General features: G+C 71.1%; 45 protein-coding genes, 2 tRNA genes and 1 pseudogene (1 of these 48 running past the window's edge). 8 read left to right on the top strand and 40 right to left on the bottom strand.

All coding sequences use genetic code 11. The features are described from left to right. From AC1D29_RS03550 to AC1D29_RS03425, 26 genes and pseudogenes are all read right to left on the bottom strand, one after another. Nucleotides 1-2428: the 5' portion of a phage tail protein gene (locus AC1D29_RS03550; protein WP_477894515.1), read on the bottom strand. Its footprint begins 299 nt before the window's first position; the window shows 2428 of its 2727 coding nt (coding positions 1-2428); the start codon lies at nt 2426-2428; its stop codon lies beyond the left edge, outside the window. Beyond that, nucleotides 2428-4614 (bottom strand): baseplate J/gp47 family protein, encoded by a 2187-nt coding sequence (locus AC1D29_RS03545; RefSeq protein ID WP_477894514.1) that lies wholly within the window; start codon nt 4612-4614, stop codon nt 2428-2430. The genes AC1D29_RS03550 and AC1D29_RS03545 overlap by 1 nt, the downstream gene beginning before the upstream one ends. Nucleotides 4615-4620: 6 nt before the next feature. Continuing rightward, nucleotides 4621-5022 carry a GPW/gp25 family protein gene (locus AC1D29_RS03540; protein WP_477894513.1) on the bottom strand — a complete coding sequence of 134 codons (402 nt, stop codon included), beginning with the start codon at nt 5020-5022 and terminating at the stop codon, nt 4621-4623. Beyond that, nucleotides 5019-6968 (bottom strand): hypothetical protein, encoded by a 1950-nt coding sequence (locus AC1D29_RS03535; RefSeq protein ID WP_477894512.1) that lies wholly within the window; start codon nt 6966-6968, stop codon nt 5019-5021. The genes AC1D29_RS03540 and AC1D29_RS03535 overlap by 4 nt, the downstream gene beginning before the upstream one ends. Beyond that, complete coding sequence (locus AC1D29_RS03530; RefSeq protein WP_477894511.1) at nt 6965-7681, bottom strand: phage baseplate assembly protein V; 717 nt, start codon at nt 7679-7681, stop codon at nt 6965-6967. The genes AC1D29_RS03535 and AC1D29_RS03530 overlap by 4 nt, the downstream gene beginning before the upstream one ends. Continuing rightward, nucleotides 7678-8736: a phage late control D family protein gene (locus tag AC1D29_RS03525; RefSeq protein ID WP_477894510.1), complete on the bottom strand. Its 1059-nt coding sequence runs from the start codon at nt 8734-8736 to the stop codon at nt 7678-7680. Before AC1D29_RS03525 ends, AC1D29_RS03530 begins: the two co-directional genes overlap by 4 nt. Nucleotides 8737-8759: 23 nt before the next feature. Then, nucleotides 8760-8942, bottom strand: a complete 183-nt coding sequence (locus AC1D29_RS03520; protein ID WP_477894509.1) for a hypothetical protein — start codon at nt 8940-8942, stop codon at nt 8760-8762. 10 nt (nt 8943-8952) lie between these two features. Continuing rightward, a complete protein-coding gene (locus AC1D29_RS03515; RefSeq protein ID WP_477894508.1) occupies nt 8953-9858 on the bottom strand; it encodes a CIS tube protein in 906 nt (301 codons plus the stop codon). Then, nucleotides 9851-10324: a phage tail protein gene (locus tag AC1D29_RS03510; protein ID WP_477894507.1), complete on the bottom strand. Its 474-nt coding sequence runs from the start codon at nt 10322-10324 to the stop codon at nt 9851-9853. The genes AC1D29_RS03515 and AC1D29_RS03510 overlap by 8 nt, the downstream gene beginning before the upstream one ends. Further along, nucleotides 10324-12693, bottom strand: coding sequence for a hypothetical protein (locus AC1D29_RS03505; protein ID WP_477894506.1), 2370 nt, complete (start codon nt 12691-12693; stop codon nt 10324-10326). The genes AC1D29_RS03510 and AC1D29_RS03505 overlap by 1 nt, the downstream gene beginning before the upstream one ends. Nucleotides 12694-12701: 8 nt before the next feature. Beyond that, nucleotides 12702-13154: a phage tail protein gene (locus AC1D29_RS03500; RefSeq protein ID WP_477894505.1), complete on the bottom strand. Its 453-nt coding sequence runs from the start codon at nt 13152-13154 to the stop codon at nt 12702-12704. Between the two features lie 12 nt (nt 13155-13166). Further along, nucleotides 13167-15209, bottom strand: a complete 2043-nt coding sequence (locus AC1D29_RS03495) for a phage tail sheath family protein (protein WP_477894504.1) — start codon at nt 15207-15209, stop codon at nt 13167-13169. Between the two features lie 32 nt (nt 15210-15241). Beyond that, nucleotides 15242-16054 (bottom strand): hypothetical protein, encoded by an 813-nt coding sequence (locus AC1D29_RS03490; RefSeq protein ID WP_477894503.1) that lies wholly within the window; start codon nt 16052-16054, stop codon nt 15242-15244. Then, nucleotides 16054-16668 (bottom strand): Pvc16 family protein, encoded by a 615-nt coding sequence (locus AC1D29_RS03485; RefSeq protein WP_477894502.1) that lies wholly within the window; start codon nt 16666-16668, stop codon nt 16054-16056. The genes AC1D29_RS03490 and AC1D29_RS03485 overlap by 1 nt, the downstream gene beginning before the upstream one ends. 189 nt (nt 16669-16857) lie before the next feature. Beyond that, nucleotides 16858-18453, bottom strand: a complete 1596-nt coding sequence (locus AC1D29_RS03480; RefSeq protein WP_477894501.1) for a mechanosensitive ion channel family protein — start codon at nt 18451-18453, stop codon at nt 16858-16860. Between the two features lie 26 nt (nt 18454-18479). Continuing rightward, entirely contained in the window at nt 18480-19211 is a 732-nt protein-coding gene (gene soxA / locus AC1D29_RS03475) for a sulfur oxidation c-type cytochrome SoxA (protein WP_477894500.1), read from the bottom strand. Then, complete coding sequence (locus tag AC1D29_RS03470; protein WP_477894499.1) at nt 19208-19531, bottom strand: thiosulfate oxidation carrier complex protein SoxZ; 324 nt, start codon at nt 19529-19531, stop codon at nt 19208-19210. Before AC1D29_RS03470 ends, soxA begins: the two co-directional genes overlap by 4 nt. Next, entirely contained in the window at nt 19531-19941 is a 411-nt protein-coding gene (locus tag AC1D29_RS03465) for a thiosulfate oxidation carrier protein SoxY (RefSeq protein ID WP_477894498.1), read from the bottom strand. Before AC1D29_RS03465 ends, AC1D29_RS03470 begins: the two co-directional genes overlap by 1 nt. Beyond that, nucleotides 19938-20324: a sulfur oxidation c-type cytochrome SoxX gene (soxX, locus tag AC1D29_RS03460; protein WP_477894497.1), complete on the bottom strand. Its 387-nt coding sequence runs from the start codon at nt 20322-20324 to the stop codon at nt 19938-19940. The genes AC1D29_RS03465 and soxX overlap by 4 nt, the downstream gene beginning before the upstream one ends. Then, on the bottom strand, nt 20324-22477 hold the full coding sequence (locus AC1D29_RS03455; RefSeq protein ID WP_477894496.1) for a xanthine dehydrogenase family protein molybdopterin-binding subunit: 2154 nt from the start codon (nt 22475-22477) through the stop codon (nt 20324-20326). The genes soxX and AC1D29_RS03455 overlap by 1 nt, the downstream gene beginning before the upstream one ends. After that, nucleotides 22474-22968, bottom strand: a complete 495-nt coding sequence (locus AC1D29_RS03450) for a (2Fe-2S)-binding protein (RefSeq protein ID WP_477894495.1) — start codon at nt 22966-22968, stop codon at nt 22474-22476. The genes AC1D29_RS03455 and AC1D29_RS03450 overlap by 4 nt, the downstream gene beginning before the upstream one ends. Before the next feature lie 163 nt (nt 22969-23131). Further along, nucleotides 23132-23818 (bottom strand): response regulator, encoded by a 687-nt coding sequence (locus tag AC1D29_RS03445; RefSeq protein WP_477894494.1) that lies wholly within the window; start codon nt 23816-23818, stop codon nt 23132-23134. Next, nucleotides 23815-25110, bottom strand: coding sequence for a sensor histidine kinase (locus AC1D29_RS03440; RefSeq protein WP_477894493.1), 1296 nt, complete (start codon nt 25108-25110; stop codon nt 23815-23817). Before AC1D29_RS03440 ends, AC1D29_RS03445 begins: the two co-directional genes overlap by 4 nt. 13 nt (nt 25111-25123) lie before the next feature. After that, complete coding sequence (locus AC1D29_RS03435) at nt 25124-27175, bottom strand: SPFH domain-containing protein (RefSeq protein ID WP_477894492.1); 2052 nt, start codon at nt 27173-27175, stop codon at nt 25124-25126. 45 nt (nt 27176-27220) lie between these two features. Further along, the gene (locus AC1D29_RS03430; RefSeq protein ID WP_477895155.1) at nt 27221-28645 is read right to left on the bottom strand and encodes a phytase; all 1425 of its coding nucleotides are present in this window, start codon (nt 28643-28645) and stop codon (nt 27221-27223) included. 143 nt (nt 28646-28788) lie between these two features. Next, nucleotides 28789-31261, bottom strand: a pseudogene (locus AC1D29_RS03425) (TonB-dependent receptor). A gap of 170 nt (nt 31262-31431) precedes the next feature. Between AC1D29_RS03425 and AC1D29_RS03420 the strand changes: the two are divergent. Together AC1D29_RS03420 and AC1D29_RS03415 are read left to right on the top strand one after the other, a co-directional pair. Next, entirely contained in the window at nt 31432-32334 is a 903-nt protein-coding gene (locus AC1D29_RS03420) for a GGDEF domain-containing protein (RefSeq protein ID WP_477894491.1), read from the top strand. Beyond that, a complete protein-coding gene (locus AC1D29_RS03415; protein WP_477894490.1) occupies nt 32331-33371 on the top strand; it encodes a helix-turn-helix domain-containing protein in 1041 nt (346 codons plus the stop codon). Before AC1D29_RS03420 ends, AC1D29_RS03415 begins: the two co-directional genes overlap by 4 nt. A 170-nt stretch (nt 33372-33541) precedes the next feature. On the opposite strand, the gene AC1D29_RS03410 is transcribed toward AC1D29_RS03415, so the two are convergent. Further along, on the bottom strand, nt 33542-34573 hold the full coding sequence (locus AC1D29_RS03410; protein WP_477894489.1) for an NADP-dependent oxidoreductase: 1032 nt from the start codon (nt 34571-34573) through the stop codon (nt 33542-33544). Between the two features lie 18 nt (nt 34574-34591). Continuing rightward, a complete protein-coding gene (locus AC1D29_RS03405; RefSeq protein WP_477894488.1) occupies nt 34592-35815 on the bottom strand; it encodes an MFS transporter in 1224 nt (407 codons plus the stop codon). Nucleotides 35816-35889: 74 nt separating this feature from the next. On the opposite strand from AC1D29_RS03405, the gene AC1D29_RS03400 reads away from it, so the two are divergent. Both AC1D29_RS03400 and AC1D29_RS03395 read left to right on the top strand, forming a co-directional pair. Beyond that, nucleotides 35890-36888, top strand: a complete 999-nt coding sequence (locus tag AC1D29_RS03400) for an AraC family transcriptional regulator (RefSeq protein WP_477894487.1) — start codon at nt 35890-35892, stop codon at nt 36886-36888. Between the two features lie 162 nt (nt 36889-37050). Then, the gene (locus AC1D29_RS03395) at nt 37051-37743 is read left to right on the top strand and encodes an N-acyl amino acid synthase FeeM domain-containing protein (protein WP_477894486.1); all 693 of its coding nucleotides are present in this window, start codon (nt 37051-37053) and stop codon (nt 37741-37743) included. A 91-nt stretch (nt 37744-37834) separates the two neighbouring features. Here AC1D29_RS03395 and AC1D29_RS03390 read toward each other — a convergent pair. From AC1D29_RS03390 to AC1D29_RS03370, 5 genes are all read right to left on the bottom strand, one after another. Further along, nucleotides 37835-37911: transfer RNA gene (locus AC1D29_RS03390), tRNA-Arg, on the bottom strand. A gap of 10 nt (nt 37912-37921) precedes the next feature. Next, nucleotides 37922-39910 carry an OPT family oligopeptide transporter gene (locus AC1D29_RS03385; RefSeq protein WP_477894485.1) on the bottom strand — a complete coding sequence of 663 codons (1989 nt, stop codon included), beginning with the start codon at nt 39908-39910 and terminating at the stop codon, nt 37922-37924. A gap of 178 nt (nt 39911-40088) precedes the next feature. Further along, nucleotides 40089-40165: transfer RNA gene (locus AC1D29_RS03380), tRNA-Pro, on the bottom strand. Nucleotides 40166-40180: 15 nt separating this feature from the next. Next, on the bottom strand, nt 40181-43402 hold the full coding sequence (locus AC1D29_RS03375) for a UvrD-helicase domain-containing protein (RefSeq protein ID WP_477894484.1): 3222 nt from the start codon (nt 43400-43402) through the stop codon (nt 40181-40183). Beyond that, a complete protein-coding gene (locus tag AC1D29_RS03370) occupies nt 43399-46026 on the bottom strand; it encodes a PD-(D/E)XK nuclease family protein (RefSeq protein ID WP_477894483.1) in 2628 nt (875 codons plus the stop codon). Before AC1D29_RS03370 ends, AC1D29_RS03375 begins: the two co-directional genes overlap by 4 nt. Nucleotides 46027-46186: 160 nt before the next feature. Between AC1D29_RS03370 and trxA the strand changes: the two genes are divergently transcribed. The 4 genes from trxA to AC1D29_RS03350 all read left to right on the top strand — a co-directional run bounded on the left by trxA (nt 46187) and on the right by AC1D29_RS03350 (nt 50213). Next, the gene (gene trxA, locus AC1D29_RS03365) at nt 46187-46516 is read left to right on the top strand and encodes a thioredoxin TrxA (RefSeq protein ID WP_056195487.1); all 330 of its coding nucleotides are present in this window, start codon (nt 46187-46189) and stop codon (nt 46514-46516) included. Nucleotides 46517-46763: 247 nt separating this feature from the next. After that, nucleotides 46764-48029 carry a transcription termination factor Rho gene (gene rho / locus AC1D29_RS03360; RefSeq protein WP_477894482.1) on the top strand — a complete coding sequence of 422 codons (1266 nt, stop codon included), beginning with the start codon at nt 46764-46766 and terminating at the stop codon, nt 48027-48029. Between the two features lie 149 nt (nt 48030-48178). Further along, nucleotides 48179-48430 carry a type B 50S ribosomal protein L31 gene (locus AC1D29_RS03355; protein ID WP_477894481.1) on the top strand — a complete coding sequence of 84 codons (252 nt, stop codon included), beginning with the start codon at nt 48179-48181 and terminating at the stop codon, nt 48428-48430. A gap of 142 nt (nt 48431-48572) precedes the next feature. Further along, nucleotides 48573-50213, top strand: a complete 1641-nt coding sequence (locus AC1D29_RS03350) for a hypothetical protein (RefSeq protein ID WP_477894480.1) — start codon at nt 48573-48575, stop codon at nt 50211-50213. On the opposite strand, the gene phoR is transcribed toward AC1D29_RS03350, so the two are convergent. From phoR to pstS, 7 genes are all read right to left on the bottom strand, one after another. Further along, nucleotides 50207-51574, bottom strand: coding sequence for a phosphate regulon sensor histidine kinase PhoR (gene phoR, locus AC1D29_RS03345; protein WP_477894479.1), 1368 nt, complete (start codon nt 51572-51574; stop codon nt 50207-50209). The genes AC1D29_RS03350 and phoR overlap by 7 nt on opposite strands. Before the next feature lie 16 nt (nt 51575-51590). Beyond that, nucleotides 51591-52292, bottom strand: a complete 702-nt coding sequence (gene phoB / locus AC1D29_RS03340; protein WP_477894478.1) for a phosphate regulon transcriptional regulator PhoB — start codon at nt 52290-52292, stop codon at nt 51591-51593. A 2-nt stretch (nt 52293-52294) separates the two neighbouring features. After that, nucleotides 52295-53002, bottom strand: coding sequence for a phosphate signaling complex protein PhoU (phoU, locus tag AC1D29_RS03335; RefSeq protein WP_477894477.1), 708 nt, complete (start codon nt 53000-53002; stop codon nt 52295-52297). Nucleotides 53003-53016: 14 nt separating this feature from the next. Continuing rightward, entirely contained in the window at nt 53017-53802 is a 786-nt protein-coding gene (gene pstB, locus AC1D29_RS03330; RefSeq protein ID WP_477894476.1) for a phosphate ABC transporter ATP-binding protein PstB, read from the bottom strand. A 9-nt stretch (nt 53803-53811) separates the two neighbouring features. Continuing rightward, nucleotides 53812-54675, bottom strand: a complete 864-nt coding sequence (gene pstA, locus AC1D29_RS03325) for a phosphate ABC transporter permease PstA (RefSeq protein WP_477894475.1) — start codon at nt 54673-54675, stop codon at nt 53812-53814. After that, complete coding sequence (pstC, locus tag AC1D29_RS03320) at nt 54672-55631, bottom strand: phosphate ABC transporter permease subunit PstC (RefSeq protein WP_477894474.1); 960 nt, start codon at nt 55629-55631, stop codon at nt 54672-54674. Before pstC ends, pstA begins: the two co-directional genes overlap by 4 nt. Before the next feature lie 152 nt (nt 55632-55783). Beyond that, nucleotides 55784-56824 carry a phosphate ABC transporter substrate-binding protein PstS gene (pstS, locus tag AC1D29_RS03315; protein WP_477894473.1) on the bottom strand — a complete coding sequence of 347 codons (1041 nt, stop codon included), beginning with the start codon at nt 56822-56824 and terminating at the stop codon, nt 55784-55786. Nucleotides 56825-57031: the final 207 nt, after the last annotated feature.

Genomic DNA, 57031 nt, shown 5'->3' with positions numbered 1-57031 from the left:
TGGGAGCCGTGCCGGCGGGCAGCGGCAGCACGACGCGAAAGCGGTGCGCGGGTCCCAGCGCGCGGACGATCTGTGCCTCGAAGCGCCACCAGTCGGCCAGCGCCACCGAGCCGGCCGGCAGCGTCAGCGGGTTGGGGATGCGGTCAAAGCCGCGCCAGGCCGTGCCCCAGGCGGCGTTCAGCAGCGAGATGCGGCGCCAGCGGCGGGCCAGGTAGTCCTGCCAGCGCTGGCGCAGCGGCGCGCAGGGCTTCGTGGCGCGCAGGTAGTCGTCGAAGGCGGCGGCACGCGGGCGCGGCTCGTCTTCGGGCAGGTCGGCCAGGCCGGTGGACTGCCAGGACGCCATCAGCGCGATCTCCTCCTGCGCGGCGCGCGGCAGGAAGCCCAGCGCCTGCTGCAGCAGGATGGCGTCGCCCAGCAGCGACTCATCACCGGCCAGCCGTGCCAGCAGTGCCGCCCTGCCCTGTGCCGGCCGCCAGGCATTGCCGGCCAGCGGCGGCGCGAGGCCGAACAACTCCTGCAGCCGCACGCCGCGCACGCGCTCGGGCAGGCATTCGGGTTCGGCCAGCCAGGGCTCGGCGTCGACATCGTCCGGCTCCCAGGCCAGCGTGGCCGCCAGCAGCATGCCGGGCACGGTGCCGCGGCGCGCATGCACTTGTGCCGCGTGGCGCAGCAGCGCGCGGCGGCGCGTGGGGCCGTTGGAGCCGTCGAACGTGACGGCCAGCCAGTTCGCCAGCCAGTCCAGCGTGGCGCGCGGCGCGGTGCGGGCGTCCAGCAACAGCTGGGCGGCGGCGATGCGGTCCTCCCATCGCGTCAGCTCGCCTTCGAACAGCGCCAGGAAGCGGCCGGTGAACTCGGCACTGGCCGGGTCGGCGCGGTAGACCGCCGGCAGGTAGTGCTGCAGGTAGCTGAAGCGCGGATACCAGGCGCGAAGGCTGGCGAGGCCCGGGCTTTGCTGGCCGTCGCCGCTGGCCCTGATGCGCAGCTGCAGGTAGCGGCCGGTGGCGGCCTGCAGCAGGCAGGTCAGCGTCTGCACTTCCTTGCACGCGGTCAGCGGCGGCTCGCGCCAGGGCAGCTCGGAGCCGGCCGGGTGCGGCAGCAGCGCAGGCTCGTCACGCCAGGGCTGCAGCACCAGGCCCTCGGGTGTGTCGGCCGCACGGCTTTGCAGGCGGATGGCGCTGCCCGGCGGGCGGCGGGCATCCAGCGCGACGCGGTGCCAGACGCATTCGGGCGTGGCGCTGTCCCACACCGGGCCGGTCAGCTCACCCTCGCGTTCGCAGCGCGGCCGCGGCAGCGTCAGCAGCGGCAGCCAGCGGTCGGCCCCGGCGTAGAAGGCCCGGGCCGACGGGAAGCGGTGCAGCACCTGGCCCGCGCCCAGGCTGGCCAGGCCACCGGCCTGGTAACGGCGCAGCGGGATGAAGTCACGCTGCAGCTCGAAGGACCAGACGCCGGTGTCCGACTCGGTGGCCCTGAAACGGAAGGCCTGGTCACCGCTGGCCGCCAGCAGCAACACGTCGAGACCGCCGCCGGCCGGCCATTCGATGGCCAGCGTGCGCATGGACAGCACCGTGGGCTGCAGGTCGGCCGTGGCCTGCTCGATCTGCTCTTCCAGCGGGCCGACCGAGGCGCTGTCCACGCCGTCCCAGCGCATGACGGACAGGTAGAGGCCGTCCATCTTGACGCGCAGCACGAGGAAGCGGCCACCGGGCAAGGCCGCGCAGGCAGTCGCATCGGCGCCCAGGTCCAGCTGGCAGGGCGGTGCCGGCGGCGGCGGCGCTGGGGCGGGTTCGGGCGAGAAGGCGGACGGGCTGGCGACACGCGGCACGCAGGGGCGCAGGTCGGGGCCCAGGCGGTGCAGCACACCGGCACTGAACAGCGCCACGCCGCCGTCGTCCAGCGCCAGCAGCGCTTGCGGCGCGGGCATGGCGCCCCAGGGCTGCGGCAGCGGTGGGCCGCCGCCGTGCAGATCGAAGATCAGCAGGCCGCCGGCCGCCGCACTGGCGGCGACGAGGTAGTGGCCGCTCGTCACCGTCAGCGCATCCATCACCAGCGGCGCCGCCGGCGCGGCCGGTGCGCAGGGGCCGAAACTGCCGGGCTCGGGCTGCGCGGCCGGCGCGTCGGGCAAGGGCCAGAAGCCGGTGATGTTGCCGCTGCCGCTGGACCAGATGCGGATGGCCGTGCCCTCGGCGTTCAGCGAGTACAGGTTGCCGTAGGCGTCGAAGACACCGCCGGCGCGCGACGTTGGCTCAGGCAGGGCTGCCGCGCTGCTGGCCTTGAACTCGAACAGCAGCGGCTTCAGCACCAGTTGGCCCAGCGCGGCCTCGTGCGCCTTGTCGTCGGGCAGCCAGGCCCAGTGCGTGTCCGGGTGGGCGCGCTCGGTCCAGTCGCGCTGGGTGACCAGCGCGTGATAGCGGCTGCCGTTGCTGTCCATCAGCAGCTCTCCGGAACCCGCGGGACGGGCAGCCGGATGGCCGGGGTGCCGGTGTCGTCGTCGGTCGGGCCCGCGCCCTGGCCGATCAGGTCGGACAGCGGCACCGGGTCGCCCAGGCTGACGGACAGGCCGGCGATCAGCGGCAGCTGCAACCCGGCCAGCGGCACGCTGTCGCGCTGCGCGCCGCTGGAGTCGCCGAGCAGCAGGCCGGTCACGCCCAGCACGCCGTCGACGCGCGCGGCCACGGTGGCCAGCTCCAGCGCCGCGACGGACTTGAAGAGCGGCCAGCCGCTGGCGCTCGTGGCATTCGGCAACGGGGCCAGGAAGGCCTTCAGCGCTGCCTTCACGCGCTCGCGCACCTCGGCCACGCCCTGCCCTGCATGCAGCTCGATGCCGACGCTGATCCACAGCCCCGCGTAAGCCGGCCCGCGCAGCAGCACCTCGCAGGTGACCAGGCGGCGCGGCGCCAGGTGGTCGCAGACGGCGTTGATGAAGTCGGCGCTGGGCAGCGGGTAGTCGGGCCGGCGCGGGTCCTGGCGCGGGATCAGCAGGCAGGTGACGACGCCCGGCTGGTCGCCCGGCAGGCCCGGCGACAGCTCCGGGTGCCAGGCCGGCAGCACCTCGACGCGGCCCACGTCGGCCTGCGGTGTCTCGCGGATGATGGCGTCGAAGTCGTCGGCGCTGACGGCACGGTCGCGGTGACGCAGCACCAGCGGGATGCGCTTCTCGCCATCGGCCGCGCTCTCGGCGTCCAGGCCGCCGGTGGCCGCGCGCGGGTTGCCCAGCTTGACGCCCGGCGGCAGCGTGGGCCCCAGCTTGATCGCGCCGGCGGCGACGTTGCCGGCCGAGCCCGAGGCCCAGTCGAAGCGCACGGCGATCTCCGCGCCGGTTGCCGGCCGCGCGCCCCGGGCGCCGTCGCCAAAGCGGATCTCGCCGCTCTCGGCGTCCAGCGCGAACACGCTGGCGCCGGGCTGGCCTTCGGCGGGCGCCGCCTCCAGTTCATCGGTCAGCAACCACGGCGCGCCGGCCACACTCAGCAGCAGCGACTCGGCCAGCACCTGGCCATGGCTGAGCCGGCGGCGCTGCTCGGGCGAGCCGTCGCCCGGTGCCAGCAGCTCGCGGCTGACACGGCTGCGCTGGCGCACGACGGCGCAGTGCGTGCCGGCCCAGGCCAGCTGCACGCCGGCCGTGGCCAGGCCGTCGATGCGCAGCCAGCTGATGAGGCGCGCGGCCAGGGCCTCGTCGGTCAGCTGCGGTGGCAGCTCGCCCACCCCGGCCTCCAGCGGCTCGGTCTCGGCCCAGGTGGCGATGTCGTCGGCCTGGCTGGGCAGCGTGACCTGCAGGATGCCGGCCTGCTCGGGGAAGCCGCTGGGCGCGACGGCGTCCAGGCGCCGGTACTCGCCCGGCGTGCCGCTGCCGTCGGGCCTGGCCTTGGGCGCCCAGGCGCTGAGCGCGGGCGGCGGCAGCGCCGGGCGGCCGGGCTGGATGCGGGCACTGGTCTCGGGTGGCTGCGGCACCAGGCCGATGGACAGCGTGCGGCCGGCCAGCTCAGCACGCGCATTGGCCAGGTCCGCCGCGCTGGGCTTGGGTGGCGCCAGCAGGGCAATCCACAACACGCCGTCCACGGTCTCGGCGCCGATGTCGAGCGCACCGGGCAGGTCGGCCAGCTGCACGCTGTCGTAGAGCACGGGCTCGACGCCGGCGTCGCTGCCGGAAAAGTCGCGGCCGGTGGCCTCGTAGAGCTGGCGGTAATAGTCCAGCGTGGCGGGGTCGGGCGTGCCGACGACGCGCTTGAACACCACGAGGCCGCTGACGGGCGGCAGGTCCAGGCCGGTGTCGCTGAGGAAGGGGATGGCACCGGCCAGCAGCGGCAGGCCCGACGGCAAGGTGATGGTCTTGCGCTCACCGGCTTCATTGCTGAACTGCACGAGCGCGCGCGCCGGCTGCGCGGGCCGCAGGCCGATGCCCAGCAACTGCAGGAACTTCAGGCGGTTGCGCTCGGGGATCAAGTTGGCGCGGTAGAGCAGGCTCTCGGCCATGAAGGCGAAGAGTTCGACGAGCGTGACGCCCGGGTCGCTGGGGCCGGTGTGCGTCCACTCCGGCGCGTGCACGGCCGCCAGGGCCAGCGTGTCGCGCACCAGCGCGGCGTGGTCGCGGTCGTCGATGGCGGGGAGTTGGATGGGCATGGGTGTTCACCTCCCCTGGACTGGGATGCTCAGCGACATGCGGCCGGCCTGTGCCGTGGCGACGAGCGTGAAGCTGAGTTCGGCGATGGCCGCCTCGGGATCGTTCGGGTCGGCCGCGACCTGGATGGCCTCGACCTGCACGCGCGGCTCCCAGCGGGCGAGCTGGCGGCGGATGGCCTCCTCGATGGCGCGCCAGGTCGTCGTCGTGTTGGGTTCGAACAGGAAGCGCTCCAGCCCCGCGCCGTAGTCGGGGCGGCGCAGGCGCTCGCCCTGGGCAGTCAGCAGCAGGATGCGGATGGACTCGCGCACGTTGGCTTCGCCTTCGCTCCAGGCGAGACGGCCTTCGGGCGTCAGGCGCAGCGGGAAGGCCACGCCGCGGCCGTAGAGGGCGGCTTCGTCGCGGTTCATTTCTTGCCCTTCAGCCCCGGCACCGGGAAGCACACCATCAGGAACGGCAGCCACCGGAAGATCAGGTCCAGCAGCGTCGCAATGACGATCAACAGGATGAACGCGACGATCGTGATGATGGGGATCGACAGCGAGCAGATCGTGCCGAAGCTCGGGCCGCCAGCGCCCTTGGCGCAAGGCGCCATGTCGCCCACGTCCAGGTCCTTGTGGAAGGGCCAGGGCAGCACCGACAGCACCATGTCGCCAAACCCCAGCCGCCGCACCCGCTTCATCTGCCCGCACAGCAGGTCGCTCATGATGAAGGCGCTGTTCTTGCCGAACTTGCGCAGGCCGCCCGGCGACGTGTCGAAGGGCAGCGCGATGCGGATGGGACGCAGCGGCGCGTCGGGGTCGAAGAAGCCGGCCAGCTCGAACAGCTCGCTGCGCTCCGACATGACGGCCGGGTGCAGCGGGCCGCAGTCGCAGCGCTGGTGCACGAAACGCAGCACATAGCGCGGCGGGCCCGTGTCGGCCGCCAGCGTGGCCTGCAGCTCGGCGGCCATGCGGGCCGCGTCGGGCGCCTGCGGCGACGCGGTGCCCAGTTGACCCGCGGCCAGCGCCTCGTCGATGGCCGCGGCCACGTCGTCGTACAGCGATTCGAGGCGGCGGTTGGCCACGTCCTGCACGTCGGCGTTGTCTCCCGCGCCGACGGTCGGCCACGGGTTGAAGGGGCCGGCGATGGCGCCTGCCGTCGTCGCGACCGCGAGCGGGAAGCTGAAAGGTGCCCAACCCGGGCCTTTGGGGAATGGCTGCGTTGTCGCATCCAGCGCGGTGCCGACGCCGGGCTTGCCGATCTCCACCAAGGCCTGCCGCAGGTTGGGTGCGGGCGTTGTCGCGATGGCCTTCACGTCAAGCGACAGCACGCCCGCCACGGCCGCACGTTCAGCCGCCCCCCAGACGGCAGCGCCCAGGCGGTTCAGCAAGGCCTGGGCCTTGGGTGCTGCCGCCGTGCCGCTGGCCAGGCCGGCATGCACCTGCGGCAGCGTGGCGGCCAGCCACTCCTGCATCTCCTGCAGCTGGCGCCAGCTGGACTCCTGCAACTGATCGTTCAACTGCGGCAGCGACTTGCCGCTGGCCGCGTCGCGCGCCGCGGGCTTGTCGTCCCACGGCTTGTCGGTCTGCACGCCGCCCACCGAGTCGCGCGAGGCGCGGGCGCGTTCGATCAGCCCCTGCCAGGGCGCGATGAGCTTCATGCGCGCGCCGGCCTTCAGCTCGTTGGCGCGGTTCGTGGCGGGCGCGGGTGCGGTACCGACCGACGTGAAGCGGTAGTCGTCATGCCGCGCCGCCGGGATCAGGCCGGCCAGCAGCCTGCGCGCCGGGCCGGCGGGCGGGGTGTAGGCGAGCGGAAAGACCGACAACCATTCCTCGCCCGGCAGCGGCCGCGAGGCGTCGGCCAGCGGCACCCAGCGCGAGGGCTGGCCGGGCGTCTTCAGGAAGGCGCATTCACGATCGTCGGCCAGCACGCGGCGCAGCAGCATGCCGCTCTTGTCACCGGAGGCCGTCGTGCGCGTGGGCAGGCCGGGCAGCTCGCAGACGAGATGCGCCGCGGCCAGGTAGAAGCGCTGGTGCACGGGCTGGAAGAGCTTGAGCGCGAGCTTGGGTTCTGGCGCCGGCGCCGGCAGCACTTCGCGCTTGAAGCCCAGCAGCGAGCGTTGGCGCGCCAGCGCCCGCGCCGGGGCGGACTTCGGCGCTGCCAGCGGCGGCGCAGGCGTGGGTGCGGCGAGTTGCTGCCAGGACTCGGGGCGTGCGACAAACTCGGGCAGCGTCTGCGGCGCGTCGGCCAGCATGGCCAGCAGCCGGTCCATGAAGTCGTCGCTGTCGAAGCGCAGCAGCGTGGGCGAGCCATCGACCGGTGCGGCGACAAAGCTCTTGCCACCCACCCAACGCAGCACGTGGGAGGCATTCATAGGATGTTCCCCGCGCCGGGCGTGTAGGTCGCCGCGATGATGGTGTTGGTGATGACCGTATCGGCCTGCACGACACCCGAGAAGCGCGACATGCCGGCGTCCACGGTGACCATGCCGGCCGACACCGCCACCTGGCTGGCGTTGACGGTGACCTTGGCGGACGCGGTGACCGTGATGCCCGCCGTTTCGAGCTTGATGCTGTTGCCGTTGCTGTCTTCCAGCGTGACGCTGCCGGGGCCGTCCTTCAGCGTCAGCGAGCAGCCGCCGGGGGTTTCGAGCTTGATACTCTCCTGGCCTTGGTTGTCGTCGAGGGTGATGACGACGCCGTTGCGGCTCTTGATGACCTTGTGGTTGTTCTGCGCGCTGGCGCTTTCCGGCGGCGAGTCCTGGCCGTTCCACAGCCCGCCGACGATGAAGGGCCAGCGCGGGTCACCACCCTGGAAGACGATCAACACCTCGTCATCCACCTCCGGCATGAACCAGCTGCCGCGGTCCTTGCCGGCGAACAGCGTGGCCATGCGCGCCCAGGCCTCGTAGCGCCCGCCGCCCCCGTCGGGCGACCAGGGCAGCGCGATCTTCACGCGGCCCTGGTTGTCGGGGTCGACGATGTCGACGACCTGAGCCACGTGGCAGCCATACCAGCGCCCGCCCCAGCCTTGCGGGTGACGGTCGGCGTACAGCGCCTCGGCGGGCGTCATGTCGAAGAGGCTCAAGGCGCCCTCCCGATCCAGGGACGTTCGGCGACGAACTCGGTGCGCAAGCCCTCGGCCATGTCGAAGCGGTGCGTGACCTCGGACAGGCTGTACTTGCCGCTGAACAACGGCCCCAGCCCGGTCAGCTCCACGCTCGCGCCGCAGCGCAGGCGCGCATCAGGCTGGGCCGTGCCATGGCCCACGACGAAGCGGCGGTTGATCTGGCGCAGCCAGGCCTCGGCCAACTGGCGGGCCTCGTCGGCCGAGCCCGGGTGCAGGTGGGCGACCGTGTCAGGCCGCGCGCCGATCTTGCTTTGCAGCAGTGCCGCGCCGGCCTCGCCGTCGCCGGTCTCGCTGCCCAGCACGCTGTCGGCGCTGGCCGTTTCCTTGACGGCCTGCTTGTCGGCCACGCTCCAGCCGGCGACGCTCAGTTCGGTGCGCTGCAGCGCAAGGTCGGCGCGCACGTCGAAGCCCATCAGCTTGCCACCGTAGTCCAGAGACAGCGTCGCGCCGCCGCGGCGCTTGCGGGCCGACAGGTGCAGCGTCGTGCCGTCCAGCCAGACCTCGGCCTCGCAGCGGCGTGCCTGCTCGCGCAGGAAGGCGAGGTCGCTCTGGTTGACCTGGGCCAGCAGCGGCAGCGTGGGCGAGTCGGCATCGACGCTGGCCGTGAGGCCATGGTCGCTGGCGATGCGCTGGGCCGCGTCGCTCAGCGACGCCTGGTCGAAGTTGCGCGTGCGCCGCTTCATGCGCAAGTCCTGCAACTGGTCCTCGACCTGCACGACCAGTTCGGCCTCCCCGGCGCCGGCCTTGGGGAAGCGCGCCTGCAGCGCCATCACGCGGCCGCTGAAGAGCAGGTCGTCGCCGAGCTTGACCTCCAGCTTCTTGCCGAACTCCAGCCGGTCGCGGCCGAACAGCGTGTAGCCGGGCGCGCCGTCGCGCGTGCCCCAGTTGCCGAAGGCCAGCTGGGCCTGGGCCAGCCCGTCGATGCGCTCGCGGATCTCCAGCGCCATCAGCGCGGCGGCCAGGTCGGACGCGATCTGGCCTTCGATGGCCACCGTGGGGCGGCCGCTGCTCAAGGGGAGCGAGGCTTCGGGCATGGCTAGTGAGCGAACGTGCGCAGCTGCAGCTCGCGCATCGCGGCGGCCATGCGGCGGGCGCGGGCGAGCTGTTCCAGATCGGGTTCCGGCGCGGGCGCTGCCGCCGGCACCGACGGGCCACCACCCGCTGCGGCCGGTGGCGCTGGTGCGGGGCTGACTTCGAACTCATGGATCTCGACGGGCATCGTGCATCCTTCAGCCGCTGACGATGCGCGGCTTGGTGGCGGAGAGGTCGATGAGCTGCCCGGGCGGCATCGCGCGCGGGTTCTCGATGCCGTTGGCCAGTGCCACGGCCTGCCAGCCGCCGCCCTGGAAGGCGGCACCGGTGCTGAGGCCCAGGCCGACGCCAGCGCCCGCACCGGCACCGAGGCTCGCGCTGGCGCTGAAGCCCGCGCTCAGCCCACCGCCGAAGCCGCCACCCGAACCTGCGCCGGGGCCGGCGCCACCGGAAGACGGCGCCGCGCCGGATGCCTTGGCCGCGTCCTGCAAGGCCTGCAGCGACTGCCCGCCCCCGGCCGGCCACAGCGGCCGCGAACCGGGCACGGTGCCGTCGCCGGTGAAGGCGGGCACGAGGATCTCCTGCTGGACCATGGTCAGCGTGACGCTGGCGCGCAGCGCCTCGCCCTTGGCCGAGAAGAACTCGACGTTCTCCTCCATGCCTTCGACGATGCCGTCGAACAGGAAGTTGCCCCAGGAGAAACGCAGGCCCGGCGGCGTGCGCTGCGAGGTGTCACGCGCGCCGGTCGCCGCCGGCTTGGGCTTGATGAAGTACAGCACCTGGGCCGTGATGCGGCGCACGTCATCGACGATGAAGGGCGCGCTGGTGGCCGCGGCCACGTCGAACCACAGCTGCACCGACAGCTTGGTGCTGCCCGTGCCGACGAACTGGCGTGCGGCGCTGCCCTGGCTCTGGTTGCCACCGCTGCGCCCTGCCCCGCCACCGCCGCTGGCGTTGGGCTGCTCCTTGACCTGGTTGGCGTAGGAAAGCTTCAACGACTCGGGGTTGAACTGCACGGTCAGCGACTTGCCGCCCGGCATCACGTCGCTGAGGTCGTCCTTCAGCTCGACGAGCTTGGCATGCTGGATTTCAAGTTCAGGCATCTGACTTGTCCTCCCACTTGAAGGTCTCGTAGGCGATCTGGACTTCCTCGACGGCCACGTTGCCGTCGCGCGCGTTCAGCGTCGGCGCCTTCAGCTTGATGGGCAGGCAGCGCGACAGCACGAAGCGGCCCCACTCGCTCTTGTCGTGGCGCAGCACGCTGATGGTGATGCCGGCGCGCAGCGCGGGGTTGGCCAGCGAGCGGTCGAACCACTTCCACAAGTCGGTGCCGCGCGTGACGCCGCGCTTGAGCGTCAGCTGGCCGAAGGTGACGGGGCCCGCAAGGCGATGCACGCGGTTGGGGTTGCCGCCTTCCTTCAGCGACTTGACCTCCTGCGTGACCTCCAGGCCGTCGCAGTCCGAGAACGCGGCGCCGGCCAGCGGCTTGCTGTCGCCGTCGGGCAGGATCTCGACGACGAAGTTCAGCGTCGAGAAGGGCTGCCATTGCTCGCGGGCGGCTTCAGCCATCACCGTTCCTCGATGAGCAACTGCTCGCCCGACCGGCGCAGGTGCAGTGTCAGGAAGCGCAGCGGCCGGCTCGGCGCGACCTGGATCAGCAGGCTGCATTCGCCGCGCGCGATCTCGCGCGCCGCCTCGGCGCCGGAGGCCGTCTTCAGCAGATACGACGAGGCCGCATCGGCGCCGCGGAAGGCACCGCGCTGCATCAGCCGGTGCAGCATTGCGTCGAAGCTGCGCTCCAGCCCGCGGCGCAGCGTCAGGTCGTTGGGTTCGAAGACAAAGCGCTGGCCCTCGCGACGGCACAGGCGGCGCAGCAGGATGAAGAGGCGGCGCACGCCCAACGCGTTCCAGTCGGCGTCCGGCGACAGCGTCTGGCTGCGCGCCGCTGCAATGCCGTCGGCGCGCAACGCCAGCGGGTTGGCGCCCAGCGCCTCCAGCACGTCCGCCGACTGCAGCTCGCCCGCCAGCGCAAGGGCCGTGGGCAGCGGCTCGGCGCCCGGGGCGCCCCAGGCGCCGTGCAGGCGGCTGCGGCGCGCCAGCAAGCCCATCAGCGCGCCAGTCGGCGGGTGGCTGCGCAGGCGGTCGTCGGCATCGCGCTGCAGCAGCCAGGGGTGATGGATGGCCGCGAAGCTCGCGGCGCTGCCCGCCTCGGCGGTGTCGATGCGGGCAGCCTCGCCGCGCAGCAGCTCGATGTGACGGGCGACGTCGGTCGCGCGCCAGCCGGGCGGCACGGCCAGCAGCGCGAAGTGCTCGCGTGACGCTGCGCCCAACGCCAGCAGCGCGGCGTTGACCGTGTCGATGACGGCCGGCGCGGTGGTGGGCTTGGCACGCCAGCCGGTTGCGCGCACATCCAGCTCGGCCGCCTCGCTCCACGCGCTGAGGAGGCCGGCGCGGTGGGCGCGGGCGCGCAGCCACCAGGCACCCGCGGCCAGCGTCAGCGCCAGGTCGGCATTCGGCACGGCGTCGCCCACCACGCGGGCGTCGGAGAAGTCCGGTTGGCCGGCCAGCTGCACCTCCACCCGCTGCAGCGCGCCCGTGTCCGCCGCATCGGTGCGCAGCCGCAGCGTGAATGCGCGGCCGGCGGGCAGCACGGCCGGCAGCGTCGGCGAGCCGGGCAGGAAGTCGATGCGCGGCGGCTGCGGCGGCACGGGCGGCGGCGGGGCGCAGTCGTCGAAGGTCGTCGGCGGGCAGGTGCACAGCGGGTCGGGTGTCGTCGTCACCACCACGTCCCGGCCAGGCAGCGGCGCGGTCTTGAGCCAGCCGGCATGCACGGCATCGGGCACGGCCACCCAGCTGGCTTCGGCGGCGCAGGCGTCGTCGCGGCCCAGCGCGCCGTGCAGGCCTTGCAGGCGGCGCGGCTGGCCGCCGAAGAAGCGCACCTCGTCGGCCCAGCTCATCAGCAAGGGGCCGCGCAGGCGGTCGTTCCAATCCCGGTCGACGAACAGGCCGGCGGCGAAGTCCGCCAGGCCGTTGCGCTCCAGCGCGTCGTGCGGGTCGGGCGTGGCCGCCTGCCAGACGCTGAAGTCGTCGCCGATGCCGACGGGCAGCAGCAGCCAGTCGCCGCTGGGCGCGTTGACCGGCCCGGCCAGCGGCCAGCCGGTCAGCTCGGCGCCGGCGTCATGGCGTGCATTGGCGTCGGGCAGCAGCCAGGGCAGGTTGCTGGCGCCGGCGGCGAGGCCGCAGGCGTCCAGGCGCTGCAGCACGCGGCCCGGTTCGCGCAGCGCGAGGTCCAGCCGCACGCGCTCGATGAGCCAGCTGTCGGCCGCGACGGTGGCCGCGCCGCCGCCCGGCCAGATCCAGCCGGTGGGCACCAACGCAGCGTCCAGCGGCCCGTCGGCTACCACGCGCTTCCAGCCCACCAGGGCCGGCAGCGCGGGCCGGTGCGCGCGCAGCACGTCGCCGCGCGAGACGCGCTCGCCGGCGTGCACGGCCTGGCCGCGTACGCGGGCCGACAGCTCCAGCCGGTCGGCCCAGCTGCCGGGGCTGTCGGCGTGCAACTCGAAGTCGCTGCCCGCCACGGTCCACATCGCGCCGGCAAGCCGGGCCAGACGCAGGCCCGGCACCGTGAAGCGCGCCGACACCGCACCGCTGCCGGCCACGCGGATGACGTGGCAGCGCCGCCCACCGCCAGCGAAGAAGGCCGCGACGGCAGGCTGCAGGTGCGCGCTGACGCGCTCGGCCGGCTCTTCGCCACGGCCGCCTTGCACGAGGTCCAGCAGGCCGCCGAAGACGGCCTCGAAGCCAGCCGCGCTGTCGACGGCGACGGGCCGGTCCAGCGGGCCGCGCGCCGCGAAACCGACGAAGACCGGCACATCCATCACCGGCATGCCGTCGCCGCTGGGCGTCGTGTCGTCAACGATGCGGACATCGACGGCCATGGGTCGCCTCATTCCATCTCAAGGCGTTCGTACGACAGCGTCAGCTCTTCCATCGCCACGTCCGTGCCCTTCGCGTTGAAAGGCCCCGACGTGTGTTTCATGATGCGGGCGTTGATGAGGCGCCAGGTCTGCACGGTCTGCGTGCGGTCCTCGCTCTTGAGCTCGACGGTGACCGTGCGCAGGCCGCTGTTGGCGCCGTTGCGCACGTCGTCCAGCCATTTGTAGAGGTCCAGCGAGCCGATGACGCCGCGCTTCATCGTCACGTCGGTGGCCTTGTTCAGGCCGGCGGTCTTGATGACGTTGTTGAAGGCGTAGTTGCCGGGGCGGTACTCGGTGATGGTGACTTCCATGCCGATGCCGCTGACCTCCTGGAAGCCGGCCTGGGGCGTGTTGGTCACCCCGTCGCCGAGGTTGACGTGGAAGTTGAACTGGACGTAGGGGCGTTCACGAACGACGGCCATGGTGGGCTCCTATCAGGACTTCTGATCCGCGGTCCATTGACCGATGCGGAAGATGACGAACTCGGCGGGGCGCAGCGGCGCGACACCCACGAGGCAGACGAGACGGCCGTTGTCGAGATCGTTCTGCGTCATCGTCGAGCGGTCGCAGCGCACGAAGAAGGCCTTCTCGGGCTTGTCGCCCAGCAGCGCGCCATTGGCCCATTCGTTGACGAGGAAGTCGCGGATGGTGGCGCGCACGTTGGCCCACAGCGCCTCGCCGTTGGGCTCGAACACCGCCCACTGCGTGCCCTTGTCGATGGAGCGTTCCAGGTAGGCGAAATAACGCCGCAGGTTGACGTACTTCCACTCGGGGTCGGAGCTGATCGTGCGTGCACCCCACAGCCGGTTGCCGCGGCCCTCGAAGAAGCGGAAACAGTTGATGCCCTCGGGGTTGAGCACCTCCTGCTGGGCCGTGTTGATCAGCGTCTCGAAGCCGATGGCACCGCGCACGACCTCGTTGGCCGGCGCCTTGTAGACGGCGCGCTCGGTGTCGTTGCGGGCATAGATGCCGGCCACGAATCCCGACGGCGGCAGGTTCAGCGGCTGGCGCGTGATGCCGTCGAAGACGGTGACCCAGGGGTAGTACAGCGCCGCGTACTTGCTGTCCAGCTTGGCCTTGAGCTTGCGCACGTCGGCGATCCTCATGCCCTCGTGCGAGTCCAGCACGGCGATGCGGTAGCGCATCTTCTCGGCGTGGGCGATCAGCAGGTTGGTGATGGCCGCGACGTCGTCGGCGCGCTCGCTGGCCTTCCAGGTCGAGCCCGGTGCGGCGACGATGGAGATGTCCTCGATGGACTCGAACTGTTTCAGGCCCGTCGAGTACGACTGCGTCGGGTCGGCGCGGCCCTCGTACTCGGTGCGGCCGGGCAGCAGGCCGTCGTTGCCGCCGGCAAGCCAGGCGCGCGCGGTCAGGCCGGCCTCGAACTTCTTGCGCAGCGCCGTCATCTCGGTGCGGGCGGCGTCGTCCCATTCGATTTGCGTGAGCTTGAAGTCAAAGCCCGACGCCAGCGTGTCCAGCGCCTTCAGCAGGTCGACGCCGCTGTCGATGCCGCCGGCCGCGTTGTTCAGCAGCACGACGGGCAGGCCAGCGCTGGCCGGGCCGGCGAGGCTGAAGAGGTCGAAGATGCCGTCGCCGACGCCGGCCGTCTTGTGCAGCGGCTCCAGCGGCAGGCCGCTCCAGGCGCCCAGCGAGCGGCCGTCGTCGGTGAGCACCTCCAGGCTCAGCGTCATCGGGCGGATCGCGTCGCCGCTGCCGGCCACGAGGCTGAGCGCGAAGTCCGTCAGCGTCAGTGGGTCGGGCCCGGCGGCGCCCACGGGCGTCAGCCCGCCGAAGCGGAACTGCCAGCTGCCGTCCAGCTGTCTGCGGGCCACGTAGATGGGCATCTCCGCGATGGCCTTGGGCGTGGCCGGCGGGTTGGCACCGCCCGCGGCCAGCGGGAAAGCGGTGGCCGACGTGATCCAGACCACGTCGCCGTCCGCCAGGTTGGCCAGCGTCGGGATCAGCCCGCCGCCGCCGCCCGGGTCGGGCAAGGCGCCCAGCACGTTGGGGCCGAGCTTGACGGTGAAGCGCACCTGCATGTTGCCGGCCGCACCGGGGTAGCGGGCGACGATGCGCAGCCCGTCTGGCGCCGCGCCCACGGCCAGCCGGGCATGGCCGTCGGCATGCGGTGCGGCGCCGAAGACGGCGGTCAGGTCGCTGGGGTAGATGCCGCTCTGTGGCCGGAACACGCGGCTCACGTACAGGCGCTTGCCGCCTTCCTCGAAGAAGCTGCGCACGCCCTGCCAGAGGTAGTTGGCGCCGGTCGTGGCGCCGGTCGCGCCGAAGGCCATCTGCTGGCCGTCGCCGTAGCTGCGCTCGAACTCGGTGAGGCTGGTGAGGAGGTCCGGCTCTTCGGTGACGGGGCCGTAGCGGCAGGGGCCGATGAAGCCGGTCGTCGTGGTGCTGACGCCTTCGATGGACTTCGATCGGAAGGAGACCTCCTCGACGAACACACCGGGCGCAAGATATTCGGGCATGACGGTCTCCTTCGTGAAACGTTCAGCGGGTCTCAGATCGGCGCCAGCCGCAGTTCGCGGTGCGCCGGCGGCAGGCCTAGGGTGGCGAGGATCAGCGGCTCGCCGGTGACGAAAGCGGGGGGCGCGTAGGCATCGCTGAGGGCCGCGTCGGCCAGCGCGCGCACCTCCGGCTGGGCCGCGAAGGCCAGCACGTCCGGCGCGCCCAGGCCCAGCGACGCGGTGGCCAGCGCGGGGTCGGCGAACACGCGCAATTGCGCTGCGGGCGCGGGCGGTGAGCCAGGCCGGTTGGGGCGCGGCAGCGGCAGGTGCAGGCTCAGGCGCCCTTCGGCGTCGCTGCCGCCGTCATGCACGCGGCCGTCGCCGTCGAAGTAGCTGACACGGGCCCAGGCCGCGGCCTCGCCGCTGGCCTGCCAGGTCAGCAGGCCGTAGACGCTGGCCATGCCGGGCGGTGCACGCCGCGCAGGCGCGGACAACAGGCTCACGCGCAGCAGCCGCGCGCCGCCCAGCACCGTGCCGCCAATGATTTGACCCACGGGCACGACCGGCAGCGGCCAGGGCAGGCTCAGCGGCTGGAAGCGCGCCAGCTCGTCGCGCACGAGGACGTCGGCGAACACGGGCGCTGCCGGGTCGGCCTGACGCCAGCGCTGCGACAGCTCCGGCCAGTGGTGCACGCCGGACACCGTCATGCGCGAGCGACCCAGCAGCTTGCCGCCATGGCGCAGCACCAGGCTGCAGCGCAGGCCGGCCATGACGGCTTCGCCGCTGGCGCCATCGATGAAGGCAAGCCCATCGCCGGCCGGCAGCAGCAGGTCGTCCAGCGGCGGCTTGAGCAGCATCAGGCCCATCACGCCCCCTCCCCGCGCGCGCCGAGGCCGAAGCGGCGCTCGGTGACCAGCGCGCCGGTGGGCTCGGGCTGGTCGATGTCCAGCAGCACCATGCGCGCCACATACGTCATGCCCGCCTGGAAACCGGTCTTCACGCGGTCCCACAGCGACAGGTAGTCCACCGTGCTGAGCGGGTCGGCGATGAGCTCGACACTCTCCTCGGGCTGGAAGACCGCCGGGCTGCCCTTGGTGTAGCGGTTGATGGTCTCGCCACTGAGCGCCGGCAGCTGGTGCAGGAAGGCCAGCGCCCAGCCCAGCATCTGCGTCTGCTTGTCGGCCTTGGCGGCGATGGGCAGCATCAGGAAGTACAGGTCCACCGGCATGGACGGCTTGAAGATGCGGCCGTCGCGGGCGCGCCGCGGCGGCAGGTTGCGCGGCGAGCCACCGATGCCGACGCGCCACAGCACGAGATAGAAGCCCTCGGCCGGCGCGGCCTGGCCGTCGGTCAGGCTGCCCAGCGACGCCAGCTCGAACTTGGGCGACGCGCCCAGCTGCAGGTCGGCCACCGGGCAGGCTTCGCGCATCAGCTCCAGCACGCTTTCGCCCACGGCGCGTATCGCTGCGTATTGCGCCATCAGCGCACCCGCCTCGGCTGCTGCATCACCTTGTCTCCCGCCCCTTGTGAACCAGGGCTGGGCCATCCTAGGAAGGGGTTTGGCTGCGGTCACCCTCCTTGTTAGGGACGATCCGCCGCCGCGTCCTCAATCGGAAGAAGCAGATGCAGGTGACAGGTCTGAAGCCCGGTTGTCCTTGACTTGTCGCGATCAGGGCCGCGGCGCCAGCGGCCCCGCCTCGGGCGTGAACCATGGCCCGGCCGGCACGACTTGCGGCGCGACCGGGTCGGCCAGGTAATGCGGCGACATGATCTGCACGCCGTTCTCGTTGAACACGTCCTGGATGTGGCCGTGCAACTGGCTCATCGCCTCGGCGCGCCGGCTGGGCGCCGCGCGGCTGCCCTGGGCGCACAGCCGGTACTCCACGTAGAAATCACTCAGCGCCGTCTGCACGACGTAGGGCGCCGGCTGCGCCAGCACGCCGGGCGTGCGCCGCGCGGCCTCCAGCAGCATCACGTGCACCTGGCGCCAGGGCGTTGCGTAGCCGATGGTGACGGCCGTGTGCAGCATGTACTGGCCGTCGTCCTGCACCAGGCGCGAGAAGTTGCGCACCGGCTGGCTGAACACCACCGCGTTGGGCAGGCTGACCTCTTCGCCCAGGCCGGTGTGCAGCCGCGTGGCGAACACGCCCAGCGCCGTGACCGTGCCCTCGACCTCGCCGATGCGCACGTATTCACCCACCCGCAGCGCGCGCGAGTACATCAGCGACAGCCCCGCCATCAGCTGGCCCACGACGCCCGATGCGCCCAGCGACACCATCAGGCCGGCCAGCACGGTCAAGCCCTTGAAGGCCTCGGTGCTGGCGCCAGGCAGATAGGGGTAGGCCATCGCGACGGCGAACAGCCAGACGACCAATCCGGCCAGCCGCGCCGTCGGGCCTGCCGTGTCGGCGTCCAGCCCGGCGATGCTCAGCTCGCCACGCTCGACGCGCTCCAGCACGCCACGCAGCACGCGCAGCACACCGCGCGCGACGAGAAAGATCAGGCCCGCGGTCACCAGCCCCGGCACGGCACCGGCGGCAGCGCCGGCCAGGCCCAGCAGCTGCTCGATGAGCCAGTCGCCCGCCCGTTCACCCCAGGCCCGCGTGACCGCGAACTGGCGCAGCACGACGCTGGCCCACACGTCCAGCACGACCAGCGTGACCACCCAGCTCGCCAACCCCGCCAGGCCGCGCAGCAACGCAATGGCATGCTCGCCGGAGACTTGCCACCAGGGCCGCGCCGCGTGCGCCTCGCCCACGCCCAGCTGCCGCACCGCATGGCGCAACACGCGCCGCCGCAAGGCCCCCAACCCGTACAGCAACGCCACGGCGAGGGCCGTGGCCAGCAGCGCGAACGCCAGGCCCACGGCCCAGGCCTTGGGATCGCGCGCCTCGCGGGCCTCGGCCAAGGCCAGGCGCAGCCGTCGCTCGGTGTCGATGGCGGCCGCGTCCAGCAGCGACGCCGCCTGCGCGCCGCCCAGGTCGTCGGGCACCAGATGCAGCACCGTGACGCCATTGATCTGCAACCGCACGGCGAGCGGCTCGCCCGGCAGCGACTGGCGCTCGATGCGGTCCGGGCCCGGCGCATCGAGTGCCGACTGCAGCGCGACGCCGGCGGCGTCGACGCGCTCGGCGGGTGATTCGCCCTTGAGGGTGGCACGCAGCGTGACGAGCTTGCGCTGGTTCAGCGTCAGGTCGGCCTCGGTGGCCCAGGCCAGCGGTGCAGCCAGCAGGCCGCCGATCAAGATCCAGCACGACAGTCGCATGCGTCCTCCCGTTCCTGCAAAACAGCTTAAGGCCGAACACCGGGCGGCTGCATCGTTAGCCCTCCCGAGCGACGCGCCAGGTAGACCTCCAGCGCCAGCAGCTCGGCGCTGTCCCAGTCCCACACCCGGGCGCGCACGCCGCTCAGGCAGCCGCGCAGGCGGCGCTGCAGGCTGCCCAGCGACTGCCACTCCAGCCGGTAGACCGGGTAATCGTCGACATGCGCCTGCGGGATCAGGCTGCCACCCAGGCGCTGGCCGGCACGTTCGTCGTGGCATTGCGCGCAGGACAGGTTCAGCGCGCCGACGCGGGTCGCGTAGAGCGCCTGCCCCTGCCTGGCCGCGGCGTCCAGCTCGGGCCCGCGCGGCGGCTGCAGCGGCAGGCCGCGCGACTGCTGCGCGACCAGCGCCGCCAGCGCCAGCAGCGGCTCGGCCTCGGGCGCCCAGGCCGGCTGCTGCTGATGGCGCACGCGGCAGCGGTTGATGCGGCCCGGCAGGTCGACGAGGCCGTCGTCGAAGGCCGGATAGCGGGTGGCCGCACCGCGCAGCCTGTCGGGCTCGCCGTGGCAGCTGGCGCAGGCCTTCGGCCCGGCGCTCCACTGCTCGCGCCCCAGGGCCAGCGCGAGCTGGGCGGGATGCTGGGCGTCGTCGGCCTGCAGCGTGCGCAGCGCCGGGCTCATCGTGTCGCGCCCGGAGCGGCGCTGATCGGCCTCGGCGGCGTTGGCCGCGAGCGCTATCAGCAGCAGCAGTGCGGCCCTCATGCGACGTTCAGCGCGCGCGTCTCACGGTGCTCGAAGCCGTTGTCGCCGCGCCAGTCAAAGCTCAGCTCACCCGACCGGTGTGCACGCAGCCAGAAAGCCAGATAGGGGTTGGCCGACACGGCGGCAAACAGGTCGGCGGCGAACACAAGTTCACCGTCCAGCCGGCATTCGAAGCGGCGCACCAGGTCGCGCGGCAGCCGGGCACCGTCGTCGCTGCTGCGGTAGCCGGTTTCCATCGCGTGGGCGACGGTCGCACGCACCTCGAAGGCAACGCCGGCCTTGACGGCGGCGGGCAGCGTGATGACGGCTCGCGTCGCCATCAGGGTTCCACGCAGGCGGCGAGCGTCACGATGACGTCCACGCCAGCCTGCCAGCAGCGCCCGTCCGCTGCGCGCGCCACGGCGACGATGCGCTGGCTGCGCGCCAGGCGCATGCGGGTGCTGAACTCGGGCTTGGGGCTGTCGGGGCCGAAGGCGACGTGCATGACCTCGGGCTCGGGGTTCAGTGGGTTGAACAGCGCCAGGCCCGTGACCGGCTCGCTGGCCACGACGCGCACCGGCACCGCGTTGCCGTTCTCCACCAGTTCGGCGATGTCGATCTTCAGTGCGCCCGCCTCGGGCTCGCGGCCGGCCCAGGCGCGGATGGCGGCGCGCATCGCTTCATCGCTGGCGCGCGCGTCGGGCAAGGCGGCCAGCGCGGCCGCGCCGAGCACGAACTCGCGCCGCTTCATTTCGGCAGCGTGGCCAGGTAGGCCACGAGGTCGTCGAGCTGCTGCTCGGTCAGCGCCGGCTTGCCCTGCCACGTCGGCGCCACGTCACGCAAGCCCTCCCTCGAGCGGAACGGCGGCATGACGGTGGCCGGGTTGAAGCGGCGCATGTCCGCGATGCGATCGCGCAGGCCCTGCGCCGTCAGCCGCGCGGCCGCGCCCGCCAGCGGTGGCGCGAGGTTGCCCTCGTTGGCATCGCCCGCCGCCGTCAGCGAATGGCACAACAGGCACAGGCTCTGGGTGCGGTCGGCCAGCAGCGCGCGGCCGCGCTCGACCGAAGGCGTGGATTCGGCGGGCCCGGCCTGCGCGCTGGCCGCCACGAGCAGCAGGGCCAGCAGCGCACGCATCAGGCCAGCTGGTTCTTCAACGGCAGGTCGCGGATGCGCTTGCCCGTCGCCGCGAAGATCGCGTTCAGCACGGCCGGCGCGGCGACGGCGATGGTCGGCTCGCCGACGCCGCCCCAGAAGCCGCCCGACGGCATGCAGATCGTTTCGACGGCCGGCATGTGCTCCATCTTCATGACCGGGTAGCTGTCGAAGTTCTGCTGCTCGACGCGGCCGTCCTTGATCGTGATCTCGCCGAACAGCGCCGCCGACAGGCCGTAGACGAAGCTGCCCTCCACCTGCGCCGCGATCTGCTGCGGGTTGACCGCATGGCCGGGGTCGGTGGCGGCGACGATGCGGTGGATCTTCAGCTCGCCCTTCTTGCTCACCGACACCTCGGCGCAGGCCGCCACATAGCTGCCAAAGCCCATGATCTGCGCCAGGCCCAGATGCCTGCCCTTGGCCCGCGGCTTGCCCCAGCCGGCCTTGGCGGCCACGGCGTTCAACACCGCCAGGTGCTTGGGCGAATTGGCCAGCAGCTCGCGGCGCAGCTCCAGCGGGTCGCGCTTGGCGGCATGGGCCACCTCGTCGATGAAGCACTCCAGGTAGACGGCGTTCTGGTTCAGGTTCACGCCGCGCCAGAAGCCCGGCGGCACCGGCGGGTTGCGCATCGCATGGTCGATCAGCAGATGCGGCACCGCGTAACCCAGTGCGCCCTCGGCGCCGCCGGCGCTCAGGCCCTGGAAGACGACCGGGTCCTTACCGTCCTTGATGTTCTGCGGAAAGATGCCGGCGATGATGCTCTGGCCGGAGATGCGCATGTGCAGCGCGGTCAGCTTGCCGGCGGCGTCCAGCCCCGCCGTCAGCTTGCATTGCGTGATCGGGTGGTAGCGGCCATGCGTCATGTCCTCCTCGCGGCTCCAGATCAGCTTGACTGGCGTGCCCGGCAGCTCCTTGGCGATGGCCACCGCCTGGCGCACCCAGTCGTGCACCGCGCCGCGCCGGCCGAAGCCGCCACCCAGGTGCAGCTTGTAGACCTCGCAGGCGGAGGGCGGCAGGCCGGAGGCCTCCGACGCGGCGGCCAGCGCGGCCTCGCCGTTCTGCGTCGGCGTCCAGACCTCGCAGCGCTCCGGCGTCCACTTGGCCGTGGCGTTCATCACCTCCATCGTCGCGTGGTTCTGGTGCGGCGCGCTGTAGACGGCCTCGACCTTCTTCGCGACGCCAGCCAGCGCCGCGGCCACGTCGCCCTGCATGCTGCCCACGGCTGCTTCGGGTGCATCCAGGCCGGCCTTCAGCGTCGCGGCCACGTCGGCGCTGCCGAGCTTGGCGTGCGGGCCCTCGTCCCAGACGATGGGCAGCGCGTCAAGCGCCGTCTTGGCCCGCCACCAGGTGTCGGCCACCACGGCCACGGCCGTGTCGCCGACCTTGACGACCTTCTTCACGCCGGGCCGGCTTTCAATCGCCGCCGCGTCGAAGCTCTTGAGCTTGCCGCCGAAGACCGGACAGTCCTTGATGGCCGCATTCAGCATGTCGGGCAGCTTCAGGTCCATGCCGTAGACCTGCGAGCCGTCCAGCTTGGGGCGGGTGTCCAACCGCTTGATCGGCCGGCCGGCAATCTTCCAGTCCTTGGCGGCCTTCAGCGTGATGTTGTCCGGCGCGGCCAGCTTGGCCGCCTCGGCGGCGAGCTGGCCATAACCCAGCCGCCGGCCGGTGGCGGCGTGGACGACGCGGCCGGCGGCGGTGTCGCAGGTCTGCACCTGCACATTCCACTGGTTGGCCGCGGCCTGGATCAGCAGCGCGCGCGCCAGCGCGCCGCCCTTGCGCACGTACTCGTGCGACTCGCGCACGCCACGGCTGCCGCCCGTGCTCATGCTGCCCCAGGCGCGGTTGCGCGCCAGGTTCTGGCCGGGCGTGGGGTACTCGGTCTTCACCTTGGCCCAGTCACAGTCCAGCTCCTCGGCGACCAGCTGGGCCAGGCCGGTCAGCGTGCCCTGCCCCATCTCCGAGCGCGCGATGCGGATGACCACGGTCTCGTCCGGCAGGACCTGCACCCAGGCGTTCAGCTCGGGCGGTGCATCGGCCTGGGCAAGACCCGGCACGTGAAAGCCCACCATCAGGCCGCCGGCTGCGGCCGAGCTGGCGTGCAGGAAGCTCCTTCGATTCAGCGCGGCGCTCATGCCTGGCCCCCTTCGATGACGATGGGGATCTGCTTGCGCTGCACCTGACCGGCGGCCAGGTGGATGGCCGCACGCACGCGGTTGTAGGTGCCGCAGCGGCAGATGTTGGTCATCGCCGCGTCGATGTCTGCGTCGGTGGGCTTGGGTTTGCTCTTCAGCAGCGCCGCGGCAGCCATCAGCATGCCGCTCTGGCAGAAGCCGCACTGCGGCACGTCCAGCGCGTCCCAGGCCTTCTGCAGCGGGTGCGAGGCATTCGGCGCCAGGCCTTCGATGGTGGTGACCTTCTGCGCCACCGTCAGCGCCGAGGCCGGCATCACGCAGCTGCGCACCGGCGCGCCGTCGATGTGCACGGTGCAGGCGCCGCACTGGGCAACGCCGCAGCCGTACTTGGTGCCTGTGAGGCTCAGCTGCTCGCGCAGCACCCAGAGCAACGGGGTGTCGGCTTCCGCCTCGAACTGCACCCGCTTGCCGTTGACCGTCAACTCCGCCATGCCTGCTGCTCCCGTTCCGCCATCCGTGGCGGGCGCGGGCAGCCTAGCAGGGTCGGTGCCCGCCTGCCAGCGTCGCCCCAAAATCGAAATGATCCCCGGCCGGTCGTCGCGCTGGTGCCGTCCGGCATGCTGGACGAATGCCTCGGCTGAGTTCGCCGGACGCTCAGCGCGGCTCGGCGATGCGGTAGCCCACGCCCGGCTCGGTCAGCAGCACACGCGGCTCGCCAGGGTCCGCCTCCAGCTTGGCGCGCAACTGGCCCATGTAAAGGCGCAGGTAGTGGGTCTGCTCGGTGGCGTCCGCCCCCCACACGTCGGCCAGCAGGCGGCGGTGCGTGACGACCTGGCCGGCCTGGCGCACGAGGCGGGCCAGCAACTTGAACTCGGTGGGCGTGAGATGCACGTCGATGCCGTCACGCTTCACGCGGTGGGCCTGCAGGTCCACCTCCAGGCCGGCGCGCCGGTACGACGTGACGGCGGGCTGGGCCACCGTGCCACGGTGGCGCAGCGCCACACGCAGCCGCGCCAGCAGCTCGCCGATGCCGAAAGGCTTGACGAGGTAGTCGTCGGCGCCGGCGTCGAGCAGGCGGATCTTCTGGCCCTCCACCTGGCGGGCCGAGATGACGATGAGCGGCGTGGAGCGCTCGCGGCGCAGTGCCTGCAGCAGCTCCTCGCCGTCGCCGTCGGGCAGGCCCAGGTCCAGCAGCACGGCGTCGAGCTGGCCGGCATGGGTGAGCTGGGCCATCGCGTCGGCCAGGCTGGCGGCGGTCAGCACCTCGTAGCCTTCGACGGCCAGCGCCTCGCGCAGCGTGACGCGCAGCTCGCGGTCGTCTTCGACGAGCAGCAGCTTCATGGCGCGGCTTCGGGCAGTTCTGGCGCGGCGCGCAGCGGCAGGCGGAACTCGAAGCTGCAGCCGCCATGCCCACGCGGGCGCAGGCTCAAGGAGCCCGCATGTGCCTCGGCAATCGCGCGGCACACGGCCAGGCCCACGCCGGCGCCGGGCGGGCGCTGGGAGAAGGCGGCCAGATCGCCGCGCTGGAAGGCGTCGAACACGCGGTCGCGCCAAGCGGGGGCGATACCCTGGCCGCGGTCGCGCACGGCGAACAGCGCTTCGCCACCGACACGGCGCACGACCAGCTCGACCGCTGCCTCGGCGGGGCTGTACTTCAAGGCGTTGTCGAGGAGGTTGTCCAGCAGCTGCGACATCAGGGCCGCATCACACCACAGCAGCGGCAGCTCGGGCTCGATGCGCGCCTTCACGCGGTCGCCGTCCGGGCGGCGGCGCACGCGCCGCAAGGCGGCGCCGACGATCTCCTCGGCCGACTCCCAGTCACTGCGCAGCGCCACGCCGGGTGCACCCAGGCGAGCGAGCTGCAGCGTGTTGTCGGTCAGGCGCACCAGGCGGGCCGTCTCGTCCAGGATGCGCCCGGCCAGCTCCTGGCGCTGGGCATGCGACAGGCGCTCGCCCTGCGTCTGCAGCGCCGACGCCGAGCCCATGATGGTGGCCAGCGGCGTGCGGTAGTCGTGCGAGATGGCGGCCAGCATGGCGTTGCGCGTGGACTGGGTCTCGGCCAGCTCGCCGGCGCGGCGCGCCTCGTCCTGTACGCAGCGGCGCTGCAAGGCCAGGCCCATCTGGTCGCACAAGGCCTGGACGTGGGCGAGGTAGTCGGGCGCCAGCGTGGCGTTGCCCAGGCCGCGCAGCGTGACGGCGCCCAGCGCCGCCTGGACCCCAAGGCGCTGGCCGCGCAGCGGCAGGTAGAGGTCGGGCTCGCCGGCATGGTGGTCGGTGCCGGGGCCCAAAGCGCGGCCGCTGTCGGCGCACAGCTGCAGGCCGGCCATCGCGTTGCCGTCGGGCTCGCCGATCACGATGTCGGGCTCGCCGCACGCCGGCCGCAGCAGCGCGGCCGTCGGCAGGCCCACCAGGTCGGATAACGCCTGCAGCAGTTCATGCGCGTGCACTTCGGGCCGGTCGGCGTCGCGCATCAGGTCGCCGAACTCGCGCAGCGCGCGCTCCAGCTGGGCCGCCCGCTGCGCCGCGCGCAAGCCCTCCCAGGCGCGGCGCAGTTGCCAGCCGACCCAGGCCAGCGCCATCAGCGAACCGGTGGCGATCCACGGCAGGAACTGGACGATGGGGCGGGGGATCATGGGGTCGCGGAGTTTAGGCGGCTGCCACGATCGCCTCCGGCTTGGCGAGCCTGTCCTTCACCAGCCCAGCCAGCAGCACGTCCACCAGCGTGCCGCCCTGTCCGCCTGTCTGCGAACCGCCGCCCACCAGCACCTCGGGCACCAGCTGCACGCCCGCACCGGCCAGCGCCTGCGCCACCTGCACGATGGCGTAGTTGCCCGACTCCATCGAGCCGATCTTCTGGCGGATGACCTCGGCCTCGGCCTCGCCGATGGCCAGCGTCCGGCCGGCCTCGGCCTGGCCGGTCACGCGCGTGACTTCGGCGTCCGCCTCGGCGGTGATCTTCTTGGAGCGCGCCGCGCCATCGGCCGTCTTCACCGCGGCCTGCGCGCTGAACTCGGCGATGGCGACCTTGCGCTCGGCGTCCACCACCTGGGCCTGCGTGCGGGCCAGCGCCGTCGCCTGTTCCAGCTGCTGGCGCACGCCTTGCGCCTCCACCTGTATCGTGAACGTGACCTTCTCCTGCTCGGCCAGCTTGCGGTCGGTCAGCGTCTTCATCAGCTCGGCGGGCGGCACGATGTCGCCGATCAGCGTCTCCACCGCGCCCACGTCGTAGGCCTTCAGCGCCGCGGCGATCGCGGCCTTGGCTTCGGCCTGGCGCTCGCTGCGCTTCTTCAGGAAGTCGATGACGTCGGAGTTCTGCGCCGCGTTGCGGAAGTAGTTGCCGATGGTGGGCTCCAGCACCTGCGTGACCAGCGCCTCCATGCTGCCGAACCGGGCGATGACCTTGGGCGCGTCGTTGCGCGGGATGTGGATGATCTGGCTCACGTCCAGGTTGAACGTGAAGCCGTCGGCCGAGCGCACGGTGATGGTGGACAGGTTGGCGTCCAGCTTGTGCGCCTCGGTCTTGCCGGTGGCCCAGTTCAGCACGACGTTGGCGGTGGGCACGACGCGCACCTTGTGGGTGTAGGTGTTGATGGCGTACTTGCCCGGGTCCAGCACGTCCACCCACACACCCTTCTCGCCGCGGCGGACCATGTTGGCGTGGCGGAAGCCCTCGCCCGTCACGTCCACGCCGGCGCCGCCGACGAAGGCCACGACGACGCCCACCGACGCGATAGGCACCTCGGTCATGTCGATGATCTCGACGGTGGCGAACATCGGGTTGATGAAGTAGCGGCCGGCCAGCAGCACCTGCTCCTGCAAGCCCTTGGTGCCGCCGGCGTTGACGAAGGACTGCGGGTCCTGGAAGACGTTGTGGCCCGGCACTTCGGGGCCGGCGATCTCACCGGTGGTCAGCGACGCGCCTTCGCGGGTCGTGACGATGCCGACCTTGTTGTCGGGCACGTCGGTCACCTGCACCTGCATGACCTTGAAGAGCCCGGGGTTGATGCGGTACTTGCCTTGCGGGATGACGCTCATCTGCGGGCCGCGTTCGCCGCCGCCGTCCATGAAGGCGCGGGCATCCTGGAAGCTGTCACAGGCCACCGCGCGGCCGATGACGCGGCCACCGGCGAGCGGCCGGCCGTCGCGCGCCTCGACGATGCCGATCTTGCCGGGCTCGATGACGGTCATGCGCTCCAGGCGCACGGTGAACAGCAGCGTGTTGATGCGCCAGGCGCCGGGCGGCACCACGCTGGTCTGCAGGCCACGCTCGCCGCCGGCGAGGAAGGCACGTGCGTCCTGGAAGTTGTCGCAGTCCACATGGCGGGCCAGCACGCGGCCGTCGGGCAGCGGCAGGCCGTCGCAGGCTTCGACGATGCCGATGGCGTCATCGGGCACGACGGTGAACTTGACCAGCTCGACCTGGTATTGCCACGGCCACAGGCCCACGTGCAGACCCGGCGCCAGCGTGTCGGCCTGCAGGCCGGCCTCGCCGAACAGCGCGACGATGCGGCCGGGCGGCAGCTCGCGATGGCGGCCGAACAGCACGAAGCCCTTGGTGACGGTGCCGATGGAGTCATCCGGCACGATGACGAAACCGAACAGGCGCAGCGTGCGCTTGTAAAAGACCAGGGCCAGCAGCACGACGGCGGCCAGCACCGTCAGCCAGGGGTTGGCGACCGGGAAGAGCAGGATGTCCATACGGAGCACGGCGGTGAAGAGGCCCCCACTGTGCTCAGCACCGCGTCAGGGACGCATAAGGATGGCCTTCTCCACGTCGCGCCACGGCACCAGCTTGAAATTCTGCGGCCCCAGCGGCAGGCGCTTGTGGCCGTCCTGCACGACCAGCACGCCGTCGGCATACGGCCCGCCCAGGTTGGCGGCGCTCAGGTCCAGGCCGTCGGTCTCGGAGACGCCGTCGATGCCCAACGCCACGTTCGTGCCGATGGCAAAGCTGCCGCGCTGCGCGAACGGCGGCCGCGTGTCGTAGACGGCGTAGGAGTCGCTGCCCTGCGACGACACCACCAACCAGCCGCGGCCGGGGTGGATGGCCATGCCTTCGACGTCGGCCGTCAGGCCCGGCCCCACCGGGATGACCAGCTGCGGCGCGCTGTTCGCCGTGGCCAGGTCTTGCCGCCAGATGCCACGCTTTTCTTCGCCGACAAAGAGTGCCTGCTGCGCCTCGTCGACGACGCAGCCCTCCGGCTGGCTGGCCAGGCGGAACTCACTGACCGGCTCGGCGCGCCAGGTCTTGCCCGCCAGGCTCAGCCTGAGCTGCAGCACGCGGCCGTCCTTGTCGTTGGGGAAGACGTCCAGCCCGCCGTCGGCGTTGCGGCCGACGCAGACGCCGTAGATGTCGGCCAGGCTGGTCTTGAGCCGCGCCAGCTCGGTGACGCGTCCGGCGGGCGAGATGCCGAACAGCACCAGGCCGGCCTCGTCGCGCTGCGTGGCCACGGCCAGGTCCAGCCTGCGGCCGGCATAGGCCAGGCCCTGGCGCAGGTCGACGTTGTTGATGCGCCCGACGGCCAAGAACTGGCGCTCACGCCCATCCAGGCCGTAGACGGCCAGGCCGCGCTTTTTGTCGGTGGCGAGGATGAGGCTTTGCGCGCCGCGCCGCGGGTGCACCCAGATGGCGGGGTCATCCGCCGCGTCGCCGGCCTCGCGCACGGGTTGGGTCTGGCCGCTGGGCAAGACCACGGGCGGGCGTGCGGCCGCCGGCGCGGCGGGATGGTCGGCGAGCCAGGCCTCGAGCCGTGCGTTCAGTGCCTTGCCGTTGGACGCGGCATCGGCCAGCAGCAGGCGCCGGCCTGCGCGCTCCGCATTGGCCGACAGCGCCCACAGGCCCACGTCGGGTTCGGCGACGTAGAGCGTCGCCTCGGCGTCGCGAGCGCGGCAGGCGCTGGGCTCCAGCGGCGTGGCCAGGCGCTGCACCGGCAGCGCACGCTCGCCATCGATCAGCCACTGCTCCGACAACCCCTCCTTGCCGAGCAGGAAGAGCTGCAGCAGGCCTTGCGGGTCGCGGTACAGGCACAGCTGCGCGACGTCCAGCGCGGGGGCCGGCCAGGCGGCGGCGCGCGCCAGCTGGCCCTGCCTGGCGCGCCACAGCTGGATCTGGCCGCTGTCGGTGTCCTGCAACACGGCCAGCGCGCCGTCGTCGCTGCGCTGGTCCATGTGCTTGGCGCGCACCGCATGGCGGGCCAGCAGCCCGCCGGCGTCGTCGTGCAGCTCCAGCGCCGCCTTGCCCAGCACGAAACGGTCGGCCTGCGCGCCGCCGACACAGGCCAAAAGGGCCAGGCCCAGAAGAAGCCGCTGCATCAGAACAGGCTCCACTTCGCGCCGACCTTGAACGTGCGGCCATAACGCTCGTACTGCGCGTTCTGCGCCGGCGTGGCCTGGTAGACGTAGTAGGCCTGGTTGGTCAGGTTGGCAGCCTCGAAGCTGAGCTCCAGCTGTTGGCTGGCCGCGTACTTGAGCGAGAAATCCAGCTGCTTCTGGCCGTCCACGCGCAAGTCCTTGGCCGGGTCGAAGACGCTGCCGACCTCGATCAGGTAGGACGATTGCCGGTTCATCGCCAGCCGGGTGCTGACGCCCTGGCCCTCCCACCCCAGGCTGAGGTTGAAGCTGCGGTCCGACTGGCTGGGCAGGCTGATGTCGCGGCTCTTCCACACGCCTTCGTCGTAGCCGCCCACGCGCGCCTTGGAATGCACGAAGGTCGCGTTGGCGCCGACGATCAAGCCGTTGAACGGTGCCGGCAGGCTGCGCAGCACCTGCGCATAGGCCAGCTCGACGCCGCGCAGCTTGGCGCTGTCGCCGTTGGCGTAGGTGTTGACCTGCGAGTAGCCGGTCCAGCCCGGGGCTGCCTGCCAGGTCGGTCTGGAAGACGAAGTCCTTGATGCGCTTCGTGAACACGAAGGCCGACAGCGTGCCGTCGCGGCCCAGGCCTTGCTCCAGGCCGAAGTCCAGGTTGCGTGAGCGCAGCGGCTTCAGGTTGGGGTTGCCGAGCTCGGCCTCGTCGCCGTCGACGATCTTGCCCGGCGACAGCTGCTCGAAGCTGGGTCGCACCAGCGAGTTCGTCAGCGCGGCGCGCAGCAGCAGCTGGTTGCCGAGGTTCTGGCGCAGCAGCAAGGCCGGCAGCCAGTGCGTGCTGCGCGTGTCCACGCTGATGGGCTGGGCCGCGTCGTCCACCAGTGCCATGCCGCGCGCCTTGAAGGTGATGCGCTCCATGCGCAGGCCACCGAGCAGCTGCAGGCCGCCGCGCTCCCAGGTGGCCTGGGCATAGGCGGCGTCGAGGTTCTCCTTCATGTCGAAGTCGCCGGTGACGGAGTCGGCCACGTCGCGCGAGCCGGCCAGGTCGACGCCCTTCCACAGCGCCCGCGCCTTGTCGGCGTCGGCCACCAGGCCGAAGCTGCCCCAGGGGTAATCGACTGGCTCGCCGCCGGCGATCGCCGCGAAGGTCGGCGTGCCAATGGTCTTGCCCTTGAGCTTGTAGGCCTCCTGCAGGTTGTCCTTGTGCCGGCGCGTGGCCTTGGCGCCAGCCTTGACCTCCAGGCTGTCGCCGCCGCCCAGTTCTAAGGCGCGCTTGACGTCGAGCTTCACATGCTCGACGCGGTCACGCGCCTCGCTGTCCTCGATCTTGAAGTTGTTGAGCTTGTAGAGCGCCGCGTCGCGCAGCGTGGCTGGCGCCTGCAGCACCGGGCGCTGGCTGTCCAGAAAGCCCAGGCCGCTGAACTTGGCGTCGAAGGCCGACGAGGCCAGCGAGTTGGGCGTGTCTTCCTCGGCGCGGCCCACGCCGGCTTCGGCACTGCCCTCCCAGGCGTCCACGGTCAGCTTGCCGCCCAGCGTCAGCGAGCTGGTCTTGGCCACCTCGCGGCGGTCCTTCAGGCCGCGCGAGGCGGTGCCGCCGCCCAGCTCGCCCGGGGCCTGCGCCGCGTTGAGCGCGACCTTGACGGACTGGCGTGTCTCTTCGTCGGTGAAGCGGCTGCTGAAGCCGCGCAGGTACAGCGCCTGGCCGGCCGCGGGGCGCCAGTCCAGGCTCACCGCCGCGCCGACGCGCGAACGCAGGATGCTGTAGCGGCGCAGCTCGAAGGACGCCAGCTTGCCGCCCTCCCAGGCACCGCCGGTCTCGACGTTGTCGCTGGCGAAGCGGCGCTGGTCGCTGGACAGCGACACGGCCAGGCCCAACTGGCCGTCGGCAAAGCGGTCTGCAAAGGTCAGCGAAGCGCGCGGGCGCGCCTTGCCGAGGTTGCTGTCGTGGTTGAGGCCGGCGTCCAGCACCAGCAGACGGCCCTTCACGTCGAAGGCCGTCAGCGTGTTGACGCTGACGCTGCCGCCCAGGCTGTTCGCGTCCACGTCGGGCGTCAGCGTCTTGTTGACTTCCAGGGAACGGATCAGGCCGGCCGGCACCACGTCCAGCCCCGGCGCGCGCCGGCCCGCTTCGGAGGCCGGCACGGTGGCGCCGTTGATGGTGACGTTGTTGTAGTCCGAGCCCAGACCGCGCACCCGCACGAAGCGGCCCTCGCCCTGGTCGCGCTCCACCGTCACGCCCGGCAGCCGGGCCAACGCCTCGGCGGCGTTGCTGTCGGGCAGCTGGCCGATGCCGTCGGCATGCACGACGCTGAGCACGCCCTGCGCCTCGCGCTGCTTGTCCAGCGCCGACTGCAGGCTTGCGCGCTGGCCGGTGACGACGATGGTGTCCAGCTGCCTGGGCGGCGTCTGCGCCTGGGCCGAGAAGGCCAGGCCCAGGGCCAGGCAGAGCAGGCTGGGGCGCGGGAGATGGTTCGAGTTCATTGCGGAAGCCGGGTTGTGAATGGCCGCGATGCTCGCGACCGCCCGTGGCGCCCGTTTGACGGAACCGTCACACAGGCCGGGTGGCGCAGGCCAGGGGCCGCGCTTGAGCCGATCCGACTCCCCCGGCGCGGCTTCCCAACGCTGTCACACGACGTTCATACGATGACCGGATGACACGCCTGACCCTGCCATCGCCCCGGCCCAGCCTGCCGCTGAACCTGCTGGCCCGGGAGTTCTTCTACCCCGCGCTGAGCCTGCTGCTGGCCGGGCTGACGCTGGCCTTCGCCGGCCTGGGCAGCCTCAAGCCGCTGGCTGAATGGCACTGGATGGACGTGCTGGGCGAGGGCGGCATGGCGCTGATGGTGGGCGTGTGGCTGGTCTATGTGCGCGGCAGCCGGCCGGCCGGCCGCGTGACGACCTGGCTGACGCTGGGCCTGGCGGCCATGCTGGTGGGCGAATGGGTGGACGCGCTGGACGAGGTCTGGCGCCTGCCCAAGGCCATGGTCTGGGACAACTGGCTGGAGGCCCTCACGCCGCTGGGCATGCTGCTGCTGACGGTGGGCCTGCACCACTGGCGCCAGGAGCAGCGCGTGCTGAGCGGCCAGCTGGCGCAGCGCGAGCGCTTCCTGCGCGACCACCGCGCGGTCGACCGCGTCACGCAGCTGGCCGACGCGGGCTACATGGCCGCGCAGATCCAGCTCGAGCGCGGCCTGGGCCGCCCGGGCTGTGTGCTGATGCTGGGCTTCGAGGGCTTTGACGGCCTGGTGCGCGAGCAAGGCATCGGCGCCGCCGACCATGCCCTGCAGGCCGCCAGCCTGACGCTGCTGCTGAACCTGCGCGCCGACGACCTGCTGTGCCGCTATGCCGGTGACCGTTTCGTCGTGCTGCTGCCCGGCTGCAGCGATGCCGAGGGCCGGCAGCTGGCCCACGAGCTGCAGGCCGCGTTGGCGCAGCTGAACTTCAACGGGCGCGACGGCCGCCGCCTGCGCCTGCCGGTGCGCACCGCGCTGCTCGGCACCACGGGCACCGAGGCGCCCGAGCAACTGCTGCTGGGCCTGCTCCAGCGCCTATGAACCTGCAGTCCCAGCTCGACGCGCTGTTGCCGCAGGGACTGGGCGGCGACGCCGGGCTGCCGCCCTACGAGATCGACACCGCCTGCCTGCCGGTGGCCGACCATGCGGCGCTGCTGGCCGAGTTCGCCCACCACCGCGGCGTCGCCCTGCCCTGGCCCGAAGCGCCGCTGATCTCGCCGCGCCAGCTGCTGGACCTGCTGGCGCCGCTGCGCGAAGCCGGCGCGGACAGCGCCTTTGCGCTGGGCCAGTTGCTGCTGCCCGGCCACTACGGCCTGGCCAGCCAGGCGCTGCTGCAGGCCGGTGGCCTGGTCGACATGCTGCAGCTGCTGTGCCGCCACGCCGGCCGGCTCACGCCGCTGCTGACGCCGCGGCTGCTGATCGACGAGCACGAGCTGATGCTCGTCTGGACCGACGCCTGCGGCCTGCCGGCGGGGTTGCGCGGCTTCATCGTCGACCTGCACATGAGCGCCGTGGCCGGCCTGTGCGCCTGGCGCGGCGGCGGACGGCTGCCCTGGCGTTTCAGCTTCAACCGCACCGCGCCACGCGACCTGGCCCAGCATGCCGTGCACCTGGGGCCGGCGCTGCACTTCGGCTGCCCGGTCGACGCGATGCGCCTGCCGCGGGCCTGCGCCGAGGCGCCCTGGCCCGGCGCGCAGGCACCCGGGCTGGCCGCGACCGCGCTGGCCCGCCAGGCCGACCCGCAAGCGCTGCGCCGCGGCCTGCTGGCYGCCCTGGGCGACCGACTGGTGCGCCAACTGGCCGAGCCGCCCGGCCTGGAACTGCTGGCCGCCGGGTTCGGCATGAGCCCTGCCACCTTCAAGCGCCGGCTGGCCCGCCACGGCACGCACTATCAGGCCGAGGTCGACCGCATGCGTGCCCACGTGGCGCTGTACCTGCTGGGCCCGCGCGGTCAGGGCCGCGATGCGGTGGCGCAGGCCCTGGGCTATTTCGACGGCGCCAACTTCCGCCGCTCGTTCAAGCGCTGGACCGGTGTTGCGCCGGGCGCCTGGGTGTCGCCGGGCGCCGTGCTCGGCTGAGCGCCGCGCAAAAAAAGAAACCCCGGCACGAAGCCGGGGCTGAAACCGTCTTCCGCTGTCACGGTAGACGCCTGCTCAGGGAGGAACAGCAGGGGGCCTAAGCCCATAGCCAATGTAGCGCGCGGTGCGGCGCACGGCTGTAGGACGAGAGGCCGTCGGGTGATCCCGCCTCAGGTGGGCGCGACCTGCACCACCGTCTTGCCGAAGTTGCCGCCCTGCAGCAGCCGCGCCAGCGCCTGGGGCGCCTGATCCAGGCCCACGACGAGGTCCTCGCGCAACTTGACGCGCCCCTCGGCCAGCCAGGCACTCATCTCGCGCCGGAAACTGTCGAAGCGGTCGCCGTAGTGGTCCAGGATGATGAAGCCCTGCATGCGGATGCGCTTTTGCAGCAGTGTGGCGATCAGCTGCGGGCGGCGGTCCGGGCCGGCCGGCGGCGTGGCGTCGTTGTAGTGGGCGATGAAGCCGCACACCGGCACACGGGCGTGCAGGTTCAGCAGCGGCAGCACGGCGTCGAAGACCTCGCCGCCGACGTTCTCGAAGTAGACATCTATGCCCTGCGGGCAGGCGGCCGCCAACTGCTCGGCCCAGCCCGGCACGTGGCGGTCCACGCAGGCGTCGAAGCCCAGTAACTCGACGGCATGGCGGCATTTGTCCGCGCCGCCGGCGATGCCCACGACGCGCGCGCCCTTGAGCTTGGCCAGCTGCCCGACGATGGCGCCCACCGCGCCGGTCGCCGCGGCCACGACGACGGTCTCGCCCGGCTTGGGCTGGCCGATGTCCAGCAGCCCGACATAGGCCGTGAAGCCCGGCATGCCCAGGCCGCCCAGCGCCAGCGACGGCTGGCCCAGGTCGCCCAGCGCCAGCAGGTCGCTGCCGTCGGACAGCGCGTAGTCCTGCCAGCCGGCGTTGGACAGCACCAGCTCGCCCTCGCGCCAACCGGTGTGGCGCGACGCGACGACGCGGCTGACGGTGCCGCCCACCATCGCGCCACCCAGCGGCACGGGCGGCGCGTAGCCGGGGCCTACCGGGTCCATCAGGTTGCGCATGTAGGGGTCGATGGACAGGTAGAGCGTGCGCAGCAGCACCTGGCCGTCGGCGGGCACCGGAACGGGCTGGGTGTCGAGCCGGAAGTGCTCCGGCCCGGGCAGGCCCTGTGGATAGGCGGCGAGCGTGATGCGGCGATTGATGTCGTGGGTGGTCATGGCGTTTTCCGGTGAGGTTCAGGTATTGGCAGCACGCGGGCCGTGGCGCAGCGTCAGCAGCGTGCCCAGCGTCAGCGCGACGACGGCGAAGGCCGGGCCGCCCAGCGCGCCGATGTGGTCCACCAGCATCCCGCCGCCGATGGCGCCGCTGGCAATGGCGATCTGGAAGCCCGCCACCAGCAGGCCGCCGGCGCCCTCGGCCTGGTCGGGCGCGGCGCGGACAATCCAGGTCTGAAAACCCACCGGGAAGGCGCCGAAGGCAAAGCCCCACAACGTCACGGCCACTGCCGTGACGGCCATGGACTGGCCCGCCACCAGCAGGCTGGCGGCCAGCACGGCAATCAGCACGCCGCCGGCGACGATGGCGTGGCGCTCGCTGCGCCCGGCCAGCCAGCCGCCCGCCAGGTTGCCGAAGAAGCCGGCGACGCCGTAGGCGAGCAGCACGGCCGACACGGCACCGACGGACAGGTGCGTCACCTGCTCCATCAGCGGGCGGATGTAGGTGAAGCCGGCAAAGTGGCCCGAGATGACGAGCAGCACCGCCAGCAGCGCCACGCGCACCGGCGGGCGCCGCAGCAGCTCGCCCAGCACGCGCAGGCTGGGGTTGTCGCGCGGCGGCAGCGCCGGCAATGTGACGAACTGCACCGCCAGCGTGACGACGCTGACGACGCCCGCCGCGATGAAGGGGCTGCGCCAGCCCCACAAGTCGCCCATCCAGGCGCCGACCGGCGCCGCGCAGACGGTGGCCACCGACACGCCGGTGAGGATGAGCGACATCGCGCGGGCGAACAGGCCCTCGGGCACCAGCCGCAGGGCGAGCGCCGCCGACATCGACCAGAACCCACCCAGCGCAATGCCCAGCAGCACGCGGGCCACCAGCAGCAGGCCCAGGCTGCTGGCCGTGGCGGCGATGAGGTTGGACAGCACCAGCAGCAGGCTGAACGCCAGCATGACGGCCTTGCGGTCCAACCGGCGCGTCAACAGCGGCAGCGAGGGCGCGGCCATGGCGCCGACCAGGGCCGTGGCGGTCACCGCCTGGCCGGCCGCGCCGTCGCTGACGCCCAGATCGGCAGCCATCGCGGTCAGCAGGCTGGCGGGCAGGAACTCGGCCATGACCAGGCCGAAGACCCCCATGGTGAGCGAGGCGACGGCGGGCCAGTTGGCCGACGGCGCGGCGGATGCAACCGGCCGGGCGGGCGCGGCGACGGCATCAAGGCAGGTGGAGCAGGGAGAGGACGACAAAGCAAACCCTTGGTCTGAACGGTGTCGTCATGCTAGGAATAGCATGCCGGCGCTTCCATACCGAAAGAGCCGAAATGCTTGACTTTTCGTCCAAGCCTGCGGTCCGCGACGCCGGCGCACGCGACCCGCTGACCGAAATCCTGCTGGGCCTGCGCCTGGACGGCGTCGAGTACGGCCGCTGCATCCTGCGCGCGCCCTGGGCGGTGGCCTTCCCCGCGCAGCGCTCGGCGCGCTTTCACTTCGTCGGCGCCGGCGGCTGCTGGCTGCGCACGGCGACGACCGACTGGGTGCGCCTGGCGCCCGGCGACGCGGTGCTGCTGCCGCGCGGCAGCTTCCACGTGCTGGCCAGCTCGCCGGACGTGCCGGCGGTGGACATCGACTCCCTGTCGCGCGTCGCCGTGGCCGACAACATCTACCTCGTGGGCGGCGACCAGTGCGCCGTGCGTCGCGTGGCCGACGGGGCCGATGCAGCCGAGGCCGCGGCGGCCGACGTGATGTTCTGCGGCGCGCTGCGCTTCAACCTGGACCCGCTGCACCCCCTCATCGCGATGATGCCGGAGCTGATGCTGACGGGCGAGCTGGCCCAGCGCGACGCCACCGTGCCGGCGCTGCTGGAGGCGATGGAGCGCGAGGTCGCACTGGACCGCATCGGTGCCTGCGGCATCATCGCCCGCCTGGCCGATGCGCTGTCCGCCAGCATCATCCGCGCCTGGGTGGAATGCGCCTGCAGCAACGCCACCGGCTGGGTGGCCGCGGTGCGCTGCCCCAAGATCGGCAAGGTCATCGCCGCCATCCACGCCGACCCCGAACGCGACTGGAGCGTGCCGCAGCTGGCCGACGTGATGGGCGCCTCGCGCTCGAGCTTCGCCGACGCCTTCACGCGCACCATGGGCGAGAGCCCGGCGCGCTACGTCTCCAAGATCAAGATGTTTCAGGCCCGGCGCTGGATCGCGCAGGACGGCATGCGCGTGGCCGTGGCCGCCGACCGGCTGGGCTACGACTCCGAAGCCTCGTTCAGCCGGGCCTTCAAACGCGTCATCGGCCACGCGCCCAGCTCGGCCCGGGCCGGCTGAAACGCCATTTCGGATTCAGGGCGGCGCCAGAACTGCCGCTTGACCGTGAGAAATCGCATGATCCGCGGATACCTGGTGTATCGGTCTGTGATAGTCCGACCCGGCACCGCACTGCATCCCTAGACTCGCGGCTCGCGCACTGGGCGCTGGAGGATGCAGTCCATGATCCCTCACTTTGAAGCGAGCCACGGCTTGCCAACAAACCCCTCACACACACCGCCGCTGGTGCTGGACAGCGGCTTCGGCGGCCTCGAGGGAGAGGCCCTCGGCCTCGTCGAGCGCCGCTATGGCGACCGCGGCCTGAACATTGGCCGCGAGCGCTACAGCTGCCGCGACCAAGACGGCGACATCGTTTGCACCGCACGCGACGAGGGCCGCATCGTCGGCACCCTGTCCGTGCGCTTCGACGGCACCGGGGGGCTGCATGCCGACCTGTTGTTCAAGCAAGAGCTGGACGGCTGGCGGGCGGAGGGTGTCAAGCTGTGCGAATTCGGCGGCCTGGCCGTGGACAAGCATTCTCACGAACCCAAGCGCGTGCTGGCGCAGATCTTCCATCTCGGCTACCTGCATGCGCACCGGCGCGCCGGCTGCGAGCGCCTCGTCATTGAGGTCAATCCGCGCCACGTCGGCTTCTACCGCCGTTGCCTGGGACTGGTGCCCCGCACCGCCGCCCGCCACAACCCACGAGTCAACGCACCGGCCGTGCTGATGAGCATCGACCTGGCCGAAGTGCGCGAGCAGATCTCACTGTGGGGCGGCCACCCCGAGTCATTGGCCTCGGCGCGCAGCCTCTACCCGCTGGCCTGGGGCGCAGCGGCCGAAGCCACCATGCTGGCCCGCCTGTCCCAGGCGTGAGAGTCATCTCGCACCCGACCTGACGGGTCTGAACCTGCAGCCCGGAACGGAAAACGCCCAGGCCGCGAACGACCTGGGCGCCTTGATTTCTTGGCCTGCCCGGAGGGACTCGAACCCCCGACCTGCTGCTTAGAAGGCAGCTGCTCTATCCAGTTGAGCTACGGGCAGACGGTGCGGATTAGATCAGCACGTTGATGATGGCGTTGCCGATGCCCATCAATGCGGCACCGGAGATCAGGCCGGCGCAGATGGGCTCCATGCCGTCGACCCACACGCGCCAGCCCGGCGTGCCGGCCGTCTTGTGCTTGCGGCCCATGATGAAGAAGACCAGCGCGCCGAGGAACATCGCCAGCACCGACTCCGGCGGCAGCACGACGCCCAGGCCGGTCGCGACGGCGGAGAGCTGGAAGCGGCCCTTGGTCTTGATGCGTGCCACTTCCATGACCACGGCGGCGACGGCGGCCACGGCCATGGAGATCAGCGCCGACGTCGGCAGGCCCTTCAGACCCTTGGCGATGATGTCGGCCACGCCCTTCCACTGCAGCGCGGCGGGCATCGCGAACTGGTCGGACACCAGCGTCGCGACGCTGCGCACGCCGTTGGCGTCAGGCGTCAGGAACAACAGGAAGAACAGCGGTACGCAGAACAGCACGCCGGCCAGGTTGCCGATGACGTGGCCGATGGCCTGGTGGCGCGGCTTGCCGCCCAGCATGTAGCCGGGCTTGATGTCGGACAGCAGGTTGGCCGCGTTGGACGCGATCTCGCTGGTCATGCCGGCCGGCAGCAGGTTGGAGCCGGGGTTGCTGCGGTCGATGGCGCCCATCGTGAACTGCGTGATCTTGGACAGCGAGCCCGTCGGCGTCCACGAGGTCAGCGCCATCGAGTTCGTGCAGATGATGGTCAGCACGAAGATCAGCGGCAACGACACCAGCGCCAGCCAGAACGGCACGCCGAAGAAGACGTGGGTCACGTAGCTGCCCAGCACGCTGAACACCGGCACGCCGATGTAGCTGATCCACAGCGGCACTTCGATGTCCTTCAGCAGGTCGTTGCCCGCACCGGCGGCGCCCGCGGCGGCCGGCACCTTGCGCTTGAACGCGCTCGTGAAGATCTCGGGCTTGGCCAGCAGGCCCACCAGCGCGCCGACGACCATCATCGTCACGCCCCACCACAGCGACCACTGGTTGACGATCTCGGCGCGGTTCAGCGGCACCAGCACGCCATTGGCGCCGATGCGCGGCGCGATGTCGCCGGCCTGGATCATGATGGGCGCCAGCACGACGAAGTTGATGAACGCGCCGAGGAAGCAGCTCGTCGCCACCGCGATGCCCATCAGGCCGCCGACGCCCAGCATGGCGGCGTCCAGCGTCAGGCGCAGGCCCAACTGGCGGATGTCGGTGCCCAGGATGGTGGGGATCAGCGACGTCGTCTTGCCGGCCCAGGCGTAGTAGTACTGGTCCAGGCGCTCGTGCAGGAACCAGGGCTCCTTCAGGCCGGCCCACTTGTCCAGCATCAGGATCTTGAACTGCACCAGCTTCATCCAGCCATCGCTGACGATGGCCTGGTACAGCGCCGTGAAGCCGCCGACGACGCCCAGCAGCTTGGCCTTGAAGACGCCTTCGTCACCGGCGCCGTGGTACAGGGAGTCCAGCACCACGCCGCAGGCGCGTCCTTCCGGGAAGGGGGCCTGGTCTTCGTTGATGAAGCGACGCTTCAGCGGGAAGGCCAGCAGCACGCCGATCAGCGCGACGACGAAGATCCAGATCATCAGCTGCCACCAGGCCGGGATGACGCCGGTGACCAGCATGTAGGCCGCAAGACTCGAAAACAGCGGCGTGATGACGTACCCGGCCGCGGTCGCGATGGACTGGGTGCAGTTGTTCTCGAGGATGGTGTAGTCCTGCGCGAAGCCGCTGGCATGCAGCGCGCGGAACAGCGCAAAGGCCAGGATCACGGAGGTCAGGCCCACGCCGATGGCGATGCCGGTCTTGGCGCCGATGTACAGACCCGTGGCCGACAGGATGCCGCCGAGCAGGAAGCCGGTGAAGCCCGAGCGCAGTGTCAGCTGGGCCATGTCGCCGCGGAACACGTTCTTGAACCACCACTCGTCCTTTTGGGCGCGGGTCCAGGTGGCGATCTGCTCGTCGGTCAGGTGTTGGAGTGCCATGGGTCTCGGGCGCGGCTTGTGGCCACGTCGGGGTTGCAGCAAAAGCCCGGGATTGTCCCGGCCGACCGCTCGGTCGGCCTTCGGGGGATGCCCTCGGATCGCGGCCCCCGGATGCGGGGGCCTCAAAAAAACAAACCCGCCGTCGGCGCGGGCCGGCGGCGGGTTGTCGATGAAGGTTTGGTCGGGGCGGCGGGATTCGAACTCGCGACCCTCTGCTCCCAAAGCAGATGCGCTACCAGGCTGCGCTACGCCCCGATCAAGCCGATCATTCTAGCTGACGGGAATGAAGCGCCCCGTTCCGCTGATCAGCGCGGCCCGAACCGGCTCGCCCGGCTGCAGTATTTGGACGGCCGCGACATAGCCGCGCATCTGCGCCAGATAGGCCGGTTCGCGCTCCGGCGTGGCGCCCAGCTTGTAGTCCAGCACCCACCAATGGCCGTCGTCCAGTTGCACGAGGCGGTCGATGCGTTGATCCTTCTCGCTGTCCGCGCCCTGCCCCACGGCCACCTCGTTGCCGGCCCACCGCAGCCGGGTCGGGTCGAAGAAGGGCCGGCAATCGGGGCTGGCCAGGATGGCCTGGGCGGCCTGGGCGAGCTGCTCGCGTGCCTTGGCATTCAGGCCGAAGGCCTGCGACGCGGCGGCCATCAGCACCGCGAGCGGCTGCGTCTGGCCCGGTGTCGAGGCCCACTCCAGCACGCGATGCAAGGCCTCGCCGGCACGGGCCAGGCGGTCGTCGCGGGCCTCGCCATCGCGCGCGGCCACGGGGGGCGGCGCCAGCCAGCGCGGCAGCGGCGCGACGCGTGGCGGCGCAGTGTCGGCCCGGCCGCCAGGCGCCATGGCCACGGGCCAGCGTCGCGACAGCGGCTGCAGCCGGTCCCACCAACTGCTCGCCTGGCTGCGGCTGGGCGTGTGGCTCAGCACCAGCGCGCGGCGCGCCCGCGTCAGCGCGACGTAGAGGCCATTCAGCTCTTCGCGTTCGCGCTCGCCGCGTTCGTCGTCCACCAGCGCCTGCAGCGACGGCGGCGGCCTGGCTTCGGAGGCCAGGAAGGCCGCGCGGCGCGGCGCCGGCTGGCCCACCGGCCAGTCCAGCAGCAGGCCCAGCGTCTCGGCCTTGGGCGGCGCGGCATCGGTGTCGAGCAGGAAGACCACCTCGGCCTCCAGGCCCTTGGCGCCGTGGATGGTCAGCAGCTGCACCGCGTCGGGCGCGGCGGCAGGCACGAACTTGACGGGCCGGCTCTTCAGCGCGCGCACGAAGCCGTAGAGCTGCGCATAGCGGCCGCCGTCCAGGTCCAGCGCCGCGCGCAGCAGGGCTTGCACGCTCTGCAGCCGCACCGCCGCGTCCGCCGCCGGCACGGCCGCGGCGATGCGCGCCAGCAGCTCGCCCTCGTGGAGGATGCGGTCCAGCAGCTCATGCGGCGTGCGCTGGCGTGCCTGCTCGGCCCAGCCGCGCAGCAGCGCCTGGGCACGGGCCAGCGCCGGGCTGGGAGCGGCCAGGCCTTGCAGCGCGGCCCACCAGGAGCGCCGTTCGGCGGTGGCCTGACCCAGCCACTGCGCCGTGCCGGCGGCCTCGGCCAGCGTCAGCAGATCGGCCTCGTCGACACCGAACAGCGGGCTGCGCAGCGCGCGCGCCAACGACAAGTCATGCCCCGGCGAGGCCAGCACGTCCAGCAGCGCCAGCAGGTCGGCCACGTCCGGCAGCTCGGCCAGCGGCTGCTCCTCGGGCGCCGCGTGCGGCACGCCGGCGGCCGTCAGCGCGTCGCTGAGCTGGCGCAGCGGGTCGCGCTTGCGCGCCAGCACGAAGAGGTCGCCCGGCTTCAACTCGGGCCGCGCCTGTAGCAAGCCCACGATGGCCGCGCAGACGCGTTCGCACTCCGGCGCGCGGCGGCTGATCTCGGCCTCGTGGCGGGCCTCGGTCAGGCTGGGGCGCCAGCGCAGCGGGTCGGCCTCCGGCTGAGTCGGTGGCGTGATGACCTCGGCGTCCAGCGCCCACAGGCCCGCCAGCTCGTCCACATCGGCCACTTCCGTCGTGTGCCGGCGAAAGCCCTGGTAGGCCCCCGCACGCTGCGCACTGTCGAAGGCCGCGTTGACGGCGGCCAGCACCTCGGGCGCGTTGCGCCGCGTGTGGTCGCAGGCCAGGCGCACGCCGGCCAGGCCGTCGCAGACGAAGTCCTGCGCCGCGGCGAACACGCGCGGGTCGGCGCGGCGGAAGCGGTAGATGCTCTGCTTGGGGTCGCCGACGATGAAGACCGACGGCGCCGCGCCGCCGCCCGCGCCGGCATAGGACGCCAGCCAGCCGTGCAGCGCCTGCCACTGCAGCGGGCTGGTGTCCTGGAACTCGTCGATGAGGAGGTGGCGCACCTGCGCGTCCAGCCGCTGCTGCACCCAGCCGGCCGTCTGCGCATCGGCCAGCAGGGCCAGCGCGCCGCGCTCCAGGTCGTTCATGTCGACCAGGCCGCGCTCGCGCTTCAGCGACTCGAAGGCGTCCACCAGCACCAGCGCCAGCCGGCGCATCGCGGCATGCTCATCGGACGCGCGCTGCTGGGCGATGGCCGCGCGCAGGCGCTGCAGTTCCTCGCACAGCTCGTCCAGATCGGGGTGGTCGACGCCCAGCTTGCGCGGTTCGCACTTCAGCGTGAACAGCGCGGCAAAGGCGGCGTCGAAATGTTCGGCCTGCTGCAGCGCCACGGCCGCGTCCTGCGCCTTCTTGCCCTTGGCTGCCCCCAACAGCCGGGCCAGCGCGGCCAGCGGCTCGCGCAGATGCCCGAAGAACACCTCGGGCGTCGTGCCCAGCATGTCGACGGCGCCGGGCAGGCTGGTGGCCAGCACGCCCGCGGCTTCGGCCAGCCGCAGCTCCACACGCTTGGCGAAGGCGCCCAGCAGCCATTCGCGCAGGTTGAAGCGGCCGCGCGACTGCGTCAGTGCCTGGAAGTCGGCCCGCAACGCCTCGTCCGCCAGCACGGCCACATGGAAGCGCCGCCACAGCTGCGGCATCAGCTCCTGTTCGTCCTCGACCAGCTGCAGCTCGGGCGCGATGCCCTGGGCCTGCAGGAAGGCCAGCGGCGCCGCGCGCAGCAACTGCGAGAACCAGCCGTGGAAGGTGCGCACCTCGACCGCCCGGCCGCCGCGCAGCAGCTCGCCCTGCAGCGCCGCCAGCCGGGGGCGCAACGCGAGGGCATCGGCGTCGGCCACGCCGCGCTGGCGCAGCGCCGCGAGCTGCTGGTCCTCGCTGGCGTGCGCAAACTCGGCCAGCCACTCGGCCAGCCGCTGGCGCATTTCGCCGGCCGCCTTGCGGGTGAAGGTGATGGCGACGATCTGCTGCGGTTCGGCGCCGGCCAGCAGCGCACGCAGGATGCGCGAGACCAGCATCCAGGTCTTGCCCGCACCGGCGCAGGCCTCCACGACGATGCTGCGCGAAGGGTCGCAGGCCTGCGCGTAGAACTGCTCGCGCGGGACGCGGTAGCCGTCGGCCCAGTAGGCGAGTTCGGCGCTCATGTCGCGCTCCAATCGCCGCCCGCCGGGCCGCCGCCAACGGCGGCAGCCTGCGTACTAGGCGTGGGGGCCCAGTCATCACGCCGGCACAGCCCCCGGGCTTCGCAGTAGTCGCACACCTTGCCTTCGCCCAAGGCGGGCAGCGGCGCACCGTCGCGCACGGCGCTCAGATCGTTCTGCAGGCCGTCGCGCAGCGCCAGCGCCGTGTCGCTGACGTCCGCGTGCGGCAACAGCGCGATGCCCTTGCCATCGTCCAGCACCAGGTACGCCGCCTCCAGCCCCGGCTCGGCGCCCATCAGCAGCGCGTAGGTGGCGAGCTGGGTGTCCTCCAGCGGCGCGGCGAGCTTGTCCTTCAAGCCCTTGGCGTCGCCGGTCTTGTAGTCCAGCAGCCAGGTCCGGCCGGCACGTTCGTCGATGCGGTCGAGCCGGCCGCGCAGCGTCAGCGCGTCCAGCGGCGCGTCGAAGGGCCGGCAGTCGCGGTCCACCTCGCCGGCCACGAAGCGCTGGCCGGCGGCCTCGGTCTCGGCCAGCCAGGCCAGGTACAGCGGCCGCAGCCGCTCGAACGCGGCCGAGAAGGGCAGGAAGTCCGCCGCGTCCAGCCACGCCAGCTCGGCCTCGGCCGCCGCGCGCAGATCCGCGTCGTCATCACCGATGCGCGACTCGTGGAAGCGCTTCAGCACGGCGTGCAGCCAGGTGCCGTAGTCGCGCTTGTCGGGCTCCAGCTCCAGCTCGTCGGCCTCACGCAGGCCCAGCAGGACGCGGCTGAAGAATTGGTAGGGGCAGTTGCGCAGCGCGTCGATGGCGCTGGCGCTCAACGCGGCCGGGAGGCGTCCGCCGGCCTCGGCGGCAGCGCGGTGCTGGGGCAGGCTGGACGGCGCCAGAGGTTCACGCTCGTCGCGCCAGTCGCTCAACGCCTGCCCGCCGCGCGCCGCGGCGCCGGCCAGGCGCTCCAGCAGCGGACTGGGCGGCAGCGGCTCGGCGCCGGCAAAAGCGCAGCGCAGCAGCGTCAGCACCGGCGCGCGCAGCAGTTGCGCAAAGCCGAAGCCCTCGGCCTCGCGGCGCTCCAGCAGGCTGGGCAGACCCAGCGCCGCGGCGTCCGCGTCGGCCAGCAGGCCCGCCTGCGGGTTCACCGGCCCCAGCGTGGCGGCGTCCGCGCCGGGCAGCACGATGGCGCCGAAGGGCCGCAGCATGGCGCGAGCCAGCGGCGTGATGACGACCTCGGCTGCACCCGCCTCCTGCGCCGGCTCGAACTGCGCCGCCTCCAGCGTGTCGTTCACCCAGGCCAGGAACTCGTCGGGCCGCAGCCGCGTCTGCGCCAGCGCATGCTCGTGCGCGCTGCCCGCCCAGGGGTTGCGGGTGATCCACAGCGTCTCGAGCAAGGCCTCGCCACCCTCGACCTCGGCCAGCGAGCCCAGGCCGCTCAAGGCCTGTCCCAGCGCCGCCAGCCAGCCGCCCAGCGAACGCGCACCGCCGGCCAGCGGCTCCAGCTGGCGCCGCGCGCGTTGCCAGACCGCACCCACTGCGGGCGGCAGCGTGGCCGCATCGAGCTGCGCGGCCTGGCGCCAGCCGAAGCGCCGGCAGCGGGACTCCAGGCCGGCCAGGCCTTCGGCGTCCCAGCCGGCCGCCAGCGCGGATTTCAGCCAGGCCAGCCAGTCGTCCACGGCACCGCCGGCCAGCGCGGCGCGCAGCAGCGCCATCAACGCGGCGGCGGCGGGCGTGGTGGCCAGCGTCCAGCCGGTTTCGTCATGCACCGGCACGCCCTGGCGCGCCAGCAGCGCACGCACGCGGCGGATGACGACGCGGTCCTGGGCCAGCAAGGCCACCGGGCGGCGGCCGGCGTTCAGGTGCTGGACGACGGCCGTGGCGGTCTGCTCGGCCAGCGTCTCGAAGTCCGGCGCGACGGCCTGCTGCACCTGCGCGGCGGGCGTGAAGCCCGTCCAGGGCTGGTCGAGGTCCAGGTCGGCATCCAGGCACAGCGCGGGCACGTCGCCCGCCAGCAGGGCTTGCGCCAGCGGGTCGGGCCCACCGGCGCGCAGCCAGATCCAGGCGCTGGGGCGCAGCGCGAACAGCGTGTCGGTGGCCGGCCGGCGGTCGTCGGACGCCACCCAGGCCAGCGCGACCTGTGCCAGCGCCCGCTCCAGCAGGCCCGGCCCGGCGTCGAGGGCCGCCAGCCGTTCGTGGGCGAGAGCCATGAAGGCGGCGCGCTCGGCCGGCGGCACCTGGGCCGCCGCGCGGGCCAGCGCCTGGGCGGTGTCGACCAGCCGTGTCAGCGCCACGCGGTAGTCGCGCGAGCTGCTGCGCTTGAGTGGCTGCACCCAGCTCTGGTCGGCCAGCAGCCGGTCGGCCGTGAAGGCGTCGATGGCCGCGTCGCCGGAGAGCTGATCGGGCGCGGCCAGCGCCGTGGGACCGAGGGCCGACGCCAGGCTGCGGCTGGTCGTGATGCGCGGCTGCCAGCCGCCCTGGGCCAGCCAGGCGCGGCGGGCCGGCGCAATCTGCTGGGCAAAAGGCAGCAGCAGCACGGCGTCGCGCACGGCGGCGCCCTGCCCGGCCAGCCAGTCGGCGCTGACGGCTGCCACGCGGCGCCAGAATCCCTCGATGTCCTCGCCGGGCACGAGGCCCAGATTCAAAGCTTGCTGCACTTGTAAAGCGGGCCTCCCGCCCGCATGTCTGCACCGCTTCGGTCACCCTCGTGACCGTCCGGGCAAAACTGCTATGTCACAATGATTTTGCCTATTCGGACGGCGCCTTCGCGGCGACCGCCAACCCTTTCAGGCCAAGGACCTCCCCATGAGCAGCGAATTGATCAAACATGTTTCCGACGCGTCCTTCGACGCCGACGTGATCCAGTCGGGCAAGCCCGTGCTGGTGGACTACTGGGCGGAATGGTGCGGCCCCTGCAAGATGATCGCGCCCATCCTGGACGAAGTCGCCACCGGCTACGGTGACAAGCTGCAGATCGCCAAGATGAACGTCGACGAGAACCGCGAAGTGCCCGCGAAGTTCGGCATCCGCGGCATCCCGACGCTGATGCTGTTCAAGGACGGCCAGTTGGCAGCCACCAAGGTCGGTGCCCTCTCCAAGGCCCAGTTGACCGCCTTCCTCGACGCGAACCTATAATCGCGTCCAACTGCTGCGGCGATCCCAGCGCCTTCCGGCGCCTCGCCGCAGCAGCCAAAGCCAACACGCCCCGGGTTGCCAAGAACCCAGCCAGCGTGGACTCGGCTCCCCCTTCCCCCACTGAGTCAGTTGTCGAATCTGCGTTGCTCGTCGTTTGAGCAATAGCCATTCGGTTCTTTTCCGGGGCGGCCGTGACAACGCCGCAAGCGCCTTGGCTGGCGCTGCGGCCCCTGACGGGTGTTCACCCATGCATCTTTCCGAACTCAAAGCGCTTCACGTCTCCGCCCTGATCCAGATGGGCGAGGAGCTGGAGATCGACAACGTCACGCGGCTGCGCAAGCAGGAGCTGATGTTCGCCATCATGAAGAAGCGCGCCAAGGCCGGCGAGCAAGTCTTCGGCGACGGCGTGCTCGAAGTGCTCCCGGACGGCTTCGGCTTCCTGCGCTCCATCGAGGCCAGCTACATGGCGTCGACCGACGACATCTACCTGAGCCCGAGCCAGATCCGCCGCTTCAACCTGCACACCGGTGACTTGGTGGAAGGCGAGGTGCGCGTGCCCAAGGACGGCGAGCGCTACTTCGCGCTGGTCAAGGTCGACCGCGTCAACAACCAGACGCCGGAGGAAAGCAAGAACAAGATCATGTTCGAGAACCTGACGCCCTTGTTCCCCAAGGAGCAGTTCAAGCTCGAGCGTGAAGGCTACAAGGCCGACGAGAACATCACCGGTCGCATCATCGACCTGGTGGCGCCCATCGGCAAAGGCCAGCGCGCGCTGATCGTCTCGCAGCCCAAGACGGGCAAGACCGAGATGATGAAGAGCCTGGCCCACGCGCTGGTGGCCAATCATCCCGACTGCCACCTCATCGTGCTGCTCGTCGACGAGCGCCCCGAGGAAGTGACCGAGATGATCCGCACCGTGCGCGGCGAGGTCATCAGCTCCACCTTCGACGAGCCCGCCGCCCGCCACGTGCAGGTGGCCGAGATGGTCATCGAGCGCGCCAAGCGTCTGGTCGAGCTGAAGAAGGACGTGATCATCCTGCTGGACTCGATCACCCGCCTGGCCCGCGCCTACAACAACGTGCTGCCCAGCTCCGGCAAGGTGCTGACCGGCGGCGTTGACGCCAACGCGCTGCAGCGCCCCAAGCGCTTCTTCGGCGCGGCGCGCAACATCGAGGAAGGCGGTTCGCTGACCATCATCGGCACTGCCCTGATCGACACCGGGTCCAAGATGGACGAGGTGATCTACGAAGAGTTCAAGGGCACCGGCAACTGCGAAATCCACCTGGACCGCCGCATGGCCGAGAAGCGCGTCTACCCGTCGCTGCTGATCAACAAGTCCGGCACGCGCCGTGAAGAGCTGCTGCTCAAGCCGGAGATCCTGCAAAAGAGCTGGATCCTGCGCAAGCTGCTCTACAACATGGACGAGATCGAGGCGATGGAGTTCATCCTCGACAAGATGAAGGCGTCGAAGAACAACCATGACTTCTTCGACATGATGCGGCGCGGCGGGTAAGCCTCACACCCGAACTAGCCAAACCGCAGGAAAACTCGCTACAATCGCGGGTTTTCCGCCCCAGACACCTTCGGAAAGTGCGCCGACCAAGCGATTCACATCGTTGGCGTGGCTCCCGACAAACAAGCCCCAGAGGCCAAGAGGTTCCCATGAAAGACGGCATTCACCCCAACTACCGCGACGTCGCGTTCATCGACCAATCCAATGGTTTCCAGTTTGTGACGCGTTCGACCGTCCAGACCAAGGAAACCATCGAGATCGACGGCAAGAAGCTGCCGCTGGTGAAGCTGGAAACCACCAGCGAGTCGCACCCCTTCTACACGGGCACGCAAAAGAGCATCGACAACCTCGGTGGTCGCGTCGAGAAGTTCCGCAACAAGTTCTCGCACCTCAAGAAGTAATCGGCCTGCGGCCTTTCGCCGCGCCAGTGATCAAAGGGCAGCTCAGGCTGCCCTTTTGCTTTTGGCAGCATGCGCCGCCTTTCTTGCTTGCCAGGCCGTTTTTGACGGCATCATGCCGGCCGACCCCATCGAACTTTCGCGCGTGAATCTTCCCACCCCCGCCATCGTCGCCGAGCGCGGCGTCGAGCGCCTGCCGCGCCTGGCGCTGCTGCTGCTGTGCGCGGCCTATGTGCTGCCCGGCATCTTCGGCCGCGCGCCCTGGCGCAATGCCGACCTGACGGCGTTCGGCTTCATGGCCAGCGTCGCCCAAGGCCACGCGCCGTGGTGGCAGCCGGCCATCGCCGGCATCCCGGCCGAAGGCGGCCCGCTGCCCTACTGGCTGGGCGCGCTGGCGATCAAGGCCCTGCCCTTCCTGGACGCCCCGGTCGCCGCCCGCCTGCCCTATGCGCTGGTGCTGGCCGGCGTGCTGGTCGCCGTCTGGTACACCTGCTTTCACCTCGCGCGCACCGAGGCGGCCCAGCCGGTCGCCTTCGCCTTCGGCGGCGAGGCCCAGGCCGTGGACTACGCCCGTGCGCTGGCCGATGGCGCGCTGCTGGCGCTGATGGCGTCGCTGGGCCTGCTGCAACTGGGCCACGAGACGACGCCGGAGCTGATGCAGTTGCTGGCGGTGTCCATCTACCTCTACGGCCTGGCAGCGGCGCCCTTCCGGCGCGGTCGCTCGCGCGCGGCCGTGCTGATCGCGCTGCCGGTGCTGGCGGCCAGCGGCGCACCGGCCGTGGCCTGCGCGCTGGGCCTGCTGGGCGTGCTGCTCAACCACCGCTCCAGCTATGGCGAGGCCAAGGACCAGCGCATCTGGCTGCTGGGCGCGCTGACGCTGGCCGTGCTGGCGGCCTGGGCCTTCGAGGGCTGGGCCTGGCGCCTGCGCCCGGGCATACAGCTGGGCTCGCTGCTGAGCCTGCTGGCCTGGTTCTGCTGGCCGGCCGGGCCGCTGGCGCTGTGGACGCTGTGGCGCTGGCGGCGCCACGGCCTGCGCCGCCACATCACCGTGCCGGCCATCGCGCTGCTGGTGCCGCTGGCCGCCTGCATCGGCATGGACGGCTCGGAGCGCGCGCTGCTGCTGGCGCTGCCGTCGCTGGCCATCCTGGCGGCGTTCGCGCTGCCGACGCTGAGCCGCGGCTTTTCCGCCGCGGTGGACTGGTTCTCGGTGTTCTTCTTCAGCGCCGCGGCACTGTTCTTCTGGCTCTACTACCTGTCCATGCACGCGGGCTGGCCGGCGCGGCCGCTGGCCAACCTGCGCCGGCTGGCGGAGGGCTTCGAGCCACAGTTCAGCGTCATGGCGCTGGTGTTCGCGGTCGGCGCGACAGCCGCCTGGCTGGCGCTGGTGCGCTGGCGCACGGCACGGCACCGCCACGCGCTGTGGAAGAGCCTCGCCCTGCCCGCCGGCGGCGTCGCGCTGGGCTGGCTGCTGGTCATGAGCCTGCTGCTGCCGCCGCTGGACTACGCGCGCAGCCTGGCGCCGCTGGTGGCGCGGCTGAAGGCGCGCATGCCGGACGACGTGCAATGCCTGGCCGCACCGGGCCAGAACCTGGCGACGCTGGCGGCCTTGGAATGGCACGGCGGCTGGACCGTGCTGGGCCGGGGTTCGCTGAGCACCTCGGGCTGCAGCCACGCCGTCATCAGCGCCGGTCAGCCGACGCCCCTTGGCTGGCAGGTCATCGCCCAGGTGAAACGACCGACCGACCGCAGCGGCAGCGCCAGCCTCGTGTTGTTGAAGCGTCAGTGATCTGACAGGACGGCGACGCCGAACGCGGCTTCGTCGCCCAGCGCCGAATCGCTGGCCTGGCGCACCCGCGCGGCCGGGAAGACGAGGCGAAAGCGCGAGCCCTTGCCGACGTCGCTCTGGATCATCAGCTCGCCGCCATGGCGCTGCATGACGTGCTTGACGATGGACAGGCCCAGGCCGGTGCCGCCGGTCTCGCGCGAGCGGCTGCCGTCGACGCGGTAGAAGCGCTCGGTCAGGCGAGGAATGTGTTCGCGCGCAATGCCCAGGCCGGTGTCGACGACGGTCAGCTCGCCGCTGCCGTCGTCCAGCAGCCGCCACAGCACCTCGACATCGCGGCCATCCGGCGTGTAGCGCACGGCGTTGGTCACGAGGTTGGCAATGGCGCTGAGCAGCTCGCTTTCGATGCCGGCCAGCTCGACGCCGCTGTCGGGCTTCAGGTTCAACTGGTGGCGACCGGCTGACAAGACTTCGGCGTCCGCAGCGATGCGCACCAGCAGATTGTCCAGGCTGACCCAGCGGTCCGACGCCGGGCGCGGGCTGCCTTCGAGCTGAGCCAGCGTCAACAGGTCGGCCACCAGGGTCTGCATGCGCTGCGTCTGCTGGTTCATCAGCACGAGCACGCGGTCGCGCTCGACGGCCGTCAGCGGCAGCGAGTGCAGCGTCTCGATGAAGCCAGACAGCACGGTCAGCGGCGTGCGGATCTCGTGCGAGACGTTGGCGACGAAGTCACGCCGCATCGCCTCGGAGCGCACGCGCTCCGTGATGTCCAGCGACAGCACCAGGCGCATGCCTTCGCCGTATTCGCGCACGATGATGGACAGCGTGCCGGGGCCGCGACCATTGCCCAGCACCAGCGGCTCGCCATAGCGGGCGGCCTGCAGGTAGGCCACGAAGGCCGGGGCGCGCACGAGGTTGGTGATGCGCTGGCGCAGGTCGCGCTGCGGGTCCAGCGAGAAGTGGTCGGCCGCGACGCGGTTGCACCAGACGATCTGCTCGTGCGAGTCCAGCATCAGCACGCCATTGGGCGAGGCCTCGATGGCCGACAGGAACTGCTCCAGCTCCAGCTGACCCCGGGCGACGGCCCGGTCGCGGTCGCGCATCGCACGCTCGACGCGGTAGCCCAGCTCGCCCCACAAGCCGGTGTCGCGCGGTGCGTTGTCGTGCTGGTTGCCGCGCAACCAGTTCAGCAGCCGGTTGCCGCGCACCGCATCGATGAGCAGCACGAGGAGGACGCCGGTGACGACGCCCACCCCCAGGCCAAGACTGTCGATGCCGGTGGCCGCGCGGACCGCAACGCCGATGATGAACCCGAACAACGCGGCCCCGAGGGCCATCAACAGTCTGGGCAATAGCCAGGTCATGGAGTCAGGGCGAAACTCAGGCTGAGAGCGCGCTGCTCTGTTGGGTCAGGCGGTAGCCGGCACCGCGAACGGTCTCGATCATGCGCGCGCACTGCACGCGTTCCAGCGCCTCGCGCAGCCGCTTGACGTGAACGTCGATGGTGCGCTCCTCGATGAAGACATGGTCGCCCCAGACGCGGTCCAGCAGCTGCGAGCGGCTGTGCACGCGCTCCGGGTGCGTCATCAAGAAGTGCAGCAGGCGGAACTCGGTGGGACCCAGCTTGACCTCGTTGCCTTCGCGGCTGACGCGGCGCGTGCCCGGGTCCAGCAGCAGCGGGCCGACCTCGACCGCGCTGTCCAGCGCCTCGGGCGCCTTGCGGCGCAGCACGGCGCGGATGCGCGCCAGCAGCTCGTTGGTCGAGAAGGGCTTGGTGACATAGTCGTCGGCGCCCGCGTCCAGGCCGGCGATCTTGTCGCCCTCCTCGGCGCGCGCCGTCAGCATGATGATCGGCAGCTCCTTCGTGCGGGCCGCGCCACGCCATTGGCGCGCCAGGGCCACGCCGCTCTGACCGGGCAGCATCCAGTCCAGCACGACGAGGTCGGGCAGCACGCGGTCCACCTCGTACTGGGCCTGCGTGGCGCTGCCGGCGAGGGTGACCTCGAAACCGGCGTGGCGCAGATTGATGGAGATCAACTCGGCGATCGCCGATTCGTCTTCCACCACCAGGATTCGACTCATGCTTACCTCACCATCGTTTCGACAGCTTCCGGCGAGTTGTGCCGGACGTCCTGACCCTTGACCACGTAGATGACGACCTCGGCCAGGTTCTTGGCGTGGTCGCCGACGCGCTCGATGGCCTTGGCGACGAAGACCAAGTCGATGGACGAGGAGATGGTGCGCGGGTCTTCCATCATGTAGGTGATGAGCTTGCGCAGCAGGCCGTCGAACTCCTTGTCGATCTCGTCGTCGTGCTTGAGCACGTCCAGCGCGCGCTCGACGTCCAGGCGGGCGAAGGCGTCCAACGCCTTGCGCAGCTGGCTGGTGGCGAGCTCGGCCTCGAAGCTGAGGTCGGACATCGGCACGCGCAGGCGGCTGGAGACGCCGCTGGCGACCAGGCGCTGCACGGTGCGAGCGATGCGCGCAGCCTCGTCGCCGACGCGCTCGAGGTTGGCAATGCTCTTGGAGATCGCGATCAGCAGGCGCAGGTCGCGGGCCGTGGGTTGACGGCGCGCAATGATGGTCGAGAGATCGCGGTCGATCTCGATCTCCATCGTGTTGACTCGGCCTTCGCGCGCCAGCACTTCGTCAGCGGATTCGGGGCTGAAGTCGCTGAGGGCTTGCACGGCCTGGGCTACCTGGGCCTCGACGAGGCCGCCCATTTCCAGCACGCGGGTCGAGATGCCGCTGAGCTCGGCATCGAACTGGGTCGAGAGATGCTTGTCCACCATACCGTCCTCCTTGATCAGCCGAAGCGGCCGGTGATGTAGTCTTCCGTGTCCTTGCGCTTGGGCTTCATGAACAGCTCGGCCGTGGGGCCGAACTCGATCAGGTCACCCAGGTACATGTAGGCGGTGTAGTCGGAGCAGCGTGCGGCCTGCTGCATGTTGTGCGTCACGATGGCGACGGTGTAGTCGCTCTTGAGCTCGTGGATGAGCTCTTCGATCTTGCCGGTGGAGATCGGGTCCAGCGCCGAGCAGGGCTCGTCCAGCAGCAGCACCTCGGGCTTGATGGCGATGCCGCGCGCGATGCACAGGCGTTGCTGCTGGCCGCCGGAGAGACCCGAGCCGCTCTGGTTGAGCTTGTCCTTGACCTCGGTCCAGAGCGCGGCCTTCTTGAGGGCCCATTCAACGCGCTCGTCCATCTCCACGCGCGGCAGCGTCTCGAACAGGCGCACGCCGAAGGCGATGTTGTCGTAGATGGACATCGGGAACGGCGTGGGCTTCTGGAAGACCATGCCGATCTTGGCGCGGATCAGCGAGACGTCGTCCTTGCTGGCCAGGATGTCCTCGCCATCGAGCAGGATGTTGCCTTCGGCGCGCTGCTCGGGGTAGAGCTCGAACATGCGGTTCAGCGTGCGCAGCAGCGTGGACTTGCCGCAACCCGACGGGCCGATGAAGGCGGTGACCTTCTTCTCGGGGATGTCGAGGTTGATGTTCTTCAGCGCATGAAAGCTGCCGTAGTAGAAGTTCAGGTTGCGCACCGAGAGCTTGGCGCGCTCCCCCACGGGCGTTTCGATCTTGGCGTCCATGGTCAGTCCTTAGTGTTTGTTCTTGAAGAGCACGCGGGCGAGGATGTTCAGCAGCAGCACGCCCACGGTGATCAGGAAGACGCCGGCCCAGGCCAGCTTCTGCCAGTTCTCGTAGGGGCTCATCGCGAACTTGAAGATGGTGACTGGCAGGCTGGCCATCGGTGCGCTGACGTCACTGGTCCAGAACTGGTTGGACAGGGCCGTGAACAGCAGCGGCGCCGTCTCGCCGGACACGCGGGCCAGCGCCAGCAGGATGCCGGTGATGACGCCCGAGCTGGCCGCCTTCAGCGTGATGGACAGGATGACCTTCCACTTGGGCGTGCCGAGTGCGTAGGCGGCTTCGCGCAGCGCGTTGGGCACGAGGCTGAGCATGTTCTCCGTCGTGCGAATGACCACGGGGATGACCAGCAGCGCCAGCGCCAACGAGCCCGCCATGCCGGAGAAGCTCTTCAGCTTGGCCACGACGACCGCGTAGACGAACAGGCCCACGACGATGGACGGCGCCGACAGCAGGATGTCGTTGATGAAGCGCACCGCGCTGCCCAGCCAGTTCTTCTGGCCGTACTCGGCGAGGTAGACGCCTGCCAGGATGCCCACGGGCGTGCCGACCAGCGTCGCCAGGCCCACCATGACGAAGCTGCCGAAGATCGCATTCGCCAGGCCGCCGCCTTCCGCCTGCGGCGGGGGCGTCATCTGCGTGAAGGTCGCGAAGGTCAGGCCGCCGATGCCGAGGTAGATGGTCTCGAACAGGATCCAGATCAGCCAGAACACACCGAAGGCCATGGCCCCCAGCGACAGCGTCAGCGCGACGGCGTTGACGCGCTTGCGCTTGGCATGCATGGCCAGGCGGCGGGCATCGAGTGCCGTGGTCATGTCCGCGCTCCTTCGTTCTTCTTCAACTGCGCGAGCAGCAACTTGGAAATGGACAGCACGACGAAGGTGATCAGGAAGAGCACGAGGCCCAGGTACATCAGCGAGGCCTGGTGCAGGCCTTCGCCGGCTTCGGCGAATTCGTTGGCCAGCGTGGACGTGATGCTGTTGGCCGCCTCAAAGACGGACAACGAGTTCAACTGGTTCATGTTGCCGATGACGAAGGTGACGGCCATCGTCTCGCCCAGCGCGCGCCCCAGGCCCAGCATGATGCCGCCGACCACGCCGGTCTTGGTGTACGGCAGCACGACCTTGGAGACGACCTCCCAGGTCGTCGCGCCCAGGCCGTAGGCGCTTTCCTTGAGCATCGGCGGCGTGACCTCGAAGACGTCGCGCATCACCGAGGCGATGAAGGGGATGATCATGATCGCCAGGATGATGCCGGCCGACAGGATGCCGATGCCCACCGGCGGGCCGGAGAACAGCGCGCCGATGAAGGGCACGCCCGTGAACACCGCCTGCAGCGGCTGCTGCACGAAGGTGGCCAGGATGGGGCCGAACACCAGCAGGCCCCACATGCCGTAGACGATGGAGGGCACGGCGGCCAGCAGCTCGATGGCGATGCCAAGCGGCCGCTTCAGCCAGCTGGGCGACAGCTCGGTCAGGAAGATGGCGATGCCAAAGCTGACCGGCACGGCGATGACCAGCGCGATGAAGGAGCTGGCCAGCGTGCCGTAGATCATCACCAGGCCGCCGAACTTCTCCTGCACCGGGTCCCATTCCGCGCTGGTCAGGAAGCCCAGGCCAAAGGCTTTCAGCGCCGGCGTGGCGCCGACGATGAGCGAGCCGATGATGCCCACCATCAGCGCCAGCGTCAGCCACGCGGCGCCCTGCGACAGCGCCGCGAACAGTGCGTCCGCCCAGGGGGCGACGCGGCGGCGCGGGGGTTTGGGTTTCATCGAATGCGGCTGAGGTTCGCTTCGATCAGCACTGGCGCTGTCGGCGGGAAGAATGGCTGCCAAGGAACCTCCGGAGGGTCTGGTCAGAAGACGGGGGCGCTTCGATGTGGCAAAGCCCGGCCGCAGCCGAGCCCCATGTCAGCGCCCAGGGATCACTTGTAGGCGACGGGCTTGCCGGCCGTGTCCTTGATCTGGTCGGCCCACTGCTTGCGCACCAGGTCCTTCACAGCGGCGGGCAGCGGCACGTAGTCCAGGTCGTCGGCCATCTTGTCGCCGTTGCCGTAGGCCCACTCGAAGAACTTCAGCGCGGCGCTGGCTTGCGCGGCCTTGTCCTGCGACTTGAACATCAGGATGTAGGTCGGGTTGGTCAGCGGCCAGGCGGCCTTGCCGGGCTGGTCGGTCGTGATCTGGTAGAAGGTCTTGTTCCAGTCGGCGCCGGCGGCAGCGGCCTTGAAGGCGTCGTCGCTGGGGTTGACCCACTGGCCGTCCTTGTTCTTCAGCTGCACAAAGGTCATCTTGTTCTGCTTCACATAGGCGTACTCGACGTAGCCGATGGAGTTGGGCAGTCGTTGCACGAAGGCGGCGACGCCCTCGTTGCCCTTGCCGGCCGTGCCAGCCAGCCACTTGACCGTGGTGCCTTCGCCGACCTTGGTCTTCCAGTCTTCGCTGACCTTGGACAGGTAGTTCGTGAAGATGAAGGTCGTGCCCGAGCCGTCGGCGCGCGCCACGGGGGCGATGGCCGCGTCAGGCAGCGCGACGCCGGGGTTCAGCGCGGTCAGCGCCGCGTCGTTCCACTTGGTGATCTTGCCCAGGTAGATGTCGGCCAGCACGGTGCCGGTCAGCTTGATCTGGCCCGGGGCGATGCCCTTGATGTTGACGACCGGCACGACGCCGCCGATGACGGTGGGGAACTGCACCAGGCCGTCCTTGGCCAGCTCGTCGTCCTTCAGCGGCATGTCGGACGCGCCGAAGTCGACCGTCTTGGCCTTGATCTGGCGGATGCCGGCGCCGGAGCCGACGGATTGGTAGTTGATGCGGGCGCCCGTGGCCTTGTTGTAGGCATCGGCCCACTTGGCATAGATGGGCGCCGGGAAAGTGGCGCCGGCGCCGGTCACGTCCTGGGCAAGGGCCACCTGGGTGCCGAAAAGACCCGCGACGACCGCGAGCGACTTGCTGACCTGGACAAAGTTCATCTGAGACACCTTCCGCTGAGCGGGTTTGACGATGACCGGCATCCTAGGGATCCAATGTGACGATTCGGTGACCGTCATTTGATCCATCGGGGCATTGGAGCGCGTCGAATGCCTGCTGGGAAGCCGTCTGAACCGCTTTGTGACAACGTCATTTGATATTCACGCAAGCGTCACATTGCACTTCTAGAGTGCGGGCAACCCATTCAG

The sequence above is a fragment of the Roseateles sp. P1_C6 genome (assembly GCF_056406315.1).
This window is presented reverse-complemented; position numbering and strand designations above follow the sequence as displayed.

Bases quoted from the DNA above. Each gene is read 5' to 3' on its own strand.
- AC1D29_RS03545 (WP_477894514.1), bottom strand. From the start codon at position 4,614: ATGCCCATCCAACTCCCCGCCATCGACGACCGCGACCACGCCGCGCTG.
- AC1D29_RS03540 (WP_477894513.1), bottom strand. From the start codon at position 5,022: ATGAACCGCGACGAAGCCGCCCTCTACGGCCGCGGCGTGGCCTTCCCG.
- AC1D29_RS03535 (WP_477894512.1), bottom strand. From the start codon at position 6,968: ATGAATGCCTCCCACGTGCTGCGTTGGGTGGGTGGCAAGAGCTTTGTC.
- AC1D29_RS03520 (WP_477894509.1), bottom strand. From the start codon at position 8,942: ATGCCCGTCGAGATCCATGAGTTCGAAGTCAGCCCCGCACCAGCGCCA.
- AC1D29_RS03515 (WP_477894508.1), bottom strand. From the start codon at position 9,858: ATGCCTGAACTTGAAATCCAGCATGCCAAGCTCGTCGAGCTGAAGGAC.
- AC1D29_RS03510 (WP_477894507.1), bottom strand. From the start codon at position 10,324: ATGGCTGAAGCCGCCCGCGAGCAATGGCAGCCCTTCTCGACGCTGAAC.
- AC1D29_RS03505 (WP_477894506.1), bottom strand. From the start codon at position 12,693: ATGGCCGTCGATGTCCGCATCGTTGACGACACGACGCCCAGCGGCGAC.
- AC1D29_RS03500 (WP_477894505.1), bottom strand. From the start codon at position 13,154: ATGGCCGTCGTTCGTGAACGCCCCTACGTCCAGTTCAACTTCCACGTC.
- AC1D29_RS03495 (WP_477894504.1), bottom strand. From the start codon at position 15,209: ATGCCCGAATATCTTGCGCCCGGTGTGTTCGTCGAGGAGGTCTCCTTC.
- AC1D29_RS03490 (WP_477894503.1), bottom strand. From the start codon at position 16,054: ATGGGCCTGATGCTGCTCAAGCCGCCGCTGGACGACCTGCTGCTGCCG.
- AC1D29_RS03485 (WP_477894502.1), bottom strand. From the start codon at position 16,668: ATGGCGCAATACGCAGCGATACGCGCCGTGGGCGAAAGCGTGCTGGAG.
- AC1D29_RS03480 (WP_477894501.1), bottom strand. From the start codon at position 18,453: ATGCGACTGTCGTGCTGGATCTTGATCGGCGGCCTGCTGGCTGCACCG.
- soxA (WP_477894500.1), bottom strand. From the start codon at position 19,211: ATGAGGGCCGCACTGCTGCTGCTGATAGCGCTCGCGGCCAACGCCGCC.
- AC1D29_RS03470 (WP_477894499.1), bottom strand. From the start codon at position 19,531: ATGGCGACGCGAGCCGTCATCACGCTGCCCGCCGCCGTCAAGGCCGGC.
- AC1D29_RS03465 (WP_477894498.1), bottom strand. From the start codon at position 19,941: ATGAAGCGGCGCGAGTTCGTGCTCGGCGCGGCCGCGCTGGCCGCCTTG.
- soxX (WP_477894497.1), bottom strand. From the start codon at position 20,324: ATGCGTGCGCTGCTGGCCCTGCTGCTCGTGGCGGCCAGCGCGCAGGCC.
- AC1D29_RS03455 (WP_477894496.1), bottom strand. From the start codon at position 22,477: ATGAGCGCCGCGCTGAATCGAAGGAGCTTCCTGCACGCCAGCTCGGCC.
- AC1D29_RS03450 (WP_477894495.1), bottom strand. From the start codon at position 22,968: ATGGCGGAGTTGACGGTCAACGGCAAGCGGGTGCAGTTCGAGGCGGAA.
- AC1D29_RS03445 (WP_477894494.1), bottom strand. From the start codon at position 23,818: ATGAAGCTGCTGCTCGTCGAAGACGACCGCGAGCTGCGCGTCACGCTG.
- AC1D29_RS03440 (WP_477894493.1), bottom strand. From the start codon at position 25,110: ATGATCCCCCGCCCCATCGTCCAGTTCCTGCCGTGGATCGCCACCGGT.
- AC1D29_RS03435 (WP_477894492.1), bottom strand. From the start codon at position 27,175: ATGGACATCCTGCTCTTCCCGGTCGCCAACCCCTGGCTGACGGTGCTG.
- AC1D29_RS03430 (WP_477895155.1), bottom strand. From the start codon at position 28,645: ATGGACCAGCGCAGCGACGACGGCGCGCTGGCCGTGTTGCAGGACACC.
- AC1D29_RS03420 (WP_477894491.1), top strand. From the start codon at position 31,432: ATGACACGCCTGACCCTGCCATCGCCCCGGCCCAGCCTGCCGCTGAAC.
- AC1D29_RS03410 (WP_477894489.1), bottom strand. From the start codon at position 34,573: ATGACCACCCACGACATCAATCGCCGCATCACGCTCGCCGCCTATCCA.
- AC1D29_RS03400 (WP_477894487.1), top strand. From the start codon at position 35,890: ATGCTTGACTTTTCGTCCAAGCCTGCGGTCCGCGACGCCGGCGCACGC.
- AC1D29_RS03395 (WP_477894486.1), top strand. From the start codon at position 37,051: ATGATCCCTCACTTTGAAGCGAGCCACGGCTTGCCAACAAACCCCTCA.
- AC1D29_RS03385 (WP_477894485.1), bottom strand. From the start codon at position 39,910: ATGGCACTCCAACACCTGACCGACGAGCAGATCGCCACCTGGACCCGC.
- AC1D29_RS03375 (WP_477894484.1), bottom strand. From the start codon at position 43,402: ATGAGCGCCGAACTCGCCTACTGGGCCGACGGCTACCGCGTCCCGCGC.
- trxA (WP_056195487.1), top strand. From the start codon at position 46,187: ATGAGCAGCGAATTGATCAAACATGTTTCCGACGCGTCCTTCGACGCC.
- rho (WP_477894482.1), top strand. From the start codon at position 46,764: ATGCATCTTTCCGAACTCAAAGCGCTTCACGTCTCCGCCCTGATCCAG.
- AC1D29_RS03355 (WP_477894481.1), top strand. From the start codon at position 48,179: ATGAAAGACGGCATTCACCCCAACTACCGCGACGTCGCGTTCATCGAC.
- phoR (WP_477894479.1), bottom strand. From the start codon at position 51,574: ATGACCTGGCTATTGCCCAGACTGTTGATGGCCCTCGGGGCCGCGTTG.
- phoB (WP_477894478.1), bottom strand. From the start codon at position 52,292: ATGAGTCGAATCCTGGTGGTGGAAGACGAATCGGCGATCGCCGAGTTG.
- phoU (WP_477894477.1), bottom strand. From the start codon at position 53,002: ATGGTGGACAAGCATCTCTCGACCCAGTTCGATGCCGAGCTCAGCGGC.
- pstB (WP_477894476.1), bottom strand. From the start codon at position 53,802: ATGGACGCCAAGATCGAAACGCCCGTGGGGGAGCGCGCCAAGCTCTCG.
- pstA (WP_477894475.1), bottom strand. From the start codon at position 54,675: ATGACCACGGCACTCGATGCCCGCCGCCTGGCCATGCATGCCAAGCGC.
- pstC (WP_477894474.1), bottom strand. From the start codon at position 55,631: ATGAAACCCAAACCCCCGCGCCGCCGCGTCGCCCCCTGGGCGGACGCA.
- pstS (WP_477894473.1), bottom strand. From the start codon at position 56,824: ATGAACTTTGTCCAGGTCAGCAAGTCGCTCGCGGTCGTCGCGGGTCTT.